This is a genomic window from Pseudosporangium ferrugineum (assembly GCF_003002065.1).
Classification (GTDB): domain Bacteria; phylum Actinomycetota; class Actinomycetes; order Mycobacteriales; family Micromonosporaceae; genus Actinoplanes; species Actinoplanes ferrugineus_A.
In genome coordinates this window covers 1-49993 of the sequence record NZ_PVZG01000031.1, presented here as the reverse complement: position 1 = coordinate 49993, position 49993 = coordinate 1, and the positions used below count along the sequence as shown (strand labels likewise).

Genomic DNA, 49993 nt, shown 5'->3' with positions numbered 1-49993 from the left:
CGGTCTCATTCCGAACCCGGAAGCTAAGCCCTCCAGCGCCGATGGTACTGCACTCGGGAGGGTGTGGGAGAGTAGGACGCCGCCGGACTTAACGTACAGTCGAGGGCCTTCCCCTACGGGGGTTGGCCCTCGGCTGCTTTTGTGTGTCCGGCGCCTAGTAGCGTGGTACGGACGCTCGCGCGGCGTGCCTCCGTAGCCGGCCGCGCCCACCGTGCTTGATCAGATGTTGTGCCCCCTGTACGTGATGTGCTCCGGCGCCTTCGCCCGTAGCGCGACGGCAATGCCGAACTTGGAAGGAAACGACCCGTGAACCCAGGACCGCAGGACGGCGGCAACCGCGACGACGAGGCCCGGCCCGGCCGCGACGGTGGCTCCGGCGGATACCCCCGCGGCGACCGGGGAGACCGGGGCGCGCCCCGCCGCGACGGCGGCGGCTACCAGGGCGGCAACCGCGACCGCGGCGGCCAGGGCGACCGGGGCGGTGACCGTGGCGGCTACCGCGGCGGTGACCGCGACCGCGGCGGCGACCGTGGGGGCTTCCGCGGGCCCGACCGTGACCGTGGTGGCTACCAGGGTGGCGGGGACCGCGGTGGGTTCCGCGGTGGTGATCGTGACCGTGGTGGTTACCAGGGTGGCGGCGATCGTGGTGGGTTCCGCGGTGGTGATCGTGACCGTGGTGGTTACCAGGGTGGCGGCGATCGTGGTGGGTTCCGTGGCGGTGATCGTGACCGTGGTGGCTATCAGGGTGGCGGGGACCGTGGTGGTTACCAGGGCGGTGGCTCCCGTGGTGGCTATCAGGGTGGCGGCGATCGTGGTGGGTTCCGCGGTGGTGATCGTGACCGTGGTGGTTACCAGGGTGGCGGGGACCGTGGTGGGTTCCGTGGCGGTGATCGTGACCGTGGTGGCTATCAGGGTGGCGGGGACCGTGGTGGTTACCAGGGCGGTGGCTCCCGTGGTGGTTACCAGGGTGGCGGGGACCGTGGTGGGTTCCGCGGTGGTGATCGTGACCGTGGTGGCTATCAGGGTGGCGGCGATCGTGGTGGGTTCCGTGGCGGCGACCGCGACCGCGGTGGTTACCAGGGTGGCCGGTCCGAGGGTGGATACCGGGGCGGCGACCGGGACCGTGGCGTCGGCGGTGGCCGGCCTCAGGGTGACCGGGGCGGGTTCCGGGACGACCGGGGTGGCTTCCGTGGGGGCGACCGGCCCGGCAACCGCAGCGGCGGGTTCCGCGGCGACCGGGACCGGCCGTTCGGCGACCGGCCGCAGGGCGACCGGGGGCCGCGTGAGGGTGGCTACCGGGGCGACCGGCCGCAGGGCGATCGCGGCCCGCGTGAGGGTGGCTTCCGCGGCGACCGTCCGCAGCGTGACGGTGGGTTCCGCAGCGACCGGCCGCAGGGCGACCGCGGTCCGCGCGACGGCGGGTTCCGTGGCGACCGCGACCGGGGTGGCTTCGGCGACCGTGGACCGCGCGAGGGTGGCTTCCGGGGTGACCGGGGGCCGCGCGACGGTGGCTTCCGCGGGCCCCGTGAAGGTGGGTTCCAGGGCGACCGTCCGCAGCGTGACGGCGGCTTCCGGGGTGACCGTCCGCAGCGTGACGGTGGGTTCCGGGGCGACCGGCCGCAGGGGGACCATGGGCCGCGCGAGGGTGGCTTCCGGCGGGACGACCGTGGTGGGTTCCGGGACGACCGGGGATCGCGTGAGGGCTTCCGGCAGGACCGCGGGTTCCGGGACGACCGGGGGCCGCGGGAGGACCGAGGGCCGCGGGAGGACCGAGGGCCGCGGGAGGACCGGGAGGTTCGTGAGGACCGTGGGTCCCAGGACCGGCGCGACGCGCTGCCCGCGTTCCAGGCGCCCGAGCTGCCCGAGGACGTCGTGGCGACCGACCTCGACAAGGAGGTGCGTGCCGAGCTGCTGAGCCTGTCGCGGGACACCGCCGACCGGGTCGCGCGGCATCTCGTGGCCGCCGGGCAGATCATCGACGAGGATTCCGAGCTGGCGTTGCAGCACGCTGTCGCGGCTCGGCGGCTGGCGTCGCGGATCGCCGTCGTGCGGGAGGCCGTCGGGCTGGCCGCGTACGCCGCGGGGGACTGGACGACCGCGATCGCCGAGCTGCGGACGTACCATCGCATGACGGGCCGGCAGACCCACCTGGCCGAGCTGGCCGACTGTGAGCGGGCCCTGGGGCGCCCGGAACGGGCGATCGATCTGTTCCGTGGTGCCGACAAGGAGGCGCTGGACAAGGCCGGCGCCATCGAGCTGCTGATCGTGGCGGCGGGGGCGCGGGGAGACCTGGGGCAGCACGACGCCGCCGTGGCGATGCTGCAGGTCAAGGAGCTCACCGCCGACGAACAGTCCGAGTGGGCGCCGCGGCTCCGGTACGCGTACGCCGATGCCCTGCTGGCCGCCGACCGGCGCGAGGAGGCGCGGGAGTGGTTCTCGCGGGCCGCCGCCGCGGATGAGGACGACGTGACCGACGCGGCCGAGCGGTTGCTGGAGCTCGACGGCATCTCCATCGAGGGCGACGACGAGGACGACGAGAACTCCGAGGACGGTCCCGCCGGGTCCGCCGAGGCGGGTGCCGACCTCGACGACGCCGACGGTGACGACGAGGACGACGACGACGCGCCCTACCGCAGCGACGCCTACCTCGACGACGACGCCGACGGCAGCGACGAGGACGACGACGAGGACGTCACCGGCGACAACGCGGCCCGGTTCGAGGACGACGTCGTCAACGGCGACGACGACGAGGACGAGGAGCCGGCCGACCGCGAGGAAGCCGACGCCGGCATCGACGCGCCCGAGGACGAGAAGGAGTCCGGGGACGAGTTCGTGGGCGGGCTGACCGACGACGGCGACGACACCGGCGCGGTCCGCGAGGACTACGACGGCGAGCCGCGGGCGACGGGCGACAAGGCGTGAGCGGTTCCCTCGTCGACGGCTACGACCTGGTCATCTTCGACCTCGACGGCGTCGTCTACCTGATCGACAAGCCCATCGCGGGGGCGGCCGGGGCCGTCGAGCGGTTGCGCGCGGCGGGCACGCCCGTGGCGTACGCGACGAACAACGCCTCGCGGCGGGCGGCCGACGTGGCCGGCCTGCTGACCGGGATGGGGGTCTCCGCGGCGCCCGGCGAGGTGCTGACCTCCGCCGGCGCCGCCGCCACCATGCTCGCCGGGCGGCTGCCGGCCGGGGCTCCCGTCCTGGTCGTGGGGGCGGAGGCGTTGCGGGCCGAGGTGCGCGACGCCGGCCTCACGCCGGTCGAGCGGTTCGAGGACTCGCCCGCCGCGGTGGTGCAGGGGTACGGGCCGGACGTCGGCTGGAAGGTGCTGGCGGAGGCGGCGCTGGCCGTACGGGCCGGGGCGCTGTGGATGGCGACGAACACCGACCGGACGCTGCCGAGCCCGCGCGGGCCGCTGCCCGGCAACGGGTCGCTGGTGTCGGTGCTGCGTACGGCGCTGGACCGGGAGCCGGACGTCGTCGTGGGCAAGCCCGCGCCGGCGCTGTTCGAGACGGCCGCGTCGCTGTCGGGGGCCCGGCGGCCCCTGGCGGTCGGGGACCGGCTCGACACCGACATCGAGGGCGCGGTCGGCGCCGGCATGGACAGCCTGCTCGTCCTCACCGGGGTGAGCGGGCCGGCCGAGCTGCTGGCCGCACCGCCGTCGCGGCGGCCGACGTACGTGACGGCGGACCTGTCGGGGCTGTTCGGCCCGGCGGAGGCGGCACGGATCCCGGCGTCGGCCGGGGAGGCCGGCGGGTGGCGGTTCAGCGACGGGCGCCTCGAGGGCGACGGCGAGGCGGTGGACGCGCTGCGGCTGCTGACCGGGTACGTGTGGGACGGCGGGAAGCCGACGGCGGGATCGGATGCGGCGGCGGGGCTGCTCGAGGAGTGGCTGGGCTGACCCGGGGACTGCCCGTGGCGCGGTAGGCGACCTTGGTGTCGGCGGGCGGTGCCGGTGCCGGCGGTCTTGCTTGGCGCCGGCGGGGGTCGCTTGGCGTCGGCTGGTGGCGGCGGGTGCTGGCGGGTCGGTCGCCGGGGTTGGTGGTTACAGGAGTTTGCGGAGTTTGAGCAGGTCGAACGGGTTGGCCTTGACCGAGACCTGGCGTGCGGCGATCGCGCGGGTGACGTCGAGCCGGCCCGTCACCAGGGCGATCAGGTCGTCGCTGGCGGCGGTGAGGGCGATCTTCGCCCCGGGGTCGTCGCCGTCGGCGATGTCGACCAGGCGGCCGCCGGTGAGCCGGCCGTGGAAGGCCGTCGACAGGTCCGGGACCCGGCACGCCAGGGTGCGGTCCAGATCCAGCTTTCCGCGCGTCTCGGCGTTCGCGTCCAGACGTGCCGCGAGATCGTGCAACGCCTGACGGCACTCGTCCACGCTGGCCACTCGGCTCTCCCTCCATGTCTCCCGGGGGCGTCTTGTGCGACACCCGGGGCGTTCCGCACGGTACCCGACGGGCGGCCCGGGTATGCCCGGTAGCGTGGCACCAGCACGATCGTGGCGCGAGCGCGAGGGGAGAGGCTCATGCAGGACGCATGGCGGGCGTATCTGGAGATGGCGCTCGGGTTGACGGAGGCGCCGCGCAAGCGGGCCCAGAAGGTCGCCGGGGAGCTGCTGAACAAGGGCGGCGCGACCGCGGGCCAGCTTCAGGGCCTGGTCGAGGACTTGATGTCGACCGGCGTCGCCAACCGCGAGGCGCTGACCAACATCGTGCGGTACGAGGTGGACCGTGCGCTGGGCCTGGTCGGGCTGGCCACCGCGGAGGAGGTCTCCGACCTGACCGCGCGGGTGCGGGACCTGGAGAAGCAGCTGCGGGCGGCGCAGGCACGGGTCGGCGACGCCGCGGGTGACGTCACCATCGCCGAGCCGGGTCCGGCCGCGGTGGTGCCGCCGGCGAAGAAGGCTGTGGTCAAGAAGGCGCTGGCGAAGAAGGCGGTCAAGCCGGCCACGCCGAACGCGATGCCGGCCGCCGCGGACGCCACGAGCACGCCGCCCAAGGCAGCCGCGCCGAAGGCAGCCGCGCCGAAGGCAGCCGCATCCAAGGCGGCCGCGCCGAAGGCCGCGGCGTCCGAGGCGGTCACCTCCGAGGTGGCGGAGAAGGCGGCGGGTCGGCCGGGGAAGGTGACGCCGGCGACGACCGGGCCGGCGAAGGTGGCGCCGGAGAAGGCGGTGCCGGCCAAGGCCACGAAGGTGGCGAAGACCGCGCGTAGGGCCGCGAAGTCCACGGCGCCGTCGGTCGAGCCCGCGGGCACGGCTGCCGCGCCGACCGCGCCGGTGAAGGCCGCCGCTGCCGAGACGGTGCTGCCGCCGGCCGGCAAGGCGGCGCCGCGCAAGGCTGCTGGGCCGCGCAAGGCTGCTGGGCCGAGCAAGGCGGCCGGGAAGGGCGCGACGCCGGAGGCCGGGCAGTGACGAATCCGTATCAGCCGCCGCGTCCCGGTCCGGCGCCCGGTGGGTTCCGGCCCGGGCCGCCGCCCGGTGGGGGATTCCGGCCGGGGCCGCCGCCGGGGCAGCAGGCCGCGCCGGTCGCCCGGGCCGAGGTGACGCCGGGGATGGTCGACGGCTCCGAGAGCACCGGGCATCCGGCCGTCGACGCGGTGCTGCGGGCCCTCGCGAACGCTGCCACGCTCGCTCCGGGGGACCAGATCGCCGAGTACGAGGCCGCGCACCAGGTGCTCCAGGAGACGCTGGCCGGCATCGACCGCTGATGACGCGTACCCGTAAGAAGGTTGACTGATGGCCCGCCGTGCGCGACTGGACGCCGAGCTCGTCCGCCGCAAGCTTGCCCGGTCCCGGGAGCAGGCCGCCGCGCTCGTCGCGGCCGGCCGGGTCCAGGTCCGGGGCAGTGTGGCGGCCAAGGTCGCCACCATGATCGACCCTGCGGACCCGGTGGTGGTGACCGGTGAGGACCCCGCCGACGGGTACGTGTCGCGGGGCAGTCACAAGCTGGCCGGGGCGCTGAAGGCGTTCCCCGCTCTGGTGGTGAAGGGGCGGCGCTGTCTCGACGCGGGAGCGTCCACCGGCGGCTTCACCGACGTGCTGCTGCGGGAGGGCGCCGCCCACGTGTACGCGGTCGACGTCGGCTACGGGCAGCTCGCGTGGCCGCTGCGTACCGATGAGCGGGTGACCGTGATGGAGCGTACCAATGTCCGGACATTGACCCCGGAGATGATCGGCGGGGCGGTGGCGCTGACCGTGGCGGACCTGTCGTTCATCTCTTTGCGGCTGGTGTTGCCGGCGCTGAGCGCGTGCACCGCGGCCGACGGCGATCTCGCGCTCATGGTGAAGCCGCAGTTCGAGGTCGGCAAGGAGCGGGTGGGTTCCGGCGGGGTCGTGCGCGACCCGGCGCTGCGCGCGGAGGCGGTGCTCGAGGTGGCGGCGGTGGCCGCCGGGCTGGGGCTGGGGGTGGCCGCGGTGGCGGCGAGTCCGCTGCCCGGGCCCAGCGGGAACGTCGAGTTCTTCGTGTGGTTCCGCCGGGGAGCACCACCCGCCGACGCCGAGCGGGTACACGCCGTGGTCGCCGCCGGGCCGTCCGGCGCGGTAGCCTCCGGCGGGCCGGCGTCGATGCCGGATTCGCCCCCCTTGGAGGACACATGACCCGGTCGGCGCTTCTGGTGACCCACACCGGACGGCGACAGAGCACCCAGCACGCGCAGACCGTCGCCCGCGACCTGGTGGCCGCCGGTTTCGAGGTGCGGGTGATCGCCGAGGAGGTCGACGACCTGGAGCTGCCGCCCGGCGTCACCCCGGTGAACGACCCGCGGGCGGCCGAGGGCGCGGAGATCGTCTTCGCGCTGGGCGGCGACGGCACCCTGCTGCGGGCCGCCGAGCTGGCCCGGCCGGCGAAGGTGCCGCTGCTCGGCATCAACCTCGGCAAGGTCGGGTTCCTGGCCGAGGCGGAACTGCAGAACATCGACCAGACCGTGCGGGACATCGTCTCCGGTGACTACACCGTGGACGAGCGGCTCACCCTGGACGTGCGCGCCGAGTACGACGGCCGGCTGATCGCCGACTCCTGGGCGCTCAACGAGGTGAGTGTCGAGAAGGGGCAGCGCGCGCAGATGCTCGAGCTGCTCGTCGACGTCGACGGGCGGCCGCTGTCGCGCTACGGGTGCGACGGTGTCGTGTGCGCCACACCGACCGGCTCGACGGCGTACGCGTTCTCGGCGGGCGGTCCCGTGGTGTGGCCGGAGGTCGAGGCGCTGCTGTTGGTGCCGATCAGCGCGCACGCGTTGTTCAGCCGGCCGATCGTCACCGCGCCGACCTCGACGTTCGTGCTGACGGTGGACCCGTACACGTCGTTCGCGGTGATGTGCTGCGACGGGCGGCGCACGTGGGATCTGCCGCCGGGCGCCCAGGTGACGGTCGAGCGGGGGCAGCTCCCGGTGCGGCTCGTACGCCTCAAGCCCCGCCCCTTCACCGACACCCTCGTGGCGAAGTTCGCCCTGCCCGTGGAGGGTTGGCGCGGCAATCGACGCTGATGACGCGTCCCTCAGTGGGCAATTGTCGGTGGGCACCGATACTGTTCGGCCTGTGCTGGAGGAACTGCGGATCACCGGGCTGGGCGTCATCGACGACACGACGCTGCGGCTGACCACGGGCATGAACGCCATCACCGGTGAGACCGGAGCGGGCAAGACGATGGTGGTGACCGGGCTGGGCCTGCTGTTCGGCGGCCGGGCCGACGCCGGGCGGGTGCGCGCCGACCCGGGCCGCGCGGTGGTCGAGGGCCGGTTGCGCCTCGGCGGGCCGCTCGCCGACTCGGTGCAGGCGCGGATCACCGACGCCGGCGGCGAGATCGACGACGACGGGTCGGTGCTGCTGAGCCGCACGGTCACGATCGAGGGCCGGTCGCGGGCGCACGTGGGCGGGCGCGGCATGCCGGTCGCGATGCTGGGCGAGGTCGGCGAGCAGGTCGTCGCCGTGCACGGGCAGTCCGATCAGCTGCGCCTGCTGCGCCCGGCCGAGCAGCGGGCCGCGCTCGACCGCTACGCGGGGCCGGAGCACGAGAAGCTGCTGGAGACCTACCGGCAGGCGTTCGCGCAGTGGCGGGCGGTGGTCGACGACCTTGCCGACCGGCGCCGGCACGCCCGGGAGCGCAGCCAGGAGGCCGACCTGCTCAAGCTCGGCCTCGACGAGATCAGCCGGGTGGACCCGCAGCCGGGTGAGGACGACGACCTGCGCGCCGAGGTGCAGCGCCTGGAGCACGCCGAGGGGCTGCGCACGGCGGCGGCGCTCGCGGCCCAGTCGCTGGCCGGGGGCGTGGAGGCGACCGAGGAGGCGCCGGACGCGACGCAGCTGCTGGGCACCGCGCGGCGCACGCTCGAGGCGCAGGCCGGGGTGGACCCGGCGCTGGGCGAGCTGGCCGCGCGGGTCGAGGAGGCCGCGACGCTGGTCGGTGACGTCTCCGCGGAGCTGTCCGCCTACCTCGACCAGCTCGACGCCGATCCGGCGCGGCTGGAGGCCATCTACGAGCGGCGGGCCGCGCTGCGGGCGCTCACCCGCAAGTACGCCGACGACGTCGCGGGTGTCATCGCCTGGGCCGAGCACGCGCGCAGCCGCCTCGCGATCCTGGACACCTCCGACGAGCTGCTCGAGGAGCTCGACAAGGAGCGGCTGCGGCTGGCCGGGCACGTGGCCGAGCTGGCCGGGCGGCTGACGGCGGCCCGGACGGAGGCGGCCGGGCGGTTCGCCGATCAGGTCAGCGTGGAGCTGGCCGGGCTGGCGATGCCGCACGCCCGGGTGGAGATCGTGGTGCTGGCGCGCAGCGCGGGGCGCGACGAGCCGGTCATCGACGACCTGGCGGTGGGCCCGGACGGCGCGGACGAGATCGAGCTGCGGCTGATCGCGCATCCCGGGGCGCCGGCGTTGCCGCTGCAGAAGGGCGCGTCCGGCGGCGAGCTGTCGCGGGTGATGCTGGCCATCGAGGTGGTGTTCGCCGGTGCGGGCGGGCCGCCGACGCTGGTGTTCGACGAGGTCGACGCCGGGGTGGGCGGCCAGGCGGCGGTCGAGATCGGCCGGCGGCTGGCCCGGCTGGCGCGTACCCATCAGGTCCTGGTCGTCACGCACCTGCCGCAGGTGGCTGCGTTCGCCGACCGGCACCTGGTGGTGGCGAAGGACACCGGCGGGGCGATCACGACCAGCGGGGTGCGCATCGTCGAGGAGACCGAGCGGGCCCGGGAGCTGGCCCGGATGCTGGCCGGCCTGCCCGACTCCGACCTGGGCATCGCGCACGCGGAGGAGCTGCTGGCGGTCGCCGAGCGGGAGAAGCACGGGGGGTGATTCGCCCCTTTCCGGGGGTGACCTTGTGCATGTCGCGTGCCAGGCGCTCGATCCGGCGTGTCAGGATGGCCGGGATGCGACTTCCCACCTTGCGCCGGACCCGGAGCGTCGAACCCGGGGCTGTTGCCGGCACCGCTCGCCTCGACCGCCGGACGAAGCGTCTGGTCGGCCGGTTGCGCCCCGGTGACATCGCGGTCATCGACCACGTCGACATCGACCGGGTGGCCGCCGATTCGCTGGTCGCCGTCGGCGTCGCCGCCGTGCTCAACGCCAAGCCGTCGATCTCCGGGCGGTATCCGAACCTGGGGCCCGAGGTGCTGGTCCAGGCCGGCATCGTGCTGATCGACAACCTCGGCGAGGACGTGTTCGACCGGCTCAGCGAGGGCGACCTGGTCAGCCTCGACAACGACACGGTGCTGCTGGGGGGCGAGCCGGTCGCCACCGGCGTGCGGCAGGACGCGCAGACCGTGGCCGCCGCGATGGCCGACGCCCGCGAGGGGCTGTCGGTGCAGCTCGAGGCGTTCGCCGCGAACACCATGGATTACCTCAAGCAGGAGCGCGACCTGCTGCTCGACGGCGTCGGCGTGCCGGACGTGGAGACGCGCATCGGCGGCCGGCACGTGCTGATCGTGGTGCGCGGCTACGACTACAAGGCCGACCTGGACGTGCTGCGGCCGTACATCCGGGAGTTCAAGCCGGTCCTGATCGGGGTCGACGGCGGCGCGGACGCGCTGGTGGAGTCCGGCTACACCCCCGACATGATCATCGGGGACATGGACTCGGTCACCGACGACGTGCTGCGCTGCGGCGCCGAGGTGATCGTGCACGCGTACCCGGACGGCCGGGCCCCCGGGCTCGCGCGGGTGCACGGGCTGGGGGTGCAGGCGACCACCTTCCCGGCCGCGGCCACCAGCGAGGACCTGGCGATGCTGCTCGCCGACGAGAAGGGCGCCTCGCTCATCGTCGCCGTGGGCACGCACGCCAACCTGGTCGAGTTCCTCGACAAGGGCCGCGGCGGCATGGCCTCGACGTTCCTGACCCGGCTCAAGGTCGGCGGCAAGCTGGTCGACGCCAAGGGCGTGAGCCGGCTCTACAAGCAGAACATCTCCGGCTCGGCGCTGCTGCTGCTGGTGCTCTCCGCGGTCGCGGCCATGGCCTCCGCCGTGGCCGTGTCGACGGTCGGCCAGGCCTACCTCGCCGTGGTGTCCGAGTGGTGGGACAATCTGGTCTTCCAAATAGGACAGCTCTTCTAGCCCCCCGCGATACCGACCAAGAGGCTCTAGGCGTGATCAACTTCCGGTACCACGTGGTGTCGCTCACCGCGGTCTTCCTCGCCCTCGCGATCGGGCTGGTGGTGGGCACCGCCGCGCTCAACGGGCCGGTCGTCGACACCCTCAAGGACCGGGTCGACGCGCTGAGCAAGGACAACAGCAACTACCGCGAGCAGGCCAGCCAGTACCGCGACGAGCTCAACCGCGGCCAGGACTTCGCGACCCAGGTCTCGCCGGGGCTGCTCAACGGCAAGCTCACCGGGCGCAAGCTGGTCGTCGTGGTGCTGCCCAGCGGCAAGGACTACGCCGACGGGGTGACCTCCATGCTCGAGGTCGCCGGCGCCACGATCACCGGCCGGGTCACGCTGCAGGACAAGTTCTTCGACCCGCCGAACGCGCTGGAGCTGCTCGGCCTCGCCGAACGGGCGGCGCGTCCCACGGTGTCGGCCGAGGGCCTGCCGCTCAACAGCGACGGCGTCGAGACGTCGAGCGCCCTGCTGGCCCTCGCGCTGCTGCAGAAGGTGCCGGCCGTGGACGAGCAGGACCTGACGGCGGTGCTCACGGCGTACACGGAACCGGGCTATCTTCAGGTCTCCGACGACGTGGTCCCGGGCGCGGAGGCGGCCGTCGTGGTCTCCGGGCTGCCGCCGGTCGACCGTGACGCGGCGAAGAAGAACCAGAACGCGGTCACCGTCGTCGCCCAGTTCTCGCGCAACAAGCCGGTGATCGTGGCGGGCAACGGCATCGGCGAGGGCAACCTGGTGTCCGAGGTCCGCGGCGACCCGACGCTGGTCAGCAAGGTCTCCACGGTGGACAACGTGAGCACGACGCAGGGCCAGCTCGCGACCGCGCTGACGGTGGTCGAGCGGGTGGTGGCCGCCAAGGTGGGGCAGTACGGGCTGTCCGGCTCGTCCCTGGTCCCCAAGACCGCGGGCTGACGGGCGCGCCTAGACTCGGCGGTCGGCCGCCGTCCGCGGCCCCGGCGAGTCAGGAGAGCAGAAGCATGGCCAGCAGGGTGAAGTCGTCCGGCCTCGGCGCGCTCGCCGCCCGCGCGGCGCTGGCCTGGATCCGCCAGGACCCGCACTCCGGTGCGTTGCGGCGGACCAACTTCCACGGCCGTACGGTCAGTCTGGCCGGCGGTCCCGCCCTGGCGGTCGGCGCGACGCTGGGCGCCGCCGCGGGCGCACCCGGCCCGGCCGCCACCGCCGCGGTGCTGGTCGCCGGCGCCACCTCCGGCGCGGTCGGCTTCTACGACGACGTCGCCGGGAACCGGCCCGAGCAGAAGGCCGCCAAGGGCTTCCGCGGGCACCTCGGCGCGCTGCGCGACGGGCGGGTGACCAGCGGCCTGGTGAAGATCGCCGGGGTGGGCGCGGCCGGGCTCGCCGCCGCCGTGCTGCTCTCCCGGGACCTCGGGGTGCGCTCCCACCCGGCCCGGCGGGACGCCGGCCCGGCACGCCGCGCCGCGGACGTGCTGCTGGGCGCGGGTGTCATCGCGGGCACGGCGAACCTGCTCAACCTGCTCGACCTGCGGCCCGGCCGGGCGCTCAAGGCCGCCACGATCATTGGTGCGCCGCTGGTCGCCGGCCGCGGCGGCGCGATGACCGCCGGCACGCTCGGTGCGGGCGCCGGGCTGCTCCCGGCCGACCTCGGCGAGGAGATCATGCTCGGCGACGCGGGCGCGAACGCGCTCGGCGCCCTGCTCGGGGTGGCGCTGGCGGCGCGGACCGGACCGGCCGGGCGGGCCCTGGCCCTCGCCGTGCTCGCCGGGCTGACCGCGGCCAGCGAGAAGGTCAGCTTCACGAAGGTCATCCAGGACACGCCCGGGCTGCGGGAGCTGGACGCGCTCGGCCGCCGCCCGGCTCCGTGACCGCGGCCCGCGCCCGGGCGGGGGTGGCCGGTGCCGCCGCCGTCATCACCGTCCTGACGGTCCTGTCCCGGATCGCCGGGTTCGGGCGGACGTTCGTCTTCCTGCGTACGGTCGGCGACGACGGGCTGGCCAACGTCTACAACGCCGCCAACACCATCCCGAACATCGTCTTCGAGCTGGTCGCCGGCGGCGCCCTGGCCAGCCTGGTGGTGCCGCTGATCGCCGGGGCGGTGGACGCCGGCGACCGGGAGCGGGTCGGCGCGGTCGCCTCCGCGCTGCTCACCTGGGTGGTGACCCTGCTGGTGCCGCTGGCGCTGCTGGTCGCCCTGCTCGCCGGCCCGATCGCCGGGCTGTTCGACGTTCCCCCGGCGGAACGCGAGCTCGCCGCGCGGATGCTGCGCGTCTTCGCCCCCCAGCTGCCGCTGTACGGCATCGGGATCGTCCTCACCGGCGTGCTCCAGGCGCACCACCGCTTCGCGTGGCCGGTCATCGCGCCGCTGCTGTCCAGCGTCACGGTGATGGGGGCGTACCTGAGCTATGCCGTGGTCGACGGCGCCCGCAGCGACGTCGGCGGTCTCAGCGGCACCGGCGAGCTGATCCTGGCCGGCGGCACCACCCTGGGCGTCGTGGTGCTGGCGCTGTGCCTGCTCGTCCCGCTGCGCCGGCTGCGGCTGCGCTGGCGTCCCGGTTACCGCTTCCCCGGCGACGAGGGGCGCCTGGCGGTCCGGCTCGGCTGGGCCGGCGCGGTCACGGTCGGCTCGCAGCAGATCATGGTGCTGGTCGTGCTGGTGCTGGCCACCAAGGGGCCGCTGACGATCTACCTCGCCGCGCAGACCGTCTTCCTGCTGCCGTGGGCGGTGCTGGCCGTGCCGCTGGCGACCGCCGTCTACCCCCGCCTGTCCGCCGCCTTCGCCCGCGGGGACGAGGAGGACTACGCCGGGACCCTGGCGCGTACGGCCCGGTCGGTGCTGCTGCTGGCCGGTCTCGGTGCCGCCGCGCTGGGTGCGCTGGCGTGGCCCGCCGCGCAGCTGGTCGGCACCCGCGCCGCCGCGCCCGGCATCGTGGCCTTCGCCCCCGGCCTGCTCGGGTACGCCCTGTTCGCGCTGCTCTCCCGCGCCCTGTACGCCCGCGGCGCGACGGTCGCCGCGGCGTTCGCCACCGCTGCCGGCTGGGGCGTCGCCGCGCTCGCCGCCGTGCTGCTCTCCGGCGTGCTCACCGACCGCCGGCAGGTCGCCGGGCTGGGCGCCGCCAACGCGGTCGGCATGACGGCCATCGGGCTGCTGCTCGTGCTGGCCGTACGGCGCCACGCCGGCCCCCGGGCGCTCACGGGACTGCCCCGGGCGGCCGTCGTCGGTATCGTGGCGGCGGTCGCGGCAGGCTTCGCCGGATGGGGCGTGACCGAGGCGCTGCGGCACGCCGCGGGCGGCACCCCGGGCGTGGGAGGCAGCATCCTGCAAGGCATGCTGGGCGGGGTCGCGGTCGCGGTGGTCTACGCCGCGGTGGCCTATCCCTTCGCCCGCCGCGACCTCCGATCACTGGTCTCGAGGTTCACCAGGAGGCACCGCACGTGAGCGACGCAGCGCAGCCGGCCTATCGCGGTTCGGTCGCGCTGGTGCTGGGCTCCAGCACCGGCGGGGTGGGTCAGCACGTCTCCTCGCTGGCCCGCGGCCTGCTCGCGGCCGGCTGCCCGGTGCTGGTGTGCGGGCCGGCCGCCACCGACGAGCTGTTCGGCTTCGCCGCCGCGGGCGCCGAGTTCGTGCCGGTGGAGATCCCGGCCGGTCCCGGCGCGCAGGACACCGGCGCGATCCGGGCGCTGCGCCGGGCCCTGGCGGCCCGCCGCGCCGACGTGGTGCACGCCCACGGGTTGCGCGCCGGGTTCGTCGCCGCCCTCGCCCGTCCGGCCGCGCCGCTCGTGGTCACCTGGCACAACGCCGTGCTCGCCCGCGGCCTGCGGGCCGGCGCCTCCGCGCTGGTCGAGCGGATCGTGGCCCGGTCCGCGACGCTGACCCTCGGCGCTTCCGAGGACCTGGTCGCCCGCGCGCTGTCGCTGGGCGCGCGCGAGGCCCGTCTGGGTGCGGTGGCCGCGCCGGTGCTGGCCGCGCCGCGGCGGACCCGGGCCGCCGTGCGCGCCGAGTTCCGCGTCGCCCCCGACGTCCCGCTGATCCTCTCGGTCGGCCGGCTGCACCCGCAGAAGCGCTACGACGTGCTGCTGGAGGCCGCCGCGCGGTGGCGGCAGCTCGATCCGGCGCCGGTCACCGTCGTCGCCGGCTCCGGGCCCAGCTACATGCAGCTCGCCCAGCGCGCCTCCGAGCTGCGCGCCAAGGTCTACCTGCTCGGCCACCGCACCGACGTGCCCGACCTGCTGGCCGGCGCCGACCTCGCCGTGATCACCAGCGACTGGGAGGCACGGCAGCTGTTCGCGCAGGAGGCGTTGCACGCGGGCGTCCCGCTGATCACCACCGCGGTCGGCGGGCTGCCGGGGCTGGTCGGCGACGCGGCGGTGCAGATCCCGCCGGGCGACGCCGACGCCCTCGACCACGCCGTCCGGGAGATGCTCGCCGACCCGGACCGGCGCGCCGACTACGCCGCGCGGGGGCCCCGGCGGGCGGCGACCTGGCCCACCGAGGAGGACACCGTCGCCGACGTGCTGGCCGCGTACGCGTCGGTCGCCCGGGCGCGGGCGGGCCAGGGGTGAGGGTGCTGCGCCGCCTGCTCGCCGCGGTCCGGCGTGGCCGCCGGCCGGATTCGGCGCCGCCGTCGCGGGCCCGTACGGGCCGGGTCTGGGTGCCGTACCTGCTGATCGTGCTGACGGCGGCGGCGAGCCTCGCGGGACTCGCCGCGCGGCCCGTCACCGAGGTGCCCGGCGACTCCGCGGACTACGTCGTGGTGGCCGGCGCGGCGGGGCTGCGCTGGGACGACCTCGACCCGCGGCGCACGCCCACCCTGTGGCAGCAGGCGACCCGCGGCTCGATCGGCTGGCTGTCCGTCCGCTCCGCGCACCACGCGACCTGCCCCGCCGACGGCTGGCTGACCCTGGGCGCCGGCAACTACGCGGTCTGGAACGCCCAGCGGGTCAGCGGCGCGTGCCCGCCGCGCGCGCCGGTGGTCGAACGGCCCGACGGCATCGGCGCGAACCTGCCGGAGCTGGGCCAGGTCGTGCGCGCGAACGCCGACAACCAGCCGTACGGGGCGGTGCCGGGCGCCCTGGCCGAGTCGGTGCGGTGCACGGTCGCGGTCGGGCCGGGAGCCGCCGTCGCCGCCGCCCGGCCGTTCGGGCGCGTGGACCGCTACGTCCCCGAGCTGCCGGCCGACCCGCAGGGGCTGTTCACCCAGTGCGTTCTGAGCATGGTGGACCTGGGCACGATCACCGGCACCGGCGCCGCGCGGCAGAACCGGGTCGCGCAGGCCGACGCCGTGCTGGCCCGGGTGCTGGCCGCCCGGCCGCAACGGTCGCTGGTGGTCGTCGCGGGCGTCTCGGACACCGACACGACCTCGCGGCTGCACGTCGCCATCGCCGAGGGCCCGGGGTGGCAGGGCGGCTGGCTGACCTCCGCCGGCACCGGCCGCGACGGCTATCTGAAGCTCGTCGACCTGGCGCCGACGATCCTGACCGTGCTCGGGCGGCCCGCCCCGGAGGGGCTGTTCAACGGGCGTACGGCCAGCACGGTCCCGGGGCGTCCGGCGTCCCCCGCGGACTCGGTGCTCGGCGTGCACGACGTGAACCGGCGGGCCGGCGCGCAGCTCGGCATCGCCGGGTCGTTCTTCACCGGGCTGGCCGCCGTACAGCTGGCGGTCTTCCTGCTCGTGGTGCCGTTGATGATGCGGGCCCGGCGGCATGCCGGGCCGACCGGGCCGGCGTCCGCGCCGCGCGCGCTGGTGCTGCTCGTGGAGGTGCTGCTGATCGCGTGCGCGCTGGCGATCCCGGCCGCGCTGCTGGCCGACGCGATCCCGTGGTGGCGGTCCGGGCGGCCGGGCATCGTGTTCGCGCTGCTCACCCTCGCGCTGATGGCGGCCGGCACGGCCGCGATCCGGTTGACGCCCCGTTACCCGCGCACGCTGTGGCCCGCCGGGGCGGTCGCCGCCGTCGCCGTCGTGATCGTCGGCGCGGACCTGCTCACCGGCGCGCGCCTACAGCTCAACGGCGTCGCCGGCTACTCGGCCATCGAGGGCTCCCGGTACGCGGGCGTGGGCAGCGTCGGCCTCGGCGTCCTCGTGGCCGGCGCGCTGGTCGTCGCGGGCTGCGCCGCCCAGTGGGTACGCCGCCCGTGGCGCCCCGTGGTCGTGGTCCTCGCCGGCGGGTTCGCGGTGATAATGGTCGGCAGCCCGTACCTGGGCGCGGACCCGGTGGGGGCCGTCGCGGTCACCGCCGGGGTGTGCGTGGCCGCCGCGATCAGCACGGGCGGCTGGCTGACCTTCCCGCGGTTCGCCTGGGCGACGGTCGCCGGGCTGGCCGTGACGATCGGCTTCGCCGTGCTGGACCTGCGGCGGCCGGTCCTCGAGCAGGGCAGCGTCGGGCGCTTCGTCACCGCGATCCTCGACGGCGCCGCCGGCCCGGCCATCCAGCGCTCCGCGGCGGCCAGCGGGCTGGCGATGGACAGCCCGCTGACCATCCTCGCGCTGGTCGGCGCGATGGCCCTGGCCTTCGCGCAGTTCTCGCCGTGGGGCGGGCTGAACCGGGTCTTCGGCCTGCATCCGGCCATGCGTGCGGCGCTGGCCGGCACCACCGTCACCGTCGTGCTGGCCGGGATGTTCGGGGGAGCGGCGTTCACGGTCGCCGGCGCGGCCGCGGCGATCGCCGTCCCGCTGTACGTCCTGACCACCCTGCGCGTCCTCGAGCACGCCGCCGACCGCACCCGGCCCGAGGGGGAGACGGACGGCCCCGGCGGCCCCGGCCTGTCGATGCGCCGCGACGCGGGCCCGCCTCCGGACAAAACCGGCACCGAGGGCCTGATCGTCCGCTGACACGCGTGCCGAGCAGCCCGGACGTGCGCGCGCCGACACAGGTGTTACTGTGAAATCCCGTGGATGGCGTCGAAATGGATCGTCGCCGGTCTGCAAGACCGAACTGACCGACCACGGGAGCAGGCCTTGGCACCAACAGTGCGCGAGACGCGGCACATCTTCGTCACCGGGGGCGTCGCCTCCTCGCTGGGCAAGGGCCTCACCGCCTCCAGCCTCGGCAATTTGCTGACCGCACGCGGACTGCGGGTCGTCATGCAGAAGCTGGACCCTTACCTCAACGTCGACCCGGGCACCATGAACCCGTTCCAGCACGGTGAGGTGTTCGTCACCGACGACGGTGCCGAGACCGACCTGGACGTCGGCCACTACGAGCGCTTCCTCGACCGGGCGCTGTCCGGCAAGGCGAACGTCACGACCGGGCAGATCTACTCGGCCGTGATCGCCAAGGAGCGCCGCGGCGAGTATCTCGGCGACACGGTGCAGGTGATCCCGCACATCACCAACGAGATCAAGGAGCGCATCTTCGCGATGGCCGCTCCCGACGACTACGGCCGGGTGCCGGACGTCGTCATCACCGAGGTCGGCGGCACGGTCGGTGACATGGAGTCGCTGCCGTTCCTCGAGGCGATCCGCCAGGTGCGCCACGAGATCGGCCGGGACCGGGTGTTCTACCTGCACGTGTCGCTGGTGCCGTACCTCGCGCCGTCGGGCGAGCTGAAGACCAAGCCGACCCAGCACTCGGTCGCCACGCTGCGCAACATCGGTATCCAGCCGGACGCGCTGGTCTGCCGCAGCGACCGGGAGATCCCGGACAAGCTCAAGCACAAGCTCTCGCTCTACTGCGACGTCGACCGCGAGGCCGTGGTGGCCTGCCCGGACGCGCCGAGCATCTACGACATCCCCAAGGTGCTGCACCGCGAGGGGCTGGACGCGTACGTGGTCCGCCGGCTCGGCCTGTCGTTCCGCGACGTCGACTGGACCAGCTGGGACGACCTGCTCGAGCGGGTGCACCACCCCCGGCGCACGATCACCGTGGCGCTGGTCGGCAAGTACGTGGACCTGCCGGACGCGTACCTGTCGGTGAGCGAGGCGATCCGCGCGGCCGGCTTCGCCAACACGGCCAAGGTGCAGCTGCGCTGGGTGCCCAGCGACGACTGCGACACCATGGCGGGCGCGGCGGCGGCGCTCAAGGGCGTGGACGGCATCGTCATCCCCGGCGGCTTCGGCATCCGCGGGATCGAAGGCAAGATCAATACTTCCCGGTACGCCCGGGAGCACGGCATCCCGATCCTGGGCCTCTGCCTGGGGCTGCAGTGCATGACGATCGACGCGGCCCGCCACCTGGCCGGGCTCGAGGGCGCCAACTCGCTGGAGTTCGACGAGCGGGCGCCGTACCCGGTGATCTCCACGATGGCCGACCAGCAGGACATCGTCGCGGGCAAGGGCGACCTGGGCGGCACGATGCGGCTGGGGGCGTACCCGGCGGCGCTGGCCGAGGGTTCCGTCGTGGCGGAGGCGTACGGCAGCACCGAGATCTCGGAGCGGCACCGCCACCGCTACGAGGTCAACAACGCGTACCGGGACAAGCTGGCCAAGGCGGGCCTGAGGTTCTCCGGCACCTCGCCGGACGGGCGCCTCGTCGAGTTCATCGAGCTCGACCGGGAGACCCACCCGTTCTTCGTGGCCACCCAGGCCCACCCGGAGCTGAAGAGCCGGCCGACCCGGGCGCACCCGCTGTTCGCCGCGTTCGTCAAGGCCGCCGTCGCGTACGCGGCCGCCGACGAGCTGCCGGTCGAGGTGGCCGCCTCCGCGGAGCCGGACACCGACAAGGCCGCGGTCCCCGCCTCATGAGCGCGTTCGCCCACGAGACCCGGTCGCGCACCGAGAAGTACGCCGGCCCGATCTTCACGGTCTACACCGACGAGGTGACCATGTCCGGCGGCGGCACCGCCGACCGGGACGTGGTGATCAACAAGAACGCGGTCGGCGTGGTCGCCCTCGACGACGTCGGCCGGGTCGTGCTGATCAGGCAGTACCGGCACCCGGTCGGCAAACAGCTCTGGGAGCTGCCGGCCGGCCTGCGCGACGTCGAGGGCGAGGACCTCGCCGTCACCGCCGGCCGCGAGCTGGCCGAGGAGGCGGACATCACGGCCCGCCGCTTCGACCTGCTCGTCGACCTGCACACCTCGCCGGGCTTCAGCGCGGAGACGATCCGCATCTTCCTCGCCCGCGACCTGTCGCCGGTCCCGGAGGACGAACGGCACGACCGCAAGGACGAGGAAGCCGACATCGAGATCTGCTGGGTGGACCTCGACGAGGCGGTCGCGATGGTGCTGCGCGGCGAGATCACCAACGCGGCGGCGGTGGGCGGCCTGCTCTGCGCGGCCCGCGCCCGCGACGACGGCTGGGCCACGCTGCGCCCGGCGGACACCCCGCCGCTCTGACGCCGTCCCGGTACGGGCCGCCCCGCGGCGGGCCCGTACCGGGGAGGTTCCGTGAACATCCTGTGCACGACGGGCCTCGGCGCGGTCGCGGCTGCCACCATGCCGGCGTGGATTTCCTTCTCGTCGTCGCATCGATCATCGTCGCCGGCTCCGCCGCCGGGACCTTCCTCGTCGTCCGCACCGATCTGCGCCGCGGGCCGGCCGTGGCCGTCTCGGCCGGCACCGGCCTGGTGGTCGGGCTGCTCTTCTTCCTGGTCGTGTACCTCGCGGTGGTCGCCTATCTCGCGGCCCTGTTCGCGTACGTGATCGTGCGCCGGCTGTGGTCGGCGCGGGTGGCCGCCCTCACCGGCCTGGCCGCGTTCGGCGCGGTGGCCGTGGCCTCCGTCGCCGTGTTCGCGGTGGCGTTGAGCACCATGTAACCGCTCATCGGGGGAAATACCGGGGGACGCACGGGCAGCGACATCGGGCGGTCGTCACTTCTTGATCTTCGGGCAACGGATCGGCAGTATCTTCCACTTGGTGGGACGGTAATCTGCGAAGCAGCCCGTCTCGGGTATGAGCCATCGACGTCTCTCCCGGAAAGGACGGTGTCGACTCGTGAAGGTCGGCATTCCGAGCGAAGTGAAGAACAACGAGTTCCGGGTGGCGATCACCCCGGCGGGGGTCTTCGAGTTCACCCGCGCGGGCCACCAGGTGTTCGTGCAGGCCGGTGCGGGTGCCGGCTCCTCGATCACCGACGACGACTACGCGGCGGCGGGCGCCACCATCCTCGGCGACGCCGACGAGGTGTGGGGCACGGCCGAACTGGTCCTCAAGGTCAAGGAGCCGGTCGCCGAGGAGTACGGCCGGATGCGCGAGGGCCAGGTCCTGTTCACCTACCTGCACCTGGCGGCGTCGAAGGAGTGCACCGACGCGCTGCTCGACCGCAAGGTGACCGGGATCGCGTACGAGACGGTGGAGCTGCCCGACCGGTCGCTGCCGCTGCTCGCCCCGATGTCCGAGGTCGCCGGCCGGCTGGCGCCGCAGGTCGGTGCCTACCACCTGATGCGCTCCGGCGGCGGGCGTGGCGTGCTCATGGGCGGCGTGCCCGGCGTGTACCAGGCCAAGGTCGTCGTGATCGGCGCCGGGGTGTCGGGCATGAACGCCGCGGCGATCGCGCTGGGCATGCAGGCCGAGGTGCTGGTGCTGGACAAGAACATCGCCCGGCTGCGCGCGGCCGACGCGGACTACCGGGGGCACCTGCAGACGATCGCGTCGAACGCGTACGAGATCGAGAAGGCCGTCATCGACGCGGACCTCGTGATCGGCGCGGTGCTGGTGCCGGGCGCGAAGGCGCCGAACCTGATCTCCCACGACCTGGTCTCGCGGATGAAGCCGGGCAGCGTGCTCGTGGACATCGCCATCGACCAGGGCGGCTGCTTCGAGGACTCGCGCCCGACCACCCACGCCGACCCGGTCTACCCGGTGCACCAGTCGATGTTCTACTGCGTGGCGAACATGCCCGGCGCGGTGCCGCACACCAGCACGTACGCCCTGACCAACGTCACCCTTCCGTACGCGCTGGAGCTCGCCAACCGCGGCTGGCGCGACGCGGTCCGGGCCGACCCGGCGCTGGCGCTGGGCCTCAACACGCACGCCGGCCACGTCACGTACGGCCCGGTCGCCGAGGCGCACGGCATGCGGGCCCTGCCGGTGTCCGAGGTGCTCAGCTGAGCCTCGCCGCGGCCGTACAGACCTATCTCGACCACCTGACGGTCGAGCGTGGCCTGTCGCGCAACACCGTGGCGTCGTACCGGCGGGACCTGGACCGGTACCTGGAGTCGCTGGCCGCGGCGGGGATCACCGACCTCGCCGCGGTCACCGCCGCCGACCTGACCCGCCACCTGAGCCTGCTGCGGGAGGGTTCCGAGGAGCATCCCGCGCTGTCGGCGTCGTCGGCGGCGCGGGCGGTCAGCGCCGTACGCGGCCTGCACCGTTTCGCCGCCCGCGAGGGCCTCGCCCCGCACGACCCCGGCCGCGACGTCAAGCCGCCGGCCCCGCCCAAGCGGCTGCCCAAGGCCCTCGACGTCGACCAGGTCACCCGCCTGCTCGACGCGGTCGCCGGCGACGAGCCGCTGGCTCTGCGGGACAGGGCGCTGCTGGAATTCCTCTACGGCACCGGCGCGCGGATCTCCGAGGCGGTCGGGCTGGACGTCGACGACCTCGACGACGCGGTGGTGACCCTGCACGGCAAGGGCGGCCGGACCCGGCTGGTGCCGCTCGGCTCGTACGCGCGCGCCGCGCTCGACGCGTACCTGGTCCGGGCGCGGCCGGTGCTGCTCGCGGGCGGGAAGGGCACGCCGAAGGTCTTCCTGAACGCGCGCGGCGGCGGGCTGTCGCGGCAGAGCGCCTGGACGATCCTGCACCGGGCGGCGGCCACCGCGGGGCTGCCGGTCGAGGGGGCCCACGCGGTGTCCCCGCACACGCTGCGGCACTCGTACGCCACCCACCTGCTCGACGGCGGCGCGGACGTCCGGGTCGTCCAGGAACTGCTCGGGCACGCCTCGGTGACCACCACGCAGGTGTACACGCTGGTGACGGTGGACCGGTTGCGGGAGGTCTACGCCACCGCACACCCGCGCGCTCGTTAGGCGTTGGGCACCAGTGGACGACACGCCGAACGGGTGACCCCGGATGGGCTGCTTCCGTGGCGTACAGTCGGGCATCGGCTCCGGCTGCGGGTCGAGAGGGGGCTTGAGGGACATGGCGGGGAACGACGAGCGCGCGGAGGCCTGGACCTCGGCACTGCGCGAACAGCAGAGCTCCCTCGACCTGGGCGCCGACCTGGGCCCGGCCGACCCTACGGCGTACACGATGCGCCGCCCGATCCCCGAGCCGATGCCGACCGACCGGCACGGACCGGCGCGGATCATCGCCCTCGCCAACCAGAAGGGCGGCGTCGGCAAGACCACGACGACGATCAACCTGGGCGCGGCCCTCGCCGAGTACGGCCGCAAGGTCCTGCTCGTCGACTTCGACCCGCAGGGCGCCTGCTCGGTCGGCCTCGGCGTCAACCCGCACAACCTCGACCTGAGCGTCTACAACCTGCTCATGCAGGACGACGTCACCGCCGAGGACGTCATCATCAAGACCGACGTGGCCGGCCTCCACCTGCTGCCGGCCAACATCGACCTGTCCGCGGCCGAGATCCAGCTGGTCAACGAGGTCGCCCGGGAGATGGCCCTGGCCCGGGTGCTGCGCACGGTCCGCAAGGAGTACGACTTCATCCTGATCGACTGCCAGCCCTCGCTGGGCCTGCTGGCGATCAACGCGCTGACCATCGCGCACGGCGTGCTCATCCCGCTGGAGTGCGAGTTCTTCAGCCTGCGCGGCGTGGCCCTGCTGCTGGACACCATCGACAAGGTCCGCGAGCGGCTCAACTTCGACCTCGAGCTCGAGGGCATCCTGGCGACCATGTACGACAGCCGCACCACGCACTGCCGCCAGGTGCTCCAGCGGGTCGTCGAGGCGTTCGGCGACAAGGTCTACCAGACGGTGATCACCAAGACGGTGAAGTTCCCCGAGTCCACGGTGGCCGGCGCGCCGATCACCTCGCTGGACCCGGCGTCGTCCGGCGCCCGCAACTACCGGCAGCTCGCCCGCGAGGTCATCGCCGCGAAGGCCGAACGAGGCTAGCTTGCTCTTCGCCCTCGGCGAGCCGGTCGCATTCGTCGCGCTGGTCGTCTCCTTCCTGCTCGCGCTCCTGCTGCGCGCCTTCGCGATCCGGTTCACCGCCCGTACCCTCGGCATCGCCGACCGCCGGGAACCGGTCAGCCCGCGCCTGCGCGAGGACATCGACCCGTTCGGCGCGGTCGCGGCCGCCGTCGGCGGCATGGGCTGGGGCAGGGTCGTCAGCGTCGACGAGGTCTCCCGCCGGCACGGCCGGGGCCGCGCGGCGGCGGTCTTCCTGAGCGGCCCGCTGGCCTGCATCGTCGTGGCCCAGCTCTGCTTCGCCGCGTACGCCTTCAGCACGCCGCTGAACTACCTCGGCATCATCGACCCGTCCGACCTGCTCCGCGGGGTCGACCTGCCGGTGACCGAGCAGGTGCTGCTGTCGCTGGGCGGCGGTTTCCTGACCTTCGGCCTGCTCGCGCTGATCCCGATCCCGCCGCTGGACGGGTTCGGGGTGCTCTGGTCGGCGCTGCGCCGGCCCGACCGCGGCATGCAGTGGATGCGGCTGTGGTTCGAGGAGAAGAACATCGGCGTCCTCGTGCTGCTGATCTGCTGCTTCTTCCCGCTGAGCTACCCGATCCTGCTGGTCGTCCTCGACGTGCTCGGGGTGCTGTTCGTGCGGCTCTGGGGATGACCGCCGTGGCCGCGCCGCCGGCGCCCGTCGCTCCCGCGGACGAGGTGCGCCGCCGCCGGTGGCCGGTGCACCTGGTCGCGGCGGTCGCCTTCACCGGGCTCGGCCTGCTCGTCATGGGCAACTTCGTCGGTCACCCGGTGGACCGGGTCTCCGACCATCTGGCCAACGACAACACGTGGTTCCAGTGGTTGCTCGGCCACGGCGCCTACAGCGTGCGGCACCTCGAGAACCCGCTCTTCTCCGTACGGCAGAACTACCCGGTCGGCGTGAACATCATGGCCAACACGTCCGTGCTGGGCGTGACCATCCCGCTGGCGCCGGTCACGATGCTGTTCGGGGTGCGGATCGCCTACCTGGTGTGGATGGTCCTGGCGCTGGCCGGCACCGCGTTCTCGGCGTACTACGTGCTGCAGCGCTGGGTGGTGCGCTCGCCGGTGGCGGCGGTGCTGGGCGGCGCGTTCGCCGGGTTCGCGCCGGGCGTCGTGCACCACGGCAACGGGCAGCCCAACTTCGTCAGCAACTTCGCGCTGCCGTTCATCGTGGTCGCGGTGATGCGCCTCGGCGTGACCGGGCGCTGGCTGCGCGACGGGATCGTGCTCGGCCTGCTGGTGACGTACCAGGTCTTCGTCAACGAGGAGATCCTGGTGGTCACGGCCGGGGCGTGCGGCGTCGCGGTGCTCGGGTACGCCCTGCTGAGCCCGCGGGCGGCCCGGGAGCGGGCGCGGCACTTCGCGGCGGCGCTGGCGGTCACGGCGGTGGTGGCGGGGACGCTGTGCGCGTACCCGCTGTGGTTCCAGTTCAACGGGCCGGGGACGTTCACCGCGCTGCCGCACTACCACGCGTGGGGCGAGGACCCGGTCGCGTACGTGACGTTCTCCCGCGACACGCTCGCCGGCGACGCGAGCGTCGAGCGGACCATCGGCCGTACCGAACAGAACAGCTGGTTCGGCTGGCCGCTGGTCCTGGTCGTGCTGGCCGCCGTGGGCGCGCTGATCCGGCGCTCGATGCTCGTGCGGGTGGCCACGTTCACCGCGGCGGTGCTGGCGATCTTCTCGATGGGCCCGAAGCTGCGGTGGGCGGGGCAGCTCACCGACCTCCCCGGCGTGTGGCACTGGATCCCCGACGACCTGCCGGTGTTCGGCCTGCTCACGCCGAGCCGCATCACGTTCGGGGTGGTCGGGTTCGTCGCGCTGATGATCGCGGTGGCGTACGACGCCGCTGAGCGCGTACGCGGAATCCTCTCGGGGGTGGCCATGCTCGCCGTGATAGCCGCCCTCGTGCCGTTGATCCCCACCCCGCTGCCCGCCCGCGTCGACGCCCGCCCTCCGCAGTTCATCACCTCCGGGGCGTGGCGCGACTACGTGCCGCCGGGACACTCGCTGATCCCGCTCCCGCTGCCCGACGACGCCGGCGGGCGGGACTCGCTGAGCTGGGCGGCGTGGGAACGGTCGGAATTCCCGGTGCCGGAGGGCTACTTCCTCGCGCCCGACGCCGACGGGATCGGGCAGGCGGGAGTCGAGCCCAGCGTGCTGACCACGGTGGTCTCGGACGCCACCCGCAGGGGCAAGATCGCCCAGGTCACGCCCGAACTGCGGGCGGCGGTCCGGGTCGACATCGCCCGGTTCCGCGGATCGGTGCTGGTGCTGCGCGCGCTGCCGGGCTACGAGCCGCTGCGGCGGATGGTCGACGAGCTGGTGGGTCCGGGCGAGCAGTTCGGCGACGCCTGGGTGTGGCGCGTCGGCTGAGTTTTTCGTCGTACGCCGCTGCTAGGTTCCTGGTCCTCGCTGGACCGCGGCTCGCAAGGAGAACTCGTGACGATCGGCTCGCATCTGACCACCTTCGCCGGACTGCCCATCGTGGCCTGGGACGCCGGGGACGACCCCGCGGACCCGGCCGCGGTCGCGTGGCGGGCCGAGGTCACCGACTTCGAGGCGCCGCCGTCGGAGTTCGAGGAGGCCTTCGAGCGGGTGCTCGCGCGCGCCGGCGACGGCGGCCCGGTGGCCCTGGTGCTCGGCGAGTGGGGCTCGGCCTACGAGGAAGCCGCGCCGCTCGACCTGCTGGTGCGCAACGCCGGCCGGCTGGGTGCCCTCCGGTCGCTGTTCATCGGCGAGATGACCTTCGAGCAGTGCGAGATCTCCTGGATCCAGCACGGCGACATCACGCCGCTGCTCGAGGCGTTCCCCCGGCTGGAGCGCCTGTGGCTGCGCGGCACGGAGGGCCTCGAGCTGAAGCCGCTGCGCCACCCCGCCCTCACCGAGCTGGTCGTGCAGTCCGGCGGCCTGCCACCGGCCCTCGCCCGGACCGTCCTCGAGTGCGACCTGCCCGCCCTCACCCACCTGGAGCTGTGGCTCGGCGTCGAGGCGTACGGCGGCGTCGCCACCCCCGACGACCTGGAACCGCTGCTCTCCGACCGGGTCCTGCCCGCCCTGACCCGGCTCGGCCTCTGCAACGCGGAGAACACCGACGCCCTCGCGGCCGCGCTGGCCGCCTCCCCGCTGGTGCCCCGGCTGTCCGAGCTGGACCTCTCCAAGGGCACCCTCGGGGACGCGGGCGCGGAGGCGCTGCTCGCGGGGCAGCCGCTCGGCCACCTGCGGGCGCTGGACGTGAGCCACCACTTCCTGAGCGCGGAGGTGGCGCAGCGGCTGGTCGACGCGCTGCCGGGGGTGCGGGTGGACGTGTCCGAGGCGTGCACCGAGGAGCGGTGGGGCCGCTATACGACGGTGGCGGAATGAGCGCTCTCCTGCCCGGCGGGACTCCGCTTTCCTCCGGGCCTTCCTTCGGGCCTTCCTCCGGGCCTTCCCTCGGGCTTTGCTCCGGGCCTTCCTCCGGGCTTTGCTCCGGGCCTTCCTCCGGGCTTTGCTCCGGGCCTTCCTCCGCGCTTTGCTCCGGGCTTTGCGCCGGCGGCGCCTTGGGCTGCGCTTCTTCGGGTGGCGGTGGGCGGGGGCGGGTCGCGGTGGTGGGGGAGCCCGGCGACCGGCGGGTGGCGATGTTCGCCGCCGCGGCCGTCGCGGCCGGGCTCGGGACGCCGGACGTCTTCGCGTGGCGCGACGTGCTGCGCGGCGGCCCGGTGCCCGGCCCCGGGACGATCGTGCGGATCGACTCCCCGGGCGCGACCGGCCTGCGGGGCTCCTGCCCGCCGGCCCCCGCCGAGCCCGGGGAGATCGCCGGGCTCGCGGCGGCCCACGCGGCCCTCGCCGCCGCCCTCGACCGCATAGCCGCCGGCGGCGGCACCCTGCTCAACCCGCCCGCCGACATCCTCACCATGGGCGACAAACGGCGTTGCCACGCCGTGCTGAGCGCCGCCGGCGTGCCCGTGCCCGAGGCGCTGCCCGCGATCACCGGCTGGGACGGGCTGCGGGCGGCGATGCGGGCCGCGGGATGGGCCCGGGTCTTCGTCAAGCCCGCGTACGGTTCGTCCGCCTCGGGGGTGCTCGCCCTCACCGCGACCGGCACCCGCGCGTCCGCGATCACCTCGGTGGAACGGGCCCCCGACGGGCGGCTCTACAACAACCTGCGGGTGCGCCGCTACGACAGCGAGACCGAGATCGCGGCCATCGTGGACCGCCTCGCCGCCGACGGCCTGCACGTCGAGCGCTGGTTCCCCAAGGCCGGGCTCGGCGGCCGCACCCTGGACCTGCGCGTCGTGGTCATCGCGGGCCACCCCGGCCACGTGGTGGTCCGCACCTCACGCACCCCGATGACGAACCTGCACCTGGGCAACGCCCGCGGCGACGTGGCCGACGTGCGGGCGGCGGCCGGCCCCCGGGCGTGGCAGGCCGCCCTGGACACCTGCGTACGGGTGGCCGCCTGCTTCCCCCGCAGCCTGCACGTGGGCGTGGACCTCATGTTCGCCGCGGGCTGGCGCCGGCACGCCGTCGCCGAGGTCAACGCCTTCGGCGACCTGCTGCCCGGCGTCCTCGCCGACGGCCGCGACACCTACCGCGCGCAGGCCGACGCCCTGCGGCAGGCGATGCTCCCTTCGTTCGCGCAGCCCGGCGCGACGTGGCGCGGCGCGCAGACCGGCGCGACGTGGCGCGGCGCGGAAGCTGGCGCGACGTGGCGTGGCGTGGAGGCCGGCGCGACGTGGCGCGGCTGGGCGGAGGGCTGATGCGCGGCCTGATCGGCAGCCATGATCTGCTCTTCGTCACGCTCGACACGCTGCGCTACGACGTCGCCGCGGCGTGCCTCGCCGAGGGCCGCACCCCCGAGCTGGCCCGCGTCCTGCCCGGCGGCGTCTGGCAGCGGCGGCACACCCCGGCCACCTTCACGTACGCGGCCCACCACGCGTTCTTCGCCGGCTTCCTGCCGACCCCGCTCACCCCGGGCCCGCACGAGCGGCTGTTCGCGGCCCGCTTCGCCGGCAGCGAGACCAGCGGCCCGGACACGTACGTGTTCGACGCCGCCGATCTGCCGACCGCCCTGGCCGACGCCGGCTACCACACGGTCTGCCTCGGCGGCGTCGGCTTCTTCAACCCCGGCGCCCCGCTCGGCCGGGTGCTGCCCGGCATGTTCGCCGAGGCGCTGTGGGAGCCCGCCTTCGGCGTGACCGCGCCGGCCTGCCTCGACGCGCAGACCGACCGGCTCGCCGCCGTCGTCGCCGGCCTCGACCCGGCCCGGCCGCTGTTCACGTTCGTCAACGTCGCCGCCCTGCACCAGCCCAACCGCCACTACCTGCCGGGCGCCGCCGCCGACACCCTGGACACCCACGCGGCGGCCCTGGCGTACGTCGACTCGGTGCTGCCCCGCCTGTTCGCCGTCGCCGCCGGCCGGGGCCGCCCCTGCCAGGTGATCATCTGCTCGGATCACGGCACCCTCTACGGCGAGGACGGTCACACCGGCCACCGCGTCGCCCACGAGGCCGTGTGGACGGTGCCGTACGCCGACTTCGTGCTGGAGACCGCATGAGCCTCGACTCGTCGCCGTACCAGGGCTATCTGTACGCGTACCCGCACAAGAGCGCGTACCGCCGCCTCGACCCGCGGCCGCTGCTGCGCGACGTGTGGGCGGGGGAGCCGCAGGGGGCGCTGTTCGCGTACGTGCACGTGCCGTTCTGCGAGATGCGCTGCGGCTTCTGCAACCTGTTCACCCGCGCGCACCCGCCGGCCGAGCAGGTGACGGCGTATCTGGCGCAGCTGCGGAGGCAGGCTCTGGCCGTACGCGAAGCAATGTCGCCGTCCTTCTCGCAGCTCGCCGTCGGAGGTGGCACGCCCACCTATCTGACCGCCGCGGAGCTGGAGGAACTGTTCGCCATCGTCGAGGACACGTTCGGAGCCTCCGGGATCGCGACCTCGGTCGAGACCTCCCCGGCGACGGCGACCCCGGAGCGGCTGGCGGTGTTACGCGCCCACGGCACGACCCGGGTGAGCATCGGTGTGCAGAGCTTCGTGGAGGCGGAGGCCCGCGCCGCCGTACGCCCCCAGAAACTCCCGGAGGTCTTCGCCGCCCTGGACACGATCCGCGCGTCGGGCACCCCGGCGCTGAACATCGACCTGATCTACGGGATCGACGGGCAGACCCGGGCGTCCTGGCGGCATTCGCTGGAGCAGGCGTTGCGCTGGAAGCCCGAGGAGCTGTTCCTGTATCCGCTGTACGTGCGCCCGCTGACGGGCCTGGGGCGCCGGGGCGGCGGACGGGCGGGCTGGGACGCTCAGCGCCAGGAGCTGTATCGGGACGCCGTCGAGCTGCTGACGGACGCGGGGTACACGCAGCAGTCCATGCGCCAGTTCCGCGCACCCTCGCACGCTTCCTCCCCGTCCGCCGGGGCCTTCCCGTCCGCCGCTTCCTCCCCGTCCGCCGGGCCGGACTACTCCTGTCAGGACGACGGCATGGTCGGTCTCGGCTGCGGCGCCCGCTCGTACACCCGCGAACTCCACTACTCGTTCGACTACGCGGTCGCCGTGCCGCACGTCCGGGCGGTGATCGACGACTACCTGTCCCGCCCGCCGGCCGACCTGCACCACGCCGAGTACGGCTTCCGCCTCGACGCCCACGAACAGCGCCGCCGCTGGCTCCTGCAATCGCTGCTCCGCGTCGACGGGGTCGACGCGTCCGCGTACGAGGAACGCTTCACCACCCGCCACGACGACGACTTCCCCGAGCTGGCGGCCCTGGTGGACCGCGGCTGGCTGCACCCGGACCACGCCCGCCTGACCCCGGAGGGCCTGGCCCACTCCGACGCGATCGGCCCGTGGCTGACCTCGGCCCCGGTCCGCGCCGCGATGGCGACCTCCCCGATCCGATGACCGCCCCGCCGTTGTTCATCCTGTGGCGGGGCCCGCTGGCCAGCTGCAACTACGACTGCCCGTACTGCCCGTTCGCCAAGCGCATCGACCCGCCCGACCTCCTCCGCGCCGACCGCGCCGCCCTGGAACGCTTCGTCACCTGGGCCGGGCAGACCACCGACCGCCGCCTGTCGATCCTCTTCACCCCGTGGGGCGAGGGCCTTACCCGCTCCTGGTACCGCACCGCGATCGTCGGCCTGTCCCACCTCCCGCACATCGACCGGGTGGCCATCCAGACCAACCTCGCCGCCCGCGTCGACTGGCTCGCCGACGCGTCCCCGCGGGTGGCCGCGCTGTGGGCGACCTACCACCCGGGCCAGGTCACCGAGGACCGCTTCCTGAGCCGCACCCGCCGCCTCGACGACCTGGGCCACCGCTACTCGGTCGGGGTCGTGGGCCTGCCCCAGCACTACGAACCCGCCCTCTCCCTGCGCCGTGCCCTGAAACCCTCGGTGTACCTGTGGGTGAACGCCGCCGAGGGCCACCTCTACAGCGAGGACGAGGAACGCCGCTGGACCCGGCTCGACCCCCACTTCGGTACGAGCGTGCGCCCCCACCCCTCCCTGGGCCGCCCCTGCCAGGCGGGAGAGACCGCCATCTCGGTCCGCGGCGACGGCGAGGTCCGCCGCTGCCACTTCATCGACACCCCGATCGGCAATCTGTACGACGGCAGCTGGCGAGCAGCCCTCCGCCCCCGCCCCTGCACCAACCGCATCTGCGACTGCCACATCGGCTACGTCCACCTCGAACCGCTGGGCCTGAGAGACGTCTACGCCGGCGGAGTCCTCGAGCGGATCCCCGCCAGGTGGCCGGCCTGAGCGACCGGAGCGGTCCCTACCGGCGCTTCCAGGCGGCGATCAGCCCCGCCAACCGCTGAGCCCCCCGCGGATCCCGCCCGAACAACACCGCGACGGCGAGCGCGAACACCCCGGCGCCACCCGTCGCCACGGCCCACTCCGGCACCGCACCGCTGCCCACGACCGCCGCACCACCTCCCAGCGCCGCCCCGGCCTCGACAACGCCCCGGACGTCCACCCGCCGCACCGCCGCGACCGCCCTGCCGGGCCGCAGCACCACGGCCCGCCGCTCGAGCCCGTCCAACGTGGCACAGGCGAGATCGGTCATCTCGGCGGCCACCGCCGGAATCTCCAACCGGCGGGCCAGCGGCACGTGCACCGCGAGAGTGTCGATCGAGGCCCTCCGCCGCTTCGCCGGCGCGACGTACCGAAGGGTCCGCAGGTTGTGCAGCCGATCCGCCACGGCCACCAGCATCACCTCGCGGCTGACCGCCCCGCCCTCCCGCACCACCCCGGCGGTCAACGCGTCGACCGCTCCCGCGATCTCCGCCCCGAACTCGGCGTGCAGCACGGACGCCCGCACGCCGGTGTCCTCGACCACGTCGTGCAGCAACGCCGCACAGATCGCCGGGACCGTACCCCCGTGACGCGCAACGATCGTCGCCACCTCGACCGGATGAGTGATGTATCGGTCGCCACTACGCCGGCGCTGCCCCCGATGAGCCCGTTCAGCCAGCTCATAGGCGTGAAAGAGAAGAGGGATGTCGCGATTGCGTCGAGTGTCGCTGAGAATGCGCGCCAGACCACCCATCGTGGAACCCATGGTCCAGCTTATGCGGCACAAGGCCCTCAGCGTCATGAATGAATCCCCCGGGAGCGACGAACGGCACCGGCATGGACCATGATCGACGGCTATGGGTTTCTGGGGGAGTTTCGTGGTGCACCGGGGCGAGGCCCTGCTGTGGGAGCTGATGCCCGACGAGCCGGGGTTCCGCCACGCCGAGCTCGTTCACGACGCCGGATGGCAGGTCACGCGGGTCGGCGTCTCCTCCGGCGACCTGCCGGACACCTTCCTCACCGATCTGCGCGACCTCACCGGCGCGCCCGTTCTGGCCGCCGACATTCTCGACAGTGACGCCGCTTACGTCCATGCCGTGGGAATCGACACTCCCTTCTGGGATACCTGGCTCGAACCCGACGGTGCGATCAGCCATTTCGTGCTCGCCGCTGCCCCGTTCGACGACGACGACAACTACCTCGGTGACGACTGGGTGGACCCCGAATGGGAGGGGCGGGCCGCCGAAGCGAAGCGGAAGTTGCTGGAGGAGACGCTCACCGGAGCTGCCGCCGCCTCCGCGGCGACGGCGTGGGCCGTCGAGGCGGGACTGACGCCGGACCCGATCGCCGCCGTGGTGGCGACCCTGGCTGACGTGCGCACGTTCGCCGAGGAGCAGTTCTTCGCCCTCCTGGACCGCCTCGGCATCCGCGTCTCCGAACAACCGGCCCCTCCCACCGTTGCCGATGTGCTGCGCCTGCTCCTGGGCCTCCGGCTGACGAAGATCACCAAGATCCCCCACCTTCCCGTACGCGGAGAGCACCTTGAACTCACCGACGTACCGGACCTCGTGTGGGCCATGGAGGGTCACCCGCCCGTGATCGCCTGCTCGTGCCGCGGCGAGTTCGAGCTCCGCATCGCCGAGCCACCCGCGGGCGGTTCCGCGTACGAGCCGGCGGGGGCGGTCGAGGGCCGCGAACTGACGGACGCGTGCCTGATCACCCACCGGGTCTACCCCGACATCCACGGCGCGGTGCTGCGCTTCGGCGACCGGGATCTCGCGGTGAGCACCGTGGACGGCCGATGGGTGTCGCACGCCGAGGGAAGCGATCGCCGCGTGCTGGGGTGGCTGGCGCCTCAGAAAAGGGTCTCCGGCTGAGCCGCGACCGGCTGCGGCAACGGCTCCAGGCCGGGCAGGCGGGCGCGCACCTCGTCGTGGAAGCGCCGCGCGAGTTCCGGCGCGTCGGCGTTGTCCGGCGTGTGGATGAACACGGTGGGGGAGCGGCCCTCGCGCAGCCATTCCGTCACCGCGTCCACCCAGTGCCGCCAGCCCTCGACCGTCCGGCCGGAATCGTCGCGGCCGAGATAGCGAACGATCGGCCGGTCCGTCAACGCCAGCGTCCGCAACGGCATGCGCGGCTTCTTCGTCCAGGCGTCACGCTCCGCGTCGCTGGTCGGAGGGCTCCGGAACAACGCGGTGGTGTCGAACGGCACCCACTCGGCCTCCACCGGCGCCAGCACCTGCTCGAGCCGGGTCGTGGCGCGCGGATCCTCGAAGAACGCGGGATGGCGCACCTCCACCGCATATCGGAACGAGCGCGGCACCCGGCCGAGAAAGTCCGCGAGGACACCGGTCTCGGCGGGAGAGAAGGACCCGGGCAACTGCACCCACAGCGCGTGGATCCGGGGACCGAGCGGTGCCATGGCGTCGAGGAAGATGCGCAGTTCCTCCTCGGCGCCGGCCAGCCTGCGTACGTGGGTGATCTGCTTCGGCAGCTTCACGACGAACCGGAAGCGCGGATCGGTCTGCTCCGCCCAGCCGGCCACCGTCTCTCTCGCGGGCGTCGCGTAGAAGGTCGTATTCCCCTCCACCGCGTTGCACCATCCGGCATAGGCCCGCAGCCGTTCCTGCGGCGCCGGCGGATGCGGCAGGAAACGACCCTGCCAGGCCCTCAGATTCCACATCGCGCACCCGACGTGAAGGCGCACCGCTTCCTCCCCTCGTCAACCCGTGCGACGACCGTATAGCGGCCCTGGGGCGCCGGACGTACCGAGGTATCTCGCGCGTGGCAGCTCCGGGACCGCGTCACCGCGCCGCTCCGGTGATCGGCACCCGGCCGATCTTCGCCGGCGTCGTCAGTTACCCGGGAGCGGGCAGGGCGTTTGACCCACGAGGGGCTGTTCGCGAAGGTTGTGGGGGTTGCACGAGTGAGCCGGGAACAGCTTGTCGGACCCGTGGTCTACGGTCAGCACGTGCCTGAAGAGCCTCTTCCCGCGACCGGCGAACCGGGCGGCCCCGGCCCGGCGTCGCCCGGCCCGATGTCGCTCAGCGCGGTGTCGTCCGGCTCGGTGTCGGCCGGCTCGGCGTCGCTCAGCGCGGTGTCGTCCGGCTCGGCCGCCGACTCGCCGGCGGCACTCGCTGTCCCTGACGACGCCGCGTCCGCGGAGGGCAGCGCGGCGACGGACGCCGTGGTCGCCACCGCGGTGGCCGACGACGAGGCGGCGGACAACGGCAGGTTCACCGTACGGCTCACGAACTTCACCGGGCCGTTCGACCTGCTGCTGCAACTCATCGGCAAGCACAAGCTGGACGTCACCGAGGTGGCGCTGCACCAGGTGACGGACGACTTCATCGCGTACATCAGGGGGATGGGCGACGACTGGGATCTCGGCGAGGCGAGCGAGTTCCTGCTGGTCGCGGCCACCCTGCTCGACCTCAAGGCGGCCCGGCTGCTGCCCGCCGCCGAGGTGGAGGACGAGGAGGACCTCGCCCTGCTCGAGGCCCGGGACCTGCTTTTCGCACGGCTCCTCCAGTACAAGGCCTACAAGGAGGCCGCCGCCCACATCGCGGAGCTGGAGAGCACCGGGGCGCGGCGGTGGCCCCGAGCGGTCTCGCTGGAGCCACGGTACGCCGAGGCCCTGCCGGAACTGGTGCTCGGCGTCGGCCCGGACCGCCTGTTCAAGCTCGCCCTGAAACAGTTCCTGCCGAAGCCGGGGCCGCCGCAGGTCTCTATCGCGCACATCCACCAGGTGCGCGTCAGCGTCCGCGAACACGCCAACCTCATCCGCGACCGGCTCCGGCGCGCCGGATCGTCGACGTTCAGCCTGCTCGTCGCCGACTGCGAGAACACCCTCGAGGTGGTGGCCCGGTTCCTGGCCCTGCTCGAGCTCTACCGGGAGGGACTGGTCGACTTCGAGCAGCCGGTCTCCCTGGACGAGCTGACGATCAGGTGGATCGGCGGGGACGACGCGAGCACCGACCTCGACATCGACGACTACGAGGGCACCCCGCCCGAGCCCGACACGGCGGCCACCGAGCCGGTCTCGGAGAGCGACACCGACGGGGATGACGACGCACGGAACCAGGCCGGGCCGGGGGCGGAAGCCGGACCGGAAGCCGCATCGGAAGAGGACAAGGCATGACGGACGAACGCCCGGACTCTCTCGCCGCGCAGGCGGCCTCCTGGGTTCCGCCCTGGGAGCGGGCTCAGCGCCCGCCGGACCCGGCCTACGCGGCGGCCCATCGCGGTGACGACGACACCCGGCAGCCCGAGCCGGACGCCGCCGGCGACACCCGGCAGCCCGAGCCGGGCGCCATCGACGACACTCCGCAGCCCGACCCGGGCGCCGCCGACGACACTCCGCAGCCCGAGCCGGGCGCGCCGGACGATGAAGCTGACCTCGAGTCGCCGGCCGAGCCGCTGGAGGCCGGGGGCCTGAGTTCCGCGGTGGTGGCGGGCGCGGCTCAGGAGGGCGGTCAGGGCGAGGACGCGGGCCCTGGGGTGCCGCCCGAGCTGCCGCCGGTTCCGGGGGAGGGAGACGGGACCGTCACGGTCGACGCGCCGCAGGAGTTGCCGGGGGATGAGGAGCTCGATCCGACCGATGTCGGCGTGGGGCCGGAGGTTGCGGTGCCCGGCGCGATCGAGGAGGCGGCCGAGCGCGAGACCGAGGCGTCGCCGCTGGTGGATGCGCCGTTGCCGGAGGACGGGGACGACGCCGGGGACGTGTTCGATCATGCCGCGGATGACGACGTCACCGACGACGCCGAGGTGGACCTGCCGATCGCCGAGGAGGTTCCCGGGCCGGAGGCGGACGACGAGGCCCCGGACCCGGCCGGGGCGGGGCAGGGCGTCGATCCTCCTGCTGCGGCCGGTGCCGCGCCGGGTTCCGGGATTCCCGCTCAGGGCCGTCGCAGCAGGGGAGGGGGTGCTGCTTCCGGGGCGTCGTCAGCCCGTACGGAAGAAGAAGTAGAGCTCGCGCCGCTCGATGAGGGTGAGTTGCGGGCGGCTCTGGAAGCGATTCTGCTCGTGGTCGACGAGCCGGTCGCCGAGATGCAGCTGGCGCAGATCGTGGAGCAGCCCACCGAGCGGGTGGCCGCGGCGCTGGACGACATCTCGGCGCGGTACACGGCGGCCGGGCACGGGTTCGACCTCCGGCGGGCGGCCGGGGGGTGGCGGCTCTACACGCGGCCGGAATACGCGCCGTACGTCGAGCGGTTCGTTCTCGACGGGCAGTCCGTGCGGCTGACCCAGGCGGCCCTGGAGACGCTGGCGGTGGTCGCTTACAAGCAGCCGGTGACCAGGTCGCGCATCTCGGCCATCCGCGGTGTGAACTGTGACGGCGTGATGCGTACCCTTGTCACGCGCGGCCTCATCGAGGAATGCGGCACCGAGGGCGAGACCGGGGCATTCCTGTATCGGACCACGACGCTGTTCCTCGAGAAGCTCGGCCTCAACTCGGTGGACCAGTTGCCGCCGCTGGCCCCGTTCCTGCCCGACGACGTGGAAGAAGTGCTCGATGCCTCAGGCTGATCCGGATACCTCCGTGCGGCTGCAGAAAGTCCTGGCCACCGCCGGAATCGGATCCCGGCGCGCGTGCGAAGACCTGATCTTCCGCCGCCGCGTCACCGTCAACGGACGGGTCGCCAAGCTCGGCGACAAGGTCGACCCGGCGACCGCGGAGATCCACGTCGACGGCCAGCGGGTCGTCACCGACACCAAGCTCGTGTATCTCGCGATGAACAAGCCGCGGGGCGTGGTCTCCAGCATGGACGACGAGAAGGGCCGCAACGAGCTCGCCGACTTCCTCGGCACGTTCGAGCAGCGGATCTTCCACGTCGGCCGGCTCGACGCGGACAGTGAGGGGCTGCTGCTGCTCACCAACGACGGGGCGCTCGCGCACAAGCTGATGCATCCCTCGTACGGGGTGGCGAAGACCTACCTGGCCGAGGTCGACGGGCCGCTGCCGCGCAACGTCGGGCGGCGGCTGCTCACCGGCGTCGAACTCGAGGACGGCCCGGCGAAGGTCGACGCGTTCAAGCTGGTCGACGCGGTGGGCCGGACGGCCCAGGTGGAGCTGACCCTGCACGAGGGGCGCAAGCACATCGTGCGGCGGATGATGGAGGAGGTCGGGCATCCGGTGTCGCGACTGATCCGCACCGCGGTGGGGCCGATCCGGCTGGGTGACATGCGACCGGGTGGTTTCCGGCACCTGTCGAACGCGGAGGTCGGGGCGCTCTTCAAGTCCGTCGGGGATTAGCGCTGCTCCTGCCGGGTGTGTGCGGGGTCACCATGGGGGCGGGAGGCGGCGTTGCCGGGTCGTGGCGGCTTGCGGGTTCGCCCGGCCTCAGACGCCTTCCGCCGCTCGGCTGCGGTTGTGGGCCGGTCGGCGGCGTACCGTCGAAAAAGCGTGCCCTGACCCCCGGCCGACGGCGGCGGACGTCCTGTCGGACCCACGGGGCACAATAGGAAAGGTTTGTCCCCCGACGTTGGAGGTAACGGTGGCGCAAGTAGTACGGCCCGAGCGGTGTGTGGTGGCCGTCGACGGTCCCTCCGGATCGGGTAAATCCACCGTTTCCCGGCGTCTCGCCACGGCCATCGACGGCATCTACCTCGACACCGGCGCCATGTACCGGGCCGTGACCTGGGCCGTGCTGCAGGCCGGCGTCGACCTGACCGACGTCGATTCCGTGATCAAGGTCGCGCAGGAGACCGATCTGTCCATCGGTACGAACCCGCTCGCGCCGCACTTCGAGGCCAACGGGGTCGACGTCGACGCGGCCATCCGCGGTCCCGAGGTCACCGGCGCGGTCTCGGCCGTGGCCGCGGTCCCTCAGGTACGCGCCATGCTCGTGCAGTTCCAGCAGGACATCATCTCCGGGGCGCCGCGCATCGTCGTCGAGGGCCGTGACATCGCCTCGGTGGTGGCGCCCGACGCCGACCTGAAGGTGTATCTGACCGCGTCCGCCGCCGCGCGCGCCCAGCGCCGCAGCGCCGAGGACGCCACCGACGTCGCCGCGACCGAGGCCGACCTGGCCCGCCGCGACAAGCTCGACTCGTCCCGCGCCGCCGACCCGCTGAAGCAGGCCGACGACGCGACCGAGCTCGACACCACGGGACTGGGGATCGACGACGTCGTGAACCGGCTCCTCGACATGCTCAACAGCAAGGTGAGTTCGTGACCGAGTTTCCCGTCGATCTCTCCGAGTTCGACGATGTGACCTTCTCCGACGGCACGTCCCCCGACGGGGACGAGCCGGCCGGGCCGCAACCGATCGTGGCGGTCGTGGGCCGCCCCAACGTCGGCAAATCCACCCTGGTCAACCGCATCATCGGGCGTCGCCAGGCGGTCGTCGAGGATGTGCCGGGCGTCACCCGCGACCGCGTCCCCTACGACGCCAACTGGAACGGCCGCCGCTTCACGGTGGTGGACACCGGCGGCTGGGAGCCCGACGCGAAGGACCGCGCCGCCGCGATCGCCGCCCAGGCCGAGATCGCCGTGCAGACCGCCGACGTGGTCGTCTTCGTCGTCGACGCCACCATCGGCTCCACCGACATCGACGAGAAGGCCGTCCGCATGCTGCGCCGCAGCGCCAAGCCGGTCATCCTCGTCGCCAACAAGGCCGACAACCAGGCCATCGAGCTCGAAGCCACCTCGCTGTGGGGGCTGGGCCTGGGCGAACCGCACCCGATCTCGGCCCTGCACGGCCGCGGCTCCGGCGACCTGCTCGACGCGATCCTCGAGGCGATGCCGCCGGCCCCCCCGATCATCGAGGGCGCCCCGCGGGGCCCCCGCCGCGTCGCCCTCGTCGGCCGCCCCAACGTCGGCAAGTCCTCCCTGCTCAACCGCGTCGCCCGCGAGGAACGCGCGGTCGTCGACTCCGTCGCCGGCACCACGGTCGACCCCGTCGACAGCCTCGTCGAGATGGACGGCGAGATCTGGCAGTTCGTCGACACCGCCGGCCTGCGAAAAAGGGTCAACCAGGCATCGGGTACGGAGTACTACGCGTCCCTGCGCACCGCCGGAGCCGTCGAGGCCGCCGAGGTCGGCGTGGTCCTGCTGGACGCCGCCGAACCCATCAGCGAGCAGGACCAGCGGGTGCTGTCCCAGGTCGTCGAGGCCGGCCGCGCCCTGGTGATCGCCTTCAACAAGTGGGACCTGGTCGACGCCGACCGCCGGTTCTACCTCGACAAGGAGATCGACCGCGAACTCAAGCGCATCCCCTGGGCCATCCGAGTGAACATCTCCGCCAAAACCGGCCGAGCGGTCGACAAACTCGCCCCAGCCATCCGCCGAGCCCTGGCCAGCTGGGAACAACGCATCCCGACCGGCGCCCTCAACCAGTGGCTGACAGCCCTCACCCAGGCCACCCCCCACCCCGTACGCGGCGGCCGAGCCCCCCGCGTCCTCTTCGCCACCCAGGCCGGCGTAGCCCCACCCCGCTTCGTCCTGTTCACCACGGCCCCCCTGGACGCGGGCTACCAACGCTTCGTCGAACGCAAACTCCGCGAGGAGTTCGGCTTCGAGGGCAGCCCGGTCGAGGTATCGGTCCGCCCCCGCAAAAAACTCGGCCCAGGCGGCCGGGGCAAGGCCCACGGGTGACAACCCGCATGCCGGTGTGAAACCGCTAGAAGCCCTGGGGTAGGGTTGTGGTGTTGCCGCGCACTGGGGTATCCGGAGCGTGGCATCGGGCTGTAGCGCAGCTTGGTAGCGCACTTGACTGGGGGTCAAGGGGTCGCAGGTTCAAATCCTGTCAGCCCGACTTGGTGAAAGGCCAGCTCAGCTGGCCTTTTTCATTTCCTCCCGTGAATGCTTCCGGATGTCCACGACACGCATTTTTGCCCGAACGCGCGTACGGTTTACCGAATCGTCGTTGATCACGTCCGTCGTGTCGGTCTGTGGGGGAGCGCGGCGTTGGGTCTCCACGCGAGCCCGTGCATCACGGAAGTGGCGTTGAGCAGGTATTCCTTCCCGCGATCTGCCCGGCCGTCGGCGTGTGGCGACGACCTTGAGTATTGCGGTAGTTCAATGTCCACTCAGGATGATCACGACACATCGGTGACACGAATGCCCGTACGGTGATCTTGGTCCGAACGTCAGGGTGCAGGCCGTAGCCGGTGGGCATGGCGGGTGCCTGCTCAATGTGCACCGGTGAGCGGCGTTCAGACCGCCGGGTCTGTCTCGGTCCTCGCGGCGGCGGCTCGAAGCGTGTCCCGGCAAGGTAGATCGTCCTTGTGGTCGTGGCCATAACTTCATGATCCTGCGCGGTGGCGGTCCGCGGAAGCGGTCCGCGGTGGTCTCCGGTGGCCCCCGGACAGTTGTCGTTGTAGCGGCCGAACGCCGGTCAGCCGTTGGCGGAGCTGGTCGGCGTCGGTCCGGATCACGGTCGCCGGCGCGACCGGCCTCCGACCGTCGGTGGCCCGGCGCAGGTCGCCCGCGACGAGGTCGTTGGTCACGTGCTTGGCCGGGTCGGGTTCGGCCCCCTCGTACCGGATTACCGTCGAGATCGAGTGGTCGGTCACCCAGGCCATCGCCATGTCAGTGTTGTCCGGGTTCACCAAGGCGTCGAAGCTGGTCACCCGGCGGATATCGCCCGGCACCGTGCTGATCCGGCACGGCCGGGCGACGACGACGTCGTACACGCGGACTTCCTGCCGGGCACGACGACGGTGCGGTCACTCGGACCCGCTGCCTCGTGTTGTGACGGCCGCGCTTGACGACCTCGTCGATGTGAGCGTGATCAGATCGCCAGGTCCGTCGAGGTCAGGAGCCAGCGCTGGTTCCGTTCGGCGACTGCCGGCAGGCGAGCACGAACGCGCGTACGAACTCCCGGGGCGGAACCTGAACGAGGTCGCCGTTGAGCACGGCGTAGATCTGCGAACGACGTAATGGGATTAGCTTATCGCGATGCATCGATTCCACCGATGGTCCACCGGCTTGACGGTGCAGCTGACACAGGCGACGACAGAAATCGGAGAGATGCGAATCGTAAACGTCGATATTGCGGGGTGGTCAGCGGTCGAGTTGCCATCGACCTGAGTATGGGCTCACGTCCGGTACCTTGCGCACCAGGTCGATCGCAAACGCGGCAGCGTTGGCAGCGGCCGCCGCCTGTGACCCGGCGCGGTCGAGCGCGAGCTTCCCCGGGTCGGCGCGGTCGCTGACGCCTCGAATCACCAGGGCCGGAAGGGCGTTGTTGAGGTACGACGCCCGGGCCACGCCGGCCCCCTCCATCTCCACGATGGCGGCATCGCCGTAGTGCCGGCGAATGAGCGCCTTCGTCGGAGCGTCGGCCGCCGCGACGACGACCTCCCCGGCCGCGGCGGGTCGGAACCGGACGGCCGGTCGGCCTGCCGCGCTCGGTGACTGGCCCCGCCACCGCCGGGTCCGGCTGACCTGGCGGGCCCACTGCTCGAGGTGATACGGCGCCTCCCAGGCTCGCGGCCGCGCAGCGAAGCCGTCGCCGGACTCGTCGCCGCCGTGGTAGGCATAGACGCGGGTTGCGACGATCACGTCGCCGAGGTCGAGGTCGTCATGGAGTGCACCCGCTACTCCGACAAGCAGCAGGTAGGCCGGGTCGAACAGGGCGGCCGCGCGCTCGGTGAGCACGGCGCTGTTCTGGTTCCCCTCGCCGGTCACGGCCAGCACGACCTGCTGTGAGGACCCGGCGGCGGTACCTACCTCAAAGATCGTCCCCGACGGATGAACTACGGGGCGCAGACCGCGCAGATGGGTCCGGACCGCCGCATACTCAACCTCCAACGCGGTCAGGATGACGACCCTGCCGCTCCGATCGCCGTGCCGGGACCGCGTCATCTGATCCCACCTTCTTCCCTAATCGCCTGCTCCATCCGTGCACGGCAAGAATGCAGCCCCGCCGAGGGCGGAAAGCACCATGTGTTCAACCTTGGTCAGCGTTGTTCAGCCTTGTTTTACGGCGGACTTATAGTGCGTGCAGTGACGTCGCAGAGGGCTCCGTGAGGAGGCGCAACCAGCCGAATGAAAATGCTGCCGTTGCCTGACGGGCCATTGGGCGACCTGCACCGCCGCCTGCGCGACCTGCACCGGGACGCCGGGCTCCCCGGTGCGCCGCACATGGCCGCGAAGACGGACTACACCCACTCCACGATGCGTCGTCTGATGGTCGACGCGGCAACGCCGAGATGGCCTGTGCTCCTGGCGGCGCTCGTGCGCCTGTGTCCCCTCGCGCAGTGGCCGCTCGAGCCGACCATCAGGGAGTTTCATCGCCTGTTCGAGGCGGTTACGAGTGATGCGTCCACCGGTACCGATGTGGCGCCGGCTCCGGTGCTCGTCGACGATCCCGCCGAGTCAGCGCGGCAGGCCGGGAGCACCTCGGCGCGGGCGCTCGTGGTCGGTGTGAACACGGATCGGGCCGGCCTCGTGGACGCGCACGTCAGCGAGCTCGGCGATGTGCTGCTCGAGCTCAACGGGCGCCGGACGGATCGCGTCCACGTCGTGACCGACCTGCCGGCCGCCGATGTGGAGCCGACGTTGCGCAGGCTGTCGGCCGTCATCGACCCGCCCGATGAGCAGCTTGTCCATCTCATCGGGCCCGGTGCGCATGGTTCGCGGTCGGTGTACTTCGCGGCCACGGAGCCGGCGGACGGGCTGCATCTCGGTGCGTTCCTTGAACGCCTTGAGGATGTCAAGGGTCCGAACACACTCGTGCTGCTCGACATCGCCGTGTCCGCAAGCGATGGCACCCACAACCCGCAGCGGTGGAGGCTGCTGTCCGGACACGACGGCCGGGTTGCGGTGCTGGGGGTCGTCATCCCCGGCCAGCCGCAGCTGCTCGGGCGCTTCTCCGAGGCGGTGGCCGTCGTGTTGCGGCGACTGCACCAGGGCACACTCCCGATCCACCCCCGTGAACCGTTCGTGCCGCTGTCCTACCTGCGCGACGCGATCCGCCGGGAACTGACGCTCACCCCCGGGAAGGCCCCACTTCCCGCACATTTCTTCGTCGACGATGTGCCTGTCGGCAACCTTGAGCAGGCCAAGTTCGTCCTGAACCGCCGGTACCGGCCCGACAACGGCGTACGCCTCGAGCTGGCCCAGGACGACGAGGCCCGGGCCTTCCTCGACGAGCTGGCCGCGGAGGCGCCCGCGCTCGACCCGGGCCACTACTTCGGCCGCGCGGCCGGTCGGCCCGGCGCCGACGTCCGCTCGCCCGTGCTGTTCAGCGGGCGGGAAGCGGAGCTGAGTACCCTCCAGACCTGGCTCGACGAGCAGGCCCCGGCGACAGCGCTACGGGTGGTGACCGGCCAGCCCGGGGCCGGCAAGTCCGCGCTGCTCGGGATGATCGTGTGCGCCGCTCATCCAAGCTTGGCCGCGCTGCGCGTCTTCGGCTCGGCGCGACGACAACCGCCCGGAACGTTCGCGGCCGCCCACGCCCGCGGGCTGCTCGTGCAGGAGGTCGTGCGCAGCATCGCCGTACAGCTCGGCCTGGGCCGCGAGGTGCGGGCCGCATCCGAGTTGCTCGCCGCCCTGGCCGCGAGGCCGGCCGACGCCGCCGTTCCGTCGATCGTGATCGACGCCCTCGACGAGGCGACCGCTCCGCGTGAGCACCTCGACCTGCTCCTGCTCCCGCTCGCGGCTCTCGAACGCGCCACCGCTCCGGGGCGTCCGGCGTGCCGGCTCCTCGTGGGTACCCGTCCGTGGCCCGAGTTCGAGCAGCTCATCCGGCGCGCCACCGCGACGGGAGGGCTCTGCGACCTCGACGAGGTGCCGTGGGCTCGTCAGCGCGACGAGTTGAGTACCTACCTGAGCCGCCGGCTGCAGACCCCGTTCTTCGACGAGCATGCGTTCGGCGAGGCCGACGCGGAAACTCTGGCCCGGCGGATCGCGGACAACCTGACCGACCCACGGCGCAACCGAGCCGCGCGGGGCGGTCCGTTCCTCGTCGCCGTGCTGCACGCCCACCGGCTCATGCGCGCCGCATCACGGCCCGGCGCGGATCCGATGTCGCTGCGGGTACCCGCTCACCTGGGCGAGGTACTGGAGCTGGATCTGGCCGCGCGGTCACCCGACCGCCTCCTGCGCCCCATGCTTGTCGCGCTCGCCCAGGCGCGGGGCGCCGGTATCCCGGAACGGCTGCTCCGCGACACGACCGCCACCATGGCGACCGCGTTCCAGCGAAGATCCGCTCCCCAGGCGCGCCGGATCCCGCGCCCCAGCGAGGACCGCATCGCCGACCTGCTCGCGTCGGTGTCGTTCTATCTACGCCGCAGCCCCGGCCCGGACGGCACCACCCATTACCGCTTCTTCCACCAGGCGCTCAGTGACTACATGACCGAGCACCCGGGCGGACCGTCGGAGGACTGGCGATGACCGTCGAATCGAACGAGCGGCAGGTGGTGGCCGAGGCGATGCTCGAAGGGCTGCTCGGCTCGATACGCGGCGCGCGGGCCGGCCGGCCGCGATGGGATGCCGCCGAGCCGTATCTTCTCCGCCACGCCATGGCCCATGCCGTCGCGGCCGGTCAGGTTGACATGTTGCTCACCGACCTCGAGTTCCTGGTGCACGCCGACCCCGAGACGGTACTTCCCGCCCTCGACCTGGCCGCGAGCCCACAGGCGCGCAGACTGGCCACGGTCTACCGCGTCTCGGCCGACAAGCACTCCCGCACCACGGCCCCGGTCCGTCGCCGCCTGCTCAGCCTCGACGCCGCCCGGCTCGGCCTGCTCAAGGAGTCGCAGCGCTTCGTCGCCCCGCAACGGGTGCGTCTGTCGCCGTGGTCACCGATCTGGTCCACCGCCTCACAGGCCGACCCGGCGCTGATGCGGGTAACCGAGGAAAGCGGCTGGGTGACGGCGGTGGCAACCGCGACGATCGACGGGCGCCCCATCATCGCCGTCGCGGTCAGCGACGAGATCTTCCTGCGCGACCTGGCCACCGGCGAGTCGATCGGCCTGCCACTGCGCGGCCACACCGACACCATCCGCGCCCTCCACGCGGCCGACCTCGCCGGGCGCCCGACCCTGTGCTCAGCCGGCGACGACGGGACCGCGCGGCTCTGGGATCTGCGCTCGGCCGAACCGAACCCGTTCGGGCCGACTCCGGCTGACAGCGCCGAACCGCGACCCGCGGTGACCGCCGCCGCGCTCGTCGAACTCGACGGCCGCGCGACCCTGCTCACCGGTACCGCGGATGGCATCCTGCGAATCTGGGACCTCCCCACCGGCGACGTCCGCGAGTGCCCCGGCCACGATCGGCAGATCAGCGACATCGCCGTCGGCGAGGCCGACGGCGTCCCGATCGCCGCGACAGCGAGCTGGGACAACACGGTCCGGATCTGGCACCTGCGCGATGCGACGACGACTGCGGTGCTGACCGGACACGCCACGTGGGTCAACGCCGTGACGATCGTGGCGACACCCGAACGCCTGACCGCTATCAGTGCGGGCAACGACGACACCGTACGCCTCTGGGACGCCAGAACCGGCGAGGCGATCCTCACCCTGGAGAGCCCGATCAGTACCATCCGATCGATCTCGGCAATGTGGACCGATCGCGGTGTCGGGTTGGCCGGTGCCGGAGTGAGCGGCGCGCTGTGCTGGTGGGACGTCTCCTCGTCCGAGATTCGCACCCGGATCCTGACCGGCCACACCGAATCGGTGACCGCCGTGCGCATCGGACACCTGCTCGACATCCCCGTCATCGTCACCGGCGGCGCCGACCGGTCGGTTCGGACCTGGAATCCCGCCACACCGTCGGAACGCGCCACCGCGATCTCGTCCGGGCAACGCCACGACGCCGACATCACGGCCGTCACCCTGGTGACCGTCGCGGGCGAGCGCCTCGTCGCCAGCGGCGACGAGAACGGAACGCTCTGCCTGTGGCGAATCGCCGACGGCACACCCATCGCCAGTCTCGCCGCCGCCGATCTCGGCGCCGCCCCGGCCCCCGAATTCGGCGCGGCGGGGCCCGACATCTTCGCGCTCGCCTCAGCCGATCTGCACGGCGTCCCGACCCTGGTGATCGGCCGCGCCGACGGCTCCTTCACCATCCTCGATGCCGCCACCTCGCGGGTACGGGACACCATCAACGCACACACCGGACCGGTCAGCGCCCTGGCCATCTGCCTCGTCGACGAACGCCCACTCCTGTTCAGCGCGGGCGACGACGCGATCATCCGTGTCCACGACCTCGAAACCGGCGAACCAAGGGCCACGCTGGAGGGACACAACGACGCCGTCAACGCCCTCACCGACCTCGGTGAAGGCATGGTGGCCAGCGGCAGCAACGACGGCACCATCCGTATCTGGCACACCGCGGACGCCGTCCCGCTCGGTCCGGCCCTGCACACCGACGAGGACACCGTCAACTGCCTCGCCGCGCTCCCCAGCCTCGACCCCGGCAGCGCCGGGCCCTTCATCGCGGGTGCGGGAGACGACGGCCGGATCCAGATCTGGGACGTGCCCACGGGACGCCTGGTTCGATCCATACGAGCATCAGGGGAGCCGATCAACTCGATCACCACCGTGGCGACCGCCGACGGCCTGGTCCTGATCAGCGGCGGGGACGACAGCCGGCTGCAGACCTGGGATCCGGCCCAGCCGGGCCTGCTCGACATCAAACCGCTGCCGGCCCGAATCAGGGCCCTGCATCCCCACAACGACCTGCTCGTGGCCTGCTTCGGCTGGGAGGTCGCGGTCCTGCGGTAGCCAACGGTCTGGCGGCGTCGGTGACAGCGGGCATCGGCACGCGTCATCGCGCTTGGGGGTGATGTGCCGGGCGGGTGCGCGGCACTACTGTCGTCAGCGATGACCGACGGCGAATCCGGCGCTGATCCGGCGTCGCCATGGGGCCCCACCGGGGCGGTCGCCGTGCGTGAGGCCGGCCGGTGGCTGCGTACGGCCCTCGGACCGCCGCCGAATGGTGATGTCGAGGTCCGGCGCGCCGCGCTGGCCGCGGCCGGCGAGCTTTACCTCGGCTGGGCGATGTCGGGCGGGGCGATCGCCGTCACCGACCTGACCGCGGCCCTGGCCTGTGCCGTGCTGGCCGGCGCGACCGTCGAACAGCGCGCCGTTCCCGCCCGAGGTCCGCGCCGAGATTGTGACGCTGCTCGAGCCGGCCGCGTGGGTGGACGTCGCGAATGACGCCTTCGGCAACTCGGACGAGGACGACGTGACGGCGTCGAGCCTGATGCGGCTGGCGCTGACCGCGCTTCCGGTCGGGGACCCGCGCCGGGTCGCGGTGGCCATCAACCTGTCCGGGCAGCAGATCGACAGTCAGGATCCGGCGCTTCTCGACGATGCGATCGCCGTCTGTGCGGCGGTGGCGGCCGAGTGGGCGGAGACTCCGGCCGACGGGCTGGCGGATCTGCTGTCCAATCAGGCGCTGGCGCTCGCGAGCCGATTCGAGGCGGCCGGCGGGCGGTTGGACGAGGCGGTCGCCGTCGCCCGCCGTGCGGTTGCCGTCGCGGCTGCCGACCCGGACGATGACGGCACGGCGGTGTCCAGCCTCTCGGTGGTGCTGCGGCTACGGGCGGAGTTCGGCGGGGCCGACGCCGACGCGGTCGGGGCGGTTGAGGCGGCTCGCCAGGCGACGGAGCAGGCGACACCCGGGACGGCGCGGTGGGCGCTCCGGCGCTCGAACACCGCTTCGGCCCTGCGCACCAGGTATGAGATCACCGGCGATCCGGTCCTGCTGACCGAGGCGGTTCACGCGGTGGTGGAGGCGGTCGAGGTCGATCCGGATCCGCGGCTGCTGGTCAATTTCGGCGTGATGAGATTTGCCGCGTACGAACGCAGTGGCGACCCGGAGGACCTGAGCGCCGCCCTGGAGGCCTTCCTGCACGCGCAACGGAACGATGCCCCGGCCGGACTGCTGGAGCCGAACCTGGCGCTGACGCTCAAGACCGCGGGCCAGGCCACCGGCAACGTCGACCTGCTGCGCCGGGCCGCATTGCTCAGCACCGCGGTGCTCGACGGGCTTCCGCCGGCTGCGCCGGGTCGGGTGGCCGCGGCGTCCGCGTTGCTCGACGCGTACCTGACCCTGGCCGACACGGCCGCGGGCGACGACGCCGGCCTGGCCGATGCCGTCCGGCGGGCCGAGCTCGAGGCCGGGTCCGCGTCCGCCGATCACGCCGACCTGCCGAGCCTGCTGTCCACTCTCAGCGTCGCGATGCGGGAGCAGGCGGCCCGGTCCGGATCCGGGACGGAGCTGGACCGCGCGGTCGACCTGGCCCGGCGGGCGTCCGGGCTGATCCCGGCCGGGCATCCGGACCAACGGATCTACGCGTCCAACCTCTCCGCCGCGCTGCTGTCCGCCGCACAGCACACCGGTTCGCCGGCCTTGCTGGACGAGGCGGTCGACCGGGCCGAGCAGGCGTTCACCGCGGCGGAGGGTCGGCCGGTCGGCTTGGGGCCGGTGGCCACCAACCTGGCGCTGGCCCGGCACACCCGGTATCAGCGCCTCGCCCGCCCGGACGATCTGACCGCCGCGGTCCACGCCGCGCGGGCCGCCGTACGCGCCACTCCGGAGACCTCGACTACCCGGGCCGGTGTGCTGTCCAACCTGTCCCTGGTGTTGCGCGACCGGCCCGACGACCCGGAAGGCACGGACAGCCTGACCGAGGCGGTCACGGCCGTGGCCGAGGCGGTACGGCTCACTCCGGCCCCGCACCCGGACCGGCCCGGGTATCTGAGCAACCTGGGCCTGGCCCATGCCGACCTGGCGGAGCGGACCGGTGACCTCGCGCACCTGGAGGCCGCGGTCGACCGCGCGCGGGAGGCGGTCGACCAGGCGCCGGCCGGTCATCCCGGCCGGGCCGGCTACCTGTCCAATCTCGGCATGGTGCGGCTGGACCGCTACCAGCGCTTCGGCGCCCTCGCCGACCTCACCGCCGCGATCGACGCCGCGTCGCAGGCGGTGCAGGCCACGCCGGTCGACCATCCGGACCTGCTCCGCTACCTGGTGAATCTGTCGGGGACGCTGCACGCGCACTTCGAACGCACGGGCGCCCAGGAGAGCATCGACGCCGCGGTCGACGCCGCCGGCACGGCCATCGCAGTGGGCGCTGGGCCGGCGGGCACGACGCCGTCGCCGGGGGACGCGGTGGCCTTCTACAGCCTCAGCAACGCCCTCCAGGCGATATTCGCTCGCCGGCGGGACGCGGCCGTACTGGACCAAGCGGTGGACGCCGCCCGGACCGGGGCCGATCTGCTCCCGGACGATCACCCGCAGAAGCCGATGCTGCTGTCCGGTCTGGCCTCGGCGTTGCAGCTGCGGTACGCGGGCTACGACGATCTCGGCGCCCTCGACGAGGGCATCCGGCATCTTCGCCGGGCCGCCGAGCTGACTCCGCCCGGTCATCCGGACGCGGCCGCCCGCCTGAGCAACCTCAGCGTGGCGCTGGAAACGCGCCACGAACGCGTCGGTGACCCGGAGAGCCTGACCGAGGCGGTCCGCGTAGCCCGCGAAGCCACGACCCGGATGGCCGCCGACCACCCGGACCGGGCCATGGCCTGGTACATCCTGGGCAACGCGCTGGAGACCGAGCACGGCCCGGGGATGGACCCGGACGGCATCGACGCGGCGATCTCGGCATTCCGTACGGCCGCGCTGGTCGAGACCGCGCCTAGACGAGTAGTTCCGATGTCAGGGGTCGATGTCTTGGGTACGAAGGGAGGGTGTCCAAGATCGTGTTGTGACGCAAGACCTGGACACCCTCTT

Annotated in this window: 42 protein-coding genes, 1 tRNA gene and 1 rRNA gene; 38 read left to right on the top strand and 6 right to left on the bottom strand. The window is 73.1% G+C overall.

Annotated features, from left to right (window positions below):
- Positions 1-88, top strand: a 5S ribosomal RNA gene (gene rrf, locus CLV70_RS35645); the annotation flags it as partial.
- 131 nt (positions 89-219) lie between these two features.
- Here rrf and CLV70_RS41905 read toward each other — a convergent pair.
- Positions 220-1632, bottom strand: coding sequence for a hypothetical protein (locus CLV70_RS41905; protein ID WP_146164291.1), 1413 nt, complete (start codon positions 1630-1632; stop codon positions 220-222).
- A 279-nt stretch (positions 1633-1911) separates the two neighbouring features.
- Here CLV70_RS41905 and CLV70_RS41530 point away from each other — a divergent pair, with 279 nt between their 5' ends.
- Together CLV70_RS41530 and CLV70_RS35630 are read left to right on the top strand one after the other, a co-directional pair.
- Positions 1912-2922: a Replicase polyprotein 1ab gene (locus CLV70_RS41530; protein WP_245908706.1), complete on the top strand. Its 1011-nt coding sequence runs from the start codon at positions 1912-1914 to the stop codon at positions 2920-2922.
- A complete protein-coding gene (locus tag CLV70_RS35630) occupies positions 2919-3902 on the top strand; it encodes an HAD-IIA family hydrolase (RefSeq protein ID WP_106131027.1) in 984 nt (327 codons plus the stop codon). The genes CLV70_RS41530 and CLV70_RS35630 overlap by 4 nt, the downstream gene beginning before the upstream one ends.
- A gap of 144 nt (positions 3903-4046) precedes the next feature.
- Here CLV70_RS35630 and CLV70_RS35625 read toward each other — a convergent pair whose 3' ends face one another.
- On the bottom strand, positions 4047-4382 hold the full coding sequence (locus CLV70_RS35625) for an SCP2 sterol-binding domain-containing protein (RefSeq protein WP_106131026.1): 336 nt from the start codon (positions 4380-4382) through the stop codon (positions 4047-4049).
- Positions 4383-4520: 138 nt separating this feature from the next.
- On the opposite strand from CLV70_RS35625, the gene CLV70_RS42165 reads away from it, so the two are divergent.
- From CLV70_RS42165 to CLV70_RS35505, 24 genes are all read left to right on the top strand, one after another.
- The gene (locus tag CLV70_RS42165) at positions 4521-5405 is read left to right on the top strand and encodes a phasin family protein (protein ID WP_211304017.1); all 885 of its coding nucleotides are present in this window, start codon (positions 4521-4523) and stop codon (positions 5403-5405) included.
- Between the two features lie 140 nt (positions 5406-5545).
- Positions 5546-5701, top strand: coding sequence for a hypothetical protein (locus CLV70_RS41520; protein WP_245908699.1), 156 nt, complete (start codon positions 5546-5548; stop codon positions 5699-5701).
- 28 nt (positions 5702-5729) lie between these two features.
- Positions 5730-6590 carry a TlyA family RNA methyltransferase gene (locus CLV70_RS35610; protein ID WP_106131024.1) on the top strand — a complete coding sequence of 287 codons (861 nt, stop codon included), beginning with the start codon at positions 5730-5732 and terminating at the stop codon, positions 6588-6590.
- The gene (locus tag CLV70_RS35605) at positions 6587-7474 is read left to right on the top strand and encodes an NAD kinase (protein WP_106131023.1); all 888 of its coding nucleotides are present in this window, start codon (positions 6587-6589) and stop codon (positions 7472-7474) included. Before CLV70_RS35610 ends, CLV70_RS35605 begins: the two co-directional genes overlap by 4 nt.
- 52 nt (positions 7475-7526) lie before the next feature.
- Positions 7527-9275 carry a DNA repair protein RecN gene (recN, locus tag CLV70_RS35600; protein ID WP_106131022.1) on the top strand — a complete coding sequence of 583 codons (1749 nt, stop codon included), beginning with the start codon at positions 7527-7529 and terminating at the stop codon, positions 9273-9275.
- Between the two features lie 74 nt (positions 9276-9349).
- Entirely contained in the window at positions 9350-10528 is a 1179-nt protein-coding gene (gene steA, locus CLV70_RS35595; protein WP_106131034.1) for a putative cytokinetic ring protein SteA, read from the top strand.
- A 32-nt stretch (positions 10529-10560) separates the two neighbouring features.
- Positions 10561-11484, top strand: coding sequence for a copper transporter (locus CLV70_RS35590; protein ID WP_106131021.1), 924 nt, complete (start codon positions 10561-10563; stop codon positions 11482-11484).
- Positions 11485-11549: 65 nt separating this feature from the next.
- Positions 11550-12413: a hypothetical protein gene (locus CLV70_RS35585; RefSeq protein ID WP_106131020.1), complete on the top strand. Its 864-nt coding sequence runs from the start codon at positions 11550-11552 to the stop codon at positions 12411-12413.
- Positions 12410-13984, top strand: coding sequence for a murein biosynthesis integral membrane protein MurJ (murJ, locus tag CLV70_RS35580; protein ID WP_106131019.1), 1575 nt, complete (start codon positions 12410-12412; stop codon positions 13982-13984). The genes CLV70_RS35585 and murJ overlap by 4 nt, the downstream gene beginning before the upstream one ends.
- Positions 13981-15108, top strand: a complete 1128-nt coding sequence (locus CLV70_RS35575) for a glycosyltransferase family 4 protein (RefSeq protein ID WP_106131018.1) — start codon at positions 13981-13983, stop codon at positions 15106-15108. Before murJ ends, CLV70_RS35575 begins: the two co-directional genes overlap by 4 nt.
- An 89-nt stretch (positions 15109-15197) precedes the next feature.
- Positions 15198-17375 (top strand): hypothetical protein, encoded by a 2178-nt coding sequence (locus CLV70_RS35570; RefSeq protein WP_245908704.1) that lies wholly within the window; start codon positions 15198-15200, stop codon positions 17373-17375.
- A 126-nt stretch (positions 17376-17501) separates the two neighbouring features.
- Entirely contained in the window at positions 17502-19226 is a 1725-nt protein-coding gene (locus tag CLV70_RS35565) for a CTP synthase (protein ID WP_106131017.1), read from the top strand.
- Positions 19223-19819: an NUDIX domain-containing protein gene (locus CLV70_RS35560; RefSeq protein WP_106131016.1), complete on the top strand. Its 597-nt coding sequence runs from the start codon at positions 19223-19225 to the stop codon at positions 19817-19819. The genes CLV70_RS35565 and CLV70_RS35560 overlap by 4 nt, the downstream gene beginning before the upstream one ends.
- A gap of 107 nt (positions 19820-19926) precedes the next feature.
- The gene (locus tag CLV70_RS35555; RefSeq protein WP_106131015.1) at positions 19927-20238 is read left to right on the top strand and encodes a hypothetical protein; all 312 of its coding nucleotides are present in this window, start codon (positions 19927-19929) and stop codon (positions 20236-20238) included.
- 178 nt (positions 20239-20416) lie between these two features.
- Positions 20417-21532 carry an alanine dehydrogenase gene (ald, locus tag CLV70_RS35550; RefSeq protein WP_106131014.1) on the top strand — a complete coding sequence of 372 codons (1116 nt, stop codon included), beginning with the start codon at positions 20417-20419 and terminating at the stop codon, positions 21530-21532.
- Complete coding sequence (locus tag CLV70_RS35545) at positions 21529-22449, top strand: site-specific tyrosine recombinase XerD (protein ID WP_106131033.1); 921 nt, start codon at positions 21529-21531, stop codon at positions 22447-22449. The genes ald and CLV70_RS35545 overlap by 4 nt, the downstream gene beginning before the upstream one ends.
- Before the next feature lie 112 nt (positions 22450-22561).
- On the top strand, positions 22562-23494 hold the full coding sequence (locus CLV70_RS35540; protein WP_106131013.1) for a ParA family protein: 933 nt from the start codon (positions 22562-22564) through the stop codon (positions 23492-23494).
- A 1-nt stretch (position 23495) separates the two neighbouring features.
- Positions 23496-24164: a zinc metalloprotease gene (locus CLV70_RS35535; RefSeq protein ID WP_106131012.1), complete on the top strand. Its 669-nt coding sequence runs from the start codon at positions 23496-23498 to the stop codon at positions 24162-24164.
- On the top strand, positions 24161-25909 hold the full coding sequence (locus CLV70_RS35530) for a hypothetical protein (RefSeq protein WP_106131011.1): 1749 nt from the start codon (positions 24161-24163) through the stop codon (positions 25907-25909). The genes CLV70_RS35535 and CLV70_RS35530 overlap by 4 nt, the downstream gene beginning before the upstream one ends.
- A gap of 66 nt (positions 25910-25975) precedes the next feature.
- A complete protein-coding gene (locus tag CLV70_RS35525) occupies positions 25976-26896 on the top strand; it encodes an STM4015 family protein (RefSeq protein WP_106131010.1) in 921 nt (306 codons plus the stop codon).
- Between the two features lie 221 nt (positions 26897-27117).
- Positions 27118-28272 (top strand): STM4014 family protein, encoded by a 1155-nt coding sequence (locus CLV70_RS35520; RefSeq protein ID WP_245908697.1) that lies wholly within the window; start codon positions 27118-27120, stop codon positions 28270-28272.
- Entirely contained in the window at positions 28272-29069 is a 798-nt protein-coding gene (locus CLV70_RS35515; protein WP_106131032.1) for an STM4013/SEN3800 family hydrolase, read from the top strand. Before CLV70_RS35520 ends, CLV70_RS35515 begins: the two co-directional genes overlap by 1 nt.
- Positions 29066-30406 carry an STM4012 family radical SAM protein gene (locus tag CLV70_RS35510; protein WP_106131009.1) on the top strand — a complete coding sequence of 447 codons (1341 nt, stop codon included), beginning with the start codon at positions 29066-29068 and terminating at the stop codon, positions 30404-30406. The genes CLV70_RS35515 and CLV70_RS35510 overlap by 4 nt, the downstream gene beginning before the upstream one ends.
- The gene (locus CLV70_RS35505) at positions 30352-31263 is read left to right on the top strand and encodes an STM4011 family radical SAM protein (protein ID WP_245908695.1); all 912 of its coding nucleotides are present in this window, start codon (positions 30352-30354) and stop codon (positions 31261-31263) included. The genes CLV70_RS35510 and CLV70_RS35505 overlap by 55 nt, the downstream gene beginning before the upstream one ends.
- Positions 31264-31279: 16 nt before the next feature.
- Here CLV70_RS35505 and CLV70_RS35500 read toward each other — a convergent pair whose 3' ends face one another.
- Positions 31280-32053, bottom strand: coding sequence for an HD domain-containing protein (locus CLV70_RS35500; protein WP_245908702.1), 774 nt, complete (start codon positions 32051-32053; stop codon positions 31280-31282).
- Positions 32054-32156: 103 nt separating this feature from the next.
- On the opposite strand from CLV70_RS35500, the gene CLV70_RS35495 reads away from it, so the two are divergent.
- The gene (locus CLV70_RS35495) at positions 32157-33176 is read left to right on the top strand and encodes a hypothetical protein (protein ID WP_106131007.1); all 1020 of its coding nucleotides are present in this window, start codon (positions 32157-32159) and stop codon (positions 33174-33176) included.
- Here the strand turns inward: CLV70_RS35495 and CLV70_RS35490 are convergent.
- Positions 33155-33982, bottom strand: coding sequence for a DUF72 domain-containing protein (locus CLV70_RS35490; RefSeq protein WP_211304019.1), 828 nt, complete (start codon positions 33980-33982; stop codon positions 33155-33157). The genes CLV70_RS35495 and CLV70_RS35490 overlap by 22 nt on opposite strands.
- 288 nt (positions 33983-34270) lie before the next feature.
- Between CLV70_RS35490 and CLV70_RS35485 the strand changes: the two genes are divergently transcribed.
- From CLV70_RS35485 to CLV70_RS35455, 6 genes are all read left to right on the top strand, one after another.
- The gene (locus tag CLV70_RS35485; protein WP_245908693.1) at positions 34271-35440 is read left to right on the top strand and encodes a segregation and condensation protein A; all 1170 of its coding nucleotides are present in this window, start codon (positions 34271-34273) and stop codon (positions 35438-35440) included.
- Between the two features lie 371 nt (positions 35441-35811).
- Positions 35812-36828: an SMC-Scp complex subunit ScpB gene (gene scpB / locus CLV70_RS35475; RefSeq protein ID WP_425440267.1), complete on the top strand. Its 1017-nt coding sequence runs from the start codon at positions 35812-35814 to the stop codon at positions 36826-36828.
- Complete coding sequence (locus CLV70_RS35470; RefSeq protein WP_106131004.1) at positions 36815-37555, top strand: pseudouridine synthase; 741 nt, start codon at positions 36815-36817, stop codon at positions 37553-37555. The genes scpB and CLV70_RS35470 overlap by 14 nt, the downstream gene beginning before the upstream one ends.
- A 241-nt stretch (positions 37556-37796) precedes the next feature.
- Positions 37797-38477 (top strand): (d)CMP kinase, encoded by a 681-nt coding sequence (gene cmk / locus CLV70_RS35465; protein WP_106131003.1) that lies wholly within the window; start codon positions 37797-37799, stop codon positions 38475-38477.
- A gap of 35 nt (positions 38478-38512) precedes the next feature.
- On the top strand, positions 38513-39898 hold the full coding sequence (der, locus tag CLV70_RS35460; protein WP_106131029.1) for a ribosome biogenesis GTPase Der: 1386 nt from the start codon (positions 38513-38515) through the stop codon (positions 39896-39898).
- A gap of 86 nt (positions 39899-39984) precedes the next feature.
- Positions 39985-40058, top strand: a tRNA-Pro gene (locus CLV70_RS35455).
- 490 nt (positions 40059-40548) lie between these two features.
- Here CLV70_RS35455 and CLV70_RS35450 read toward each other — a convergent pair.
- Positions 40549-40938 carry a hypothetical protein gene (locus CLV70_RS35450; protein WP_106131002.1) on the bottom strand — a complete coding sequence of 130 codons (390 nt, stop codon included), beginning with the start codon at positions 40936-40938 and terminating at the stop codon, positions 40549-40551.
- A 370-nt stretch (positions 40939-41308) separates the two neighbouring features.
- Entirely contained in the window at positions 41309-42112 is an 804-nt protein-coding gene (locus CLV70_RS35445) for a 5'-methylthioadenosine/S-adenosylhomocysteine nucleosidase family protein (RefSeq protein WP_106131001.1), read from the bottom strand.
- Between the two features lie 198 nt (positions 42113-42310).
- On the opposite strand from CLV70_RS35445, the gene CLV70_RS35440 reads away from it, so the two are divergent.
- The 4 genes from CLV70_RS35440 to CLV70_RS35430 all read left to right on the top strand — a co-directional run.
- Positions 42311-44644 carry an ATP-binding protein gene (locus tag CLV70_RS35440; RefSeq protein ID WP_146164290.1) on the top strand — a complete coding sequence of 778 codons (2334 nt, stop codon included), beginning with the start codon at positions 42311-42313 and terminating at the stop codon, positions 44642-44644.
- Complete coding sequence (locus CLV70_RS35435; protein WP_106130999.1) at positions 44641-46980, top strand: WD40 repeat domain-containing protein; 2340 nt, start codon at positions 44641-44643, stop codon at positions 46978-46980. The genes CLV70_RS35440 and CLV70_RS35435 overlap by 4 nt, the downstream gene beginning before the upstream one ends.
- 99 nt (positions 46981-47079) lie before the next feature.
- Positions 47080-47415, top strand: coding sequence for a hypothetical protein (locus CLV70_RS39390; protein ID WP_146164289.1), 336 nt, complete (start codon positions 47080-47082; stop codon positions 47413-47415).
- Positions 47372-49993 (top strand): tetratricopeptide repeat protein (locus tag CLV70_RS35430; RefSeq protein ID WP_158277910.1); only part of this gene is annotated, 2622 nt, incomplete at its 3' end. The genes CLV70_RS39390 and CLV70_RS35430, both read left to right, overlap by 44 nt.

Coding starts and splice junctions, on each gene's coding strand:
- CLV70_RS41905 (WP_146164291.1), bottom strand. CDS start 1,632: ATGGTCCCCCTGCGGCCGGTCGCCCCGGAACCCACCGTCACGCTGCGG.
- CLV70_RS42165 (WP_211304017.1), top strand. CDS start 4,521: ATGCAGGACGCATGGCGGGCGTATCTGGAGATGGCGCTCGGGTTGACG.
- CLV70_RS41520 (WP_245908699.1), top strand. CDS start 5,546: ATGGTCGACGGCTCCGAGAGCACCGGGCATCCGGCCGTCGACGCGGTG.
- CLV70_RS35610 (WP_106131024.1), top strand. CDS start 5,730: ATGGCCCGCCGTGCGCGACTGGACGCCGAGCTCGTCCGCCGCAAGCTT.
- CLV70_RS35605 (WP_106131023.1), top strand. CDS start 6,587: ATGACCCGGTCGGCGCTTCTGGTGACCCACACCGGACGGCGACAGAGC.
- steA (WP_106131034.1), top strand. CDS start 9,350: ATGCGACTTCCCACCTTGCGCCGGACCCGGAGCGTCGAACCCGGGGCT.
- CLV70_RS35585 (WP_106131020.1), top strand. CDS start 11,550: ATGGCCAGCAGGGTGAAGTCGTCCGGCCTCGGCGCGCTCGCCGCCCGC.
- CLV70_RS35560 (WP_106131016.1), top strand. CDS start 19,223: ATGAGCGCGTTCGCCCACGAGACCCGGTCGCGCACCGAGAAGTACGCC.
- CLV70_RS35540 (WP_106131013.1), top strand. CDS start 22,562: ATGGCGGGGAACGACGAGCGCGCGGAGGCCTGGACCTCGGCACTGCGC.
- CLV70_RS35530 (WP_106131011.1), top strand. CDS start 24,161: ATGACCGCCGTGGCCGCGCCGCCGGCGCCCGTCGCTCCCGCGGACGAG.
- CLV70_RS35515 (WP_106131032.1), top strand. CDS start 28,272: ATGCGCGGCCTGATCGGCAGCCATGATCTGCTCTTCGTCACGCTCGAC.
- CLV70_RS35510 (WP_106131009.1), top strand. CDS start 29,066: ATGAGCCTCGACTCGTCGCCGTACCAGGGCTATCTGTACGCGTACCCG.
- CLV70_RS35500 (WP_245908702.1), bottom strand. CDS start 32,053: ATGGGTGGTCTGGCGCGCATTCTCAGCGACACTCGACGCAATCGCGAC.
- CLV70_RS35495 (WP_106131007.1), top strand. CDS start 32,157: ATGGGTTTCTGGGGGAGTTTCGTGGTGCACCGGGGCGAGGCCCTGCTG.
- CLV70_RS35490 (WP_211304019.1), bottom strand. CDS start 33,982: ATGTGGAATCTGAGGGCCTGGCAGGGTCGTTTCCTGCCGCATCCGCCG.
- CLV70_RS35470 (WP_106131004.1), top strand. CDS start 36,815: ATGCCTCAGGCTGATCCGGATACCTCCGTGCGGCTGCAGAAAGTCCTG.
- CLV70_RS35445 (WP_106131001.1), bottom strand. CDS start 42,112: ATGACGCGGTCCCGGCACGGCGATCGGAGCGGCAGGGTCGTCATCCTG.
- CLV70_RS35435 (WP_106130999.1), top strand. CDS start 44,641: ATGACCGTCGAATCGAACGAGCGGCAGGTGGTGGCCGAGGCGATGCTC.
- CLV70_RS39390 (WP_146164289.1), top strand. CDS start 47,080: ATGACCGACGGCGAATCCGGCGCTGATCCGGCGTCGCCATGGGGCCCC.